47 protein-coding genes and 4 tRNA genes are annotated in these 43258 nt (G+C 67.2%); 24 read left to right on the forward strand and 27 right to left on the reverse strand.

Annotation, left to right across the window (positions count from 1 at the left end; translation table 11 throughout):
• A partial coding sequence (gene radA, locus ACT3UE_RS13590) for a DNA repair protein RadA (RefSeq protein WP_444555325.1) occupies positions 1-1373 on the reverse strand: 1373 nt, incomplete at its 3' end.
• Between the two features lie 42 nt (positions 1374-1415).
• Positions 1416-2543, reverse strand: a complete 1128-nt coding sequence (locus tag ACT3UE_RS13595; RefSeq protein WP_444555326.1) for an FUSC family protein — start codon at positions 2541-2543, stop codon at positions 1416-1418.
• Between the two features lie 240 nt (positions 2544-2783).
• On the opposite strand from ACT3UE_RS13595, the gene pstS reads away from it, so the two are divergent.
• The 4 genes from pstS to pstB all read left to right on the forward strand — a co-directional run bounded on the left by pstS (position 2784) and on the right by pstB (position 6856).
• Positions 2784-3902, forward strand: coding sequence for a phosphate ABC transporter substrate-binding protein PstS (gene pstS / locus ACT3UE_RS13600; protein ID WP_444555327.1), 1119 nt, complete (start codon positions 2784-2786; stop codon positions 3900-3902).
• Positions 3903-3989: 87 nt separating this feature from the next.
• Positions 3990-4922, forward strand: coding sequence for a phosphate ABC transporter permease subunit PstC (gene pstC / locus ACT3UE_RS13605; protein WP_444566878.1), 933 nt, complete (start codon positions 3990-3992; stop codon positions 4920-4922).
• Positions 4922-6049: a phosphate ABC transporter permease PstA gene (pstA, locus tag ACT3UE_RS13610; protein ID WP_444566879.1), complete on the forward strand. Its 1128-nt coding sequence runs from the start codon at positions 4922-4924 to the stop codon at positions 6047-6049. The genes pstC and pstA overlap by 1 nt, the downstream gene beginning before the upstream one ends.
• A gap of 27 nt (positions 6050-6076) precedes the next feature.
• Complete coding sequence (gene pstB / locus ACT3UE_RS13615) at positions 6077-6856, forward strand: phosphate ABC transporter ATP-binding protein PstB (protein WP_444566880.1); 780 nt, start codon at positions 6077-6079, stop codon at positions 6854-6856.
• A 129-nt stretch (positions 6857-6985) separates the two neighbouring features.
• On the opposite strand, the gene ACT3UE_RS13620 is transcribed toward pstB, so the two are convergent.
• From ACT3UE_RS13620 to ACT3UE_RS13630, 3 genes are all read right to left on the reverse strand, one after another.
• Complete coding sequence (locus tag ACT3UE_RS13620; protein WP_444566881.1) at positions 6986-8008, reverse strand: anion permease; 1023 nt, start codon at positions 8006-8008, stop codon at positions 6986-6988.
• A 13-nt stretch (positions 8009-8021) separates the two neighbouring features.
• The gene (locus ACT3UE_RS13625) at positions 8022-8618 is read right to left on the reverse strand and encodes a hypothetical protein (protein WP_444566882.1); all 597 of its coding nucleotides are present in this window, start codon (positions 8616-8618) and stop codon (positions 8022-8024) included.
• Positions 8619-8924: 306 nt separating this feature from the next.
• Entirely contained in the window at positions 8925-9584 is a 660-nt protein-coding gene (locus tag ACT3UE_RS13630) for a hypothetical protein (protein ID WP_444566883.1), read from the reverse strand.
• 101 nt (positions 9585-9685) lie between these two features.
• On the opposite strand from ACT3UE_RS13630, the gene ACT3UE_RS13635 reads away from it, so the two are divergent.
• The 4 genes from ACT3UE_RS13635 to ACT3UE_RS13650 all read left to right on the forward strand — a co-directional run bounded on the left by ACT3UE_RS13635 (position 9686) and on the right by ACT3UE_RS13650 (position 12810).
• Positions 9686-9758: transfer RNA gene (locus ACT3UE_RS13635), tRNA-Lys, on the forward strand.
• Between the two features lie 292 nt (positions 9759-10050).
• Positions 10051-11331, forward strand: coding sequence for an endonuclease/exonuclease/phosphatase family protein (locus ACT3UE_RS13640; protein WP_444566884.1), 1281 nt, complete (start codon positions 10051-10053; stop codon positions 11329-11331).
• Positions 11332-11471: 140 nt separating this feature from the next.
• The gene (locus tag ACT3UE_RS13645; protein ID WP_444566885.1) at positions 11472-11921 is read left to right on the forward strand and encodes a DUF2871 domain-containing protein; all 450 of its coding nucleotides are present in this window, start codon (positions 11472-11474) and stop codon (positions 11919-11921) included.
• Between the two features lie 40 nt (positions 11922-11961).
• Entirely contained in the window at positions 11962-12810 is an 849-nt protein-coding gene (locus tag ACT3UE_RS13650) for a hypothetical protein (protein WP_444566886.1), read from the forward strand.
• A gap of 6 nt (positions 12811-12816) precedes the next feature.
• Here the strand turns inward: ACT3UE_RS13650 and ACT3UE_RS13655 are convergent, their stop codons facing one another.
• Positions 12817-14067 carry a DUF445 domain-containing protein gene (locus ACT3UE_RS13655; RefSeq protein WP_444566887.1) on the reverse strand — a complete coding sequence of 417 codons (1251 nt, stop codon included), beginning with the start codon at positions 14065-14067 and terminating at the stop codon, positions 12817-12819.
• Between the two features lie 105 nt (positions 14068-14172).
• Here ACT3UE_RS13655 and ACT3UE_RS13660 point away from each other — a divergent pair, with 105 nt between their 5' ends.
• From ACT3UE_RS13660 to ACT3UE_RS13675, 4 genes are read left to right on the forward strand one after another with little or no spacing between them, the layout of a single operon-like run.
• A complete protein-coding gene (locus tag ACT3UE_RS13660; protein ID WP_444566888.1) occupies positions 14173-15039 on the forward strand; it encodes a glycerophosphodiester phosphodiesterase family protein in 867 nt (288 codons plus the stop codon).
• Positions 15036-16043: an NADPH:quinone reductase gene (locus ACT3UE_RS13665; protein WP_444566889.1), complete on the forward strand. Its 1008-nt coding sequence runs from the start codon at positions 15036-15038 to the stop codon at positions 16041-16043. The genes ACT3UE_RS13660 and ACT3UE_RS13665 overlap by 4 nt, the downstream gene beginning before the upstream one ends.
• Before the next feature lie 29 nt (positions 16044-16072).
• Positions 16073-16753 (forward strand): AzlC family ABC transporter permease, encoded by a 681-nt coding sequence (locus ACT3UE_RS13670; protein WP_444566890.1) that lies wholly within the window; start codon positions 16073-16075, stop codon positions 16751-16753.
• Positions 16750-17061: an AzlD domain-containing protein gene (locus ACT3UE_RS13675; protein WP_444566891.1), complete on the forward strand. Its 312-nt coding sequence runs from the start codon at positions 16750-16752 to the stop codon at positions 17059-17061. The genes ACT3UE_RS13670 and ACT3UE_RS13675 overlap by 4 nt, the downstream gene beginning before the upstream one ends.
• A 13-nt stretch (positions 17062-17074) precedes the next feature.
• On the opposite strand, the gene ACT3UE_RS13680 is transcribed toward ACT3UE_RS13675, so the two are convergent.
• From ACT3UE_RS13680 to ACT3UE_RS13710, 7 genes are all read right to left on the reverse strand, one after another.
• A complete protein-coding gene (locus ACT3UE_RS13680; protein ID WP_444566892.1) occupies positions 17075-17446 on the reverse strand; it encodes a hypothetical protein in 372 nt (123 codons plus the stop codon).
• A 78-nt stretch (positions 17447-17524) separates the two neighbouring features.
• Positions 17525-18820: an MFS transporter gene (locus tag ACT3UE_RS13685; RefSeq protein WP_444566893.1), complete on the reverse strand. Its 1296-nt coding sequence runs from the start codon at positions 18818-18820 to the stop codon at positions 17525-17527.
• A gap of 199 nt (positions 18821-19019) precedes the next feature.
• A complete protein-coding gene (locus tag ACT3UE_RS13690; protein WP_444566894.1) occupies positions 19020-20153 on the reverse strand; it encodes an acetate/propionate family kinase in 1134 nt (377 codons plus the stop codon).
• Positions 20154-20164: 11 nt separating this feature from the next.
• Positions 20165-22237: a phosphate acetyltransferase gene (gene pta / locus ACT3UE_RS13695; RefSeq protein WP_441380466.1), complete on the reverse strand. Its 2073-nt coding sequence runs from the start codon at positions 22235-22237 to the stop codon at positions 20165-20167.
• A gap of 110 nt (positions 22238-22347) precedes the next feature.
• Positions 22348-23082 carry an ABC transporter ATP-binding protein gene (locus ACT3UE_RS13700; protein WP_443346316.1) on the reverse strand — a complete coding sequence of 245 codons (735 nt, stop codon included), beginning with the start codon at positions 23080-23082 and terminating at the stop codon, positions 22348-22350.
• A 68-nt stretch (positions 23083-23150) separates the two neighbouring features.
• Positions 23151-24275, reverse strand: a complete 1125-nt coding sequence (locus tag ACT3UE_RS13705; RefSeq protein ID WP_444561707.1) for an ABC transporter permease — start codon at positions 24273-24275, stop codon at positions 23151-23153.
• Between the two features lie 103 nt (positions 24276-24378).
• Positions 24379-25794 carry an amino acid permease gene (locus ACT3UE_RS13710; protein ID WP_444561706.1) on the reverse strand — a complete coding sequence of 472 codons (1416 nt, stop codon included), beginning with the start codon at positions 25792-25794 and terminating at the stop codon, positions 24379-24381.
• Between the two features lie 132 nt (positions 25795-25926).
• Between ACT3UE_RS13710 and ACT3UE_RS13715 the strand changes: the two genes are divergently transcribed.
• The 3 genes from ACT3UE_RS13715 to ACT3UE_RS13725 are packed head-to-tail and all read left to right on the forward strand — an operon-like array spanning position 25927 to position 27699.
• A complete protein-coding gene (locus ACT3UE_RS13715) occupies positions 25927-26235 on the forward strand; it encodes a thiamine-binding protein (RefSeq protein ID WP_444554723.1) in 309 nt (102 codons plus the stop codon).
• A gap of 47 nt (positions 26236-26282) precedes the next feature.
• Entirely contained in the window at positions 26283-26801 is a 519-nt protein-coding gene (locus ACT3UE_RS13720) for a GNAT family N-acetyltransferase (RefSeq protein ID WP_444554724.1), read from the forward strand.
• Complete coding sequence (locus ACT3UE_RS13725; protein ID WP_444554725.1) at positions 26794-27699, forward strand: spermidine synthase; 906 nt, start codon at positions 26794-26796, stop codon at positions 27697-27699. Before ACT3UE_RS13720 ends, ACT3UE_RS13725 begins: the two co-directional genes overlap by 8 nt.
• On the opposite strand, the gene ACT3UE_RS13730 is transcribed toward ACT3UE_RS13725, so the two are convergent.
• Entirely contained in the window at positions 27696-28190 is a 495-nt protein-coding gene (locus ACT3UE_RS13730; RefSeq protein ID WP_444554726.1) for an NUDIX domain-containing protein, read from the reverse strand. The two genes, ACT3UE_RS13725 and ACT3UE_RS13730, sit on opposite strands and share 4 nt — an antisense overlap.
• 42 nt (positions 28191-28232) lie before the next feature.
• Positions 28233-29675, reverse strand: a complete 1443-nt coding sequence (locus ACT3UE_RS13735) for an NCS2 family permease (RefSeq protein WP_444554727.1) — start codon at positions 29673-29675, stop codon at positions 28233-28235.
• A 125-nt stretch (positions 29676-29800) separates the two neighbouring features.
• On the opposite strand from ACT3UE_RS13735, the gene ACT3UE_RS13740 reads away from it, so the two are divergent.
• The gene (locus tag ACT3UE_RS13740; RefSeq protein ID WP_444554728.1) at positions 29801-30769 is read left to right on the forward strand and encodes a universal stress protein; all 969 of its coding nucleotides are present in this window, start codon (positions 29801-29803) and stop codon (positions 30767-30769) included.
• Positions 30770-30857: 88 nt separating this feature from the next.
• On the opposite strand, the gene ACT3UE_RS13745 is transcribed toward ACT3UE_RS13740, so the two are convergent.
• Positions 30858-32660, reverse strand: coding sequence for an NlpC/P60 family protein (locus tag ACT3UE_RS13745; RefSeq protein WP_444554729.1), 1803 nt, complete (start codon positions 32658-32660; stop codon positions 30858-30860).
• 240 nt (positions 32661-32900) lie between these two features.
• On the reverse strand, positions 32901-33272 hold the full coding sequence (locus tag ACT3UE_RS13750) for a metallopeptidase family protein (RefSeq protein ID WP_444554730.1): 372 nt from the start codon (positions 33270-33272) through the stop codon (positions 32901-32903).
• Positions 33273-33388: 116 nt separating this feature from the next.
• On the opposite strand from ACT3UE_RS13750, the gene ACT3UE_RS13755 reads away from it, so the two are divergent.
• The 8 genes from ACT3UE_RS13755 to ACT3UE_RS13790 all read left to right on the forward strand — a co-directional run bounded on the left by ACT3UE_RS13755 (position 33389) and on the right by ACT3UE_RS13790 (position 36086).
• Positions 33389-33461: transfer RNA gene (locus ACT3UE_RS13755), tRNA-Glu, on the forward strand.
• Positions 33462-33544: 83 nt separating this feature from the next.
• A tRNA-Asp gene (locus ACT3UE_RS13760) sits at positions 33545-33618 on the forward strand.
• 54 nt (positions 33619-33672) lie between these two features.
• Positions 33673-33748, forward strand: a tRNA-Phe gene (locus tag ACT3UE_RS13765).
• A gap of 107 nt (positions 33749-33855) precedes the next feature.
• On the forward strand, positions 33856-34347 hold the full coding sequence (locus ACT3UE_RS13770; protein WP_444554731.1) for an Asp23/Gls24 family envelope stress response protein: 492 nt from the start codon (positions 33856-33858) through the stop codon (positions 34345-34347).
• Positions 34344-34535, forward strand: a complete 192-nt coding sequence (locus ACT3UE_RS13775) for a hypothetical protein (RefSeq protein WP_444554732.1) — start codon at positions 34344-34346, stop codon at positions 34533-34535. Before ACT3UE_RS13770 ends, ACT3UE_RS13775 begins: the two co-directional genes overlap by 4 nt.
• On the forward strand, positions 34532-34900 hold the full coding sequence (locus ACT3UE_RS13780; RefSeq protein ID WP_444561703.1) for a hypothetical protein: 369 nt from the start codon (positions 34532-34534) through the stop codon (positions 34898-34900). The genes ACT3UE_RS13775 and ACT3UE_RS13780 overlap by 4 nt, the downstream gene beginning before the upstream one ends.
• Entirely contained in the window at positions 34897-35475 is a 579-nt protein-coding gene (locus ACT3UE_RS13785) for a DUF6286 domain-containing protein (RefSeq protein WP_444554734.1), read from the forward strand. Before ACT3UE_RS13780 ends, ACT3UE_RS13785 begins: the two co-directional genes overlap by 4 nt.
• Positions 35472-36086, forward strand: a complete 615-nt coding sequence (locus ACT3UE_RS13790) for a hypothetical protein (protein WP_444554735.1) — start codon at positions 35472-35474, stop codon at positions 36084-36086. Before ACT3UE_RS13785 ends, ACT3UE_RS13790 begins: the two co-directional genes overlap by 4 nt.
• Position 36087: 1 nt before the next feature.
• Here ACT3UE_RS13790 and ACT3UE_RS13795 read toward each other — a convergent pair whose 3' ends face one another.
• From ACT3UE_RS13795 to ACT3UE_RS13840, 10 genes are all read right to left on the reverse strand, one after another.
• Positions 36088-37797: a glycoside hydrolase family 13 protein gene (locus tag ACT3UE_RS13795; protein ID WP_444561702.1), complete on the reverse strand. Its 1710-nt coding sequence runs from the start codon at positions 37795-37797 to the stop codon at positions 36088-36090.
• A gap of 133 nt (positions 37798-37930) precedes the next feature.
• Positions 37931-38323, reverse strand: a complete 393-nt coding sequence (locus tag ACT3UE_RS13800) for a hypothetical protein (protein WP_444561701.1) — start codon at positions 38321-38323, stop codon at positions 37931-37933.
• Between the two features lie 63 nt (positions 38324-38386).
• Positions 38387-38770 carry a hypothetical protein gene (locus ACT3UE_RS13805; protein WP_444561700.1) on the reverse strand — a complete coding sequence of 128 codons (384 nt, stop codon included), beginning with the start codon at positions 38768-38770 and terminating at the stop codon, positions 38387-38389.
• On the reverse strand, positions 38767-39222 hold the full coding sequence (locus ACT3UE_RS13810; RefSeq protein ID WP_444554738.1) for a hypothetical protein: 456 nt from the start codon (positions 39220-39222) through the stop codon (positions 38767-38769). The genes ACT3UE_RS13805 and ACT3UE_RS13810 overlap by 4 nt, the downstream gene beginning before the upstream one ends.
• Positions 39219-39821, reverse strand: a complete 603-nt coding sequence (locus ACT3UE_RS13815; RefSeq protein WP_444554739.1) for a hypothetical protein — start codon at positions 39819-39821, stop codon at positions 39219-39221. Before ACT3UE_RS13815 ends, ACT3UE_RS13810 begins: the two co-directional genes overlap by 4 nt.
• Before the next feature lie 2 nt (positions 39822-39823).
• Positions 39824-40387 (reverse strand): hypothetical protein, encoded by a 564-nt coding sequence (locus tag ACT3UE_RS13820; RefSeq protein ID WP_444561699.1) that lies wholly within the window; start codon positions 40385-40387, stop codon positions 39824-39826.
• A gap of 27 nt (positions 40388-40414) precedes the next feature.
• Positions 40415-41266, reverse strand: coding sequence for a hypothetical protein (locus ACT3UE_RS13825; RefSeq protein WP_444554741.1), 852 nt, complete (start codon positions 41264-41266; stop codon positions 40415-40417).
• Positions 41263-41772 carry a hypothetical protein gene (locus tag ACT3UE_RS13830; RefSeq protein ID WP_444561698.1) on the reverse strand — a complete coding sequence of 170 codons (510 nt, stop codon included), beginning with the start codon at positions 41770-41772 and terminating at the stop codon, positions 41263-41265. The genes ACT3UE_RS13825 and ACT3UE_RS13830 overlap by 4 nt, the downstream gene beginning before the upstream one ends.
• Positions 41773-41787: 15 nt before the next feature.
• Positions 41788-42237 carry a hypothetical protein gene (locus tag ACT3UE_RS13835; protein ID WP_444561697.1) on the reverse strand — a complete coding sequence of 150 codons (450 nt, stop codon included), beginning with the start codon at positions 42235-42237 and terminating at the stop codon, positions 41788-41790.
• 159 nt (positions 42238-42396) lie between these two features.
• Positions 42397-43248: a hypothetical protein gene (locus tag ACT3UE_RS13840; RefSeq protein WP_444554744.1), complete on the reverse strand. Its 852-nt coding sequence runs from the start codon at positions 43246-43248 to the stop codon at positions 42397-42399.
• Positions 43249-43258: the final 10 nt, after the last annotated feature.

Here is a 43258-nt window from a genome sequence, read left to right on the forward strand (position 1 = left end):
CCGAAGGCCGCGCCCAGGGCCTCCTGCAGGGTGCTGACTTCACGGACCTTGAAGCCGTTGGGCACGACCCCGGGGCCGTTGGGCGAGGCGGGGACGAGCGCATAACGGAAACCCAGACGCTCGGCCTCGGTGATGCGGCGACCGATATCGGGCACCGGGCGGACCTCCCCGGCCAACCCGACCTCCCCGAAGGCAATGAATTGTGCCGGCAGGGGACGGTCCAGCTTGGCCCCCGAAATCGCCAGGGCCGTGGCCAGATCGGTCGCTGGTTCCCCCAACCGGACACCGCCGACGGTCGCGACGTAGGAATCCAGGGTGGACAGGTCCATGCCCGCCCTGGACTGGAGTACGGCCAGGATCATGGCCGTGCGCGCGGAGTCGAGCCCGCTGGTGGCCCGACGTGGCTGGGCGTTGCTCGTCTTGGCCAGCAGAGACTGCACTTCGGCGACCAGGGGCCGGCGGCCCTCCAGGGTGACCGTGACACAGGTGCCCGAAACCGGTTCCTTGGTGCGGGTGACGAAGAGTCCGCTGGGGTCCGCGAGGCCTTCGATCCCCGACTCGGTCAGATCGAAGCAGCCGACTTCATCCGTGGGGCCGTACCGGTTCTTCACGGCACGCAGCAGGCGCAGACGCGAGTGGCGTTCACCGTCGAACTGGCAGACGACGTCCACCAGGTGCTCGAGCAGTCGGGGCCCGGCAATGGAACCGTCCTTGGTCACATGGCCGACCAGGATGGTGGTCATGTTCCGTTTCTTGGCCGCGTTGATCAATGAGGCAGCAACTTCACGGACCTGGGTCACCCCGCCGGCAGCGCCTTCGACGTCCGCGGAGGACAGGGTCTGGACCGAATCGATGACCAGCAGGTCGGGGTCCAGCCGTTCGATCTGGCCCAACGCGATGCCCAGATCCGTTTCGGCAGTCAGGTAGAGGGTGTCGGAGAGGGCATCGATCCGTTCGCCACGCATCTTCACTTGGGCGGCCGATTCCTCGCCGGTGATGTACAGGACCGTGCGGTCGGTGCGGGAGGTGCGGGCCGCGACGTCGAGCAGCAACGTCGATTTGCCGACCCCCGGCTCCCCGGCCAACAGGATCACGGCCCCGGGGACCAGCCCGCCGCCCAGGACGCGGTCCAGTTCGCCGATGAGGGTCGGCCGGTAGAGGGCCAGCGAGGAGTCCACGTCGGCGATCTTCACCGCCGGGCTGGCCACGGTGGCCGCGGCCGTGGTGCGTGCGGTGACCTGACCGATCTCCTCGACGCTTCCCCAGGCTTGGCATTCACCACAGCGGCCGACCCATTTCACGGTTGTCCACCCGCATTCGGCACAGCGGTAGCTGGGGGCGTTACGGGCGCGGGTACTGCTTTTGCTGGCCATGGTTCACGATGTTATCGCCTCCGAGAGACAGTTGGGTCGGGTTCAGAGCCGGGCGAGGAAGGGGACCGCCTCGGAGTGCTCGAGTCCGGTGGCCTCCAGCAGATCCACGACCAGCGGCCGCAGCAACAGGACCAGCCCTTCGCCCTGCAGCCCGGTGGCGCCGAAGGAGGCGGGGGTCAGTCGCCCGGCGGCAGCGATCAGTTCCTCCCGTGCCGCGGTTTCGGCGCGGTCGCGTTGGGACTGCTGGGGTTCCATGACGGAGCGGGCCAGCGCGTCGACGGCATCGGCCACCTCGTCGAGGTAGACCGAGAGCTCCAGGGCAGCCTCGTCGCGCAGGGCCGCATGGGTGATGACCGAGGCCATCCGGCGGGAGAAGACCCGCAGGTTACGCATCGCCAGGTCGACTTGTCCGGCAACCCGGCGCAACCGTTGCAGCTCGCCGCGGTGGCGCCGGAAATGGGGCGAAAAGGTGGCGATCTCGTGGGCACCGGTCAGCGACGCCGGGATCTTGTCCATCAGCGGCTGGGTCCCCCGGGCCCGGACCAGGGCATGCCAGGCACGGGTGGAATCGGATTCGCGGACCGCGACGGAACATTCACGCAGGATGGCCGAGAGTTCCCGGATGAGCTGGCGCAGTTCCCCTGCGGGTTCCCGGCGCGGGTCCCGGGGGGCCAGGGCGGTGATCAGCAGGGCGCACAACCCGCCGATGATCGCGTCGGCACTGCGGGTGAATGGGCCGCCGTCCGGGGCCGGGAGCAGGACCACCAGCAGGGCCTGGACCCCGAACTGGGTGGTGAAGATGGAGCCGCTGTCCAGGAAGCGGGCGAGGATCAGCGACACGGAGACGACCGTGGCCGCCTGCCAGATCCCGGTGCCCAGCACGGTGAGCAGCAGGTCGCCGACAGCGATGCCCAGGGTGCAGCCGATGGCGACCTCCAGGACGCGACGCATCCTGGTCATGCCGCCGAAACCCAAGGCGATGACCGCCGAGGTGGCCGCGAAGAGGGGGGCCTGGTGGCCCAGGATCTTTTCGGCGATCCAATAGGCGCCGACGGCACAGACGGTGATCTGGATGATCTGCACCAGGGAGACGCGGACGCGGGCGGTCCCCGATCGCGCTCTTCGGCGCAGCCATGGGGACACTTTGCCCAGCGGTGTCGCCTTGTCCATGCCTACAGTTTGGCATGAAAGCAGGGGAAGACCCCATCGCCTTGTGATGGATCGCTCACGGAGCGCGCCGAGGGCCGTAGACCCTCGTCAACGACGGGTTTTCCGCGGCTGGGCCGGGAAGGGCCGATCCGCGTTAACCTGTTGTTCACCCGGGCCGGGACCGTTCTTCACTTCCGCTGCCTAGCGTCGTAGATACACCGAAGCAGCAGCCACCGTCGCAGCAGAAGAAGGAATGACCACGTGAAGCTTTCCCGCACCACCCAGATCGCCTCAGTACTTTCCGTCGCAGCCCTGGCCTTGACCGCCTGTGGCTCGGACAACCCCACCGGCAGCACCGAAGGCTCGGGCGGTTCGTCGCAGGAGAGCAGCAAGGCCGTCACCGGCACGCTGACCGGTATTGGTGCCTCCTCGCAGAAGGCGGCCATGGACGCCTGGAAGTCGGGGTTCGAATCCACCGGCGAGGGGGCGAAGGTCCAGTACTCCCCGGACGGCTCCGGCGCCGGGCGCAAGGCCTTCCTGGCCGGTGGCGCACAATTCGCCGGCTCGGATGCCTACCTCTCCGACGAGGAATTCGAATCCTCCAAGGACGTGTGCGGCCCAGCGGGGGCCTTCGACATCCCGGCCTATGTCTCCCCGATCGCCGTGGCCTACAACCTCGAAGGCGTCGAGGGGCTCAAACTGGATGCGAAGACCATCGCCGCGATCTTCGCGCTGGAGGTCACCACCTGGAACGATCCGGCGATCGCCGATCAGAACGAAGGCGTCGACCTGCCCGATACCAACATCACCGTGGTGCACCGCAACGACGAATCGGGGACCACCGAGAACTTCACCCAGTACCTCTCGGCCACCGCCGGGGACACCTGGACGTACGAGGAATCGGGGGACTGGCCCTCCGACCTGCAGTCCGAGAACGCCAAGGGAACCGCGGGCGTCGTCTCCACCACCACCTCGACCCCGGGGGCCATCACCTATGCCGATGCCTCCGCCGTCGGGGAATTGGGGACCGTTGCGGTCAAGGTGGGCGAGGATTACACCGAGTTGTCCGCCGAAGCGGCAGCCAAGGCCGTGGAAAGCGCCGAACCGGTCACCGGCCGCTCGGACGTGGACATGGCCCTGGAACTGAAGCGCGACACCACCGAATCGGGGGCCTACCCGATCAGCCTGGTCAGCTACCACATCTACTGCAGCAGCTACCCGGACCAGGAGACCGTGGATCTGGTCAAGGCCTGGGGCAACTACGTCGTGGGCGCCGAAGGCCAGCAGGCCGCCGCCGACTCGGCAGGCAGTGCCCCGCTATCCGAACCGCTGATGGAACAGGCCCACGAAGCCATCGATTCCATCGAGGTAGCCTCCTAGCAGGCATCGAGAACACCCATCCGGCCCGGAATCCAGGAATTCCCCTCCACCATGGAATCCGGGCCACCACGGACCGAAAGGTCGCATATGACAACCAACGCGCTGACGTCGGGACCCGGTTCGGGCAGGACCGGAGACCGGGTCTTCTCCACGGCCGCGAGGTCCGCGGGCATCCTGATCCTGCTCACCCTCTTCGCCGTCGCCCTGTTCCTCTTCGTCCAGGCACTCCCCGCCTTCACCGCGGACCCGGCAGACCTCTCCGGGGGACAGGGGTTCTTCTCCTACATCTGGCCGATCGTCATCGGCACCGTGATCGCCGCGGCCATCGCCATCGTGCTGGCCACCCCGGTGGGACTGGGCGTGGCCCTGTTCATCTCGCATTATGCCCCGCGCAAGCTGGCCGCACCGCTGGGCTACGTCATCGACCTGCTGGCCGCCATCCCCTCGGTGATCTACGGGATCTGGGGCTACCTGGTGCTCGCCCCGGTCCTGGTTCCGGGCTATGAATGGCTCAACCAGCACCTCGGATTCCTTCCCGTCTTCGGCGGCCCGGTCTCCCAGACCGGCAAGACGATGCTCACCGCGGGGGTCGTGCTGGCGGTGATGGTCCTGCCGATCATCACCTCCCTCTCGCGGGAGATCTTCCTGCAGGCCCCCGGACTCCATGAAGAAGCGGCGCTGGCCCTGGGGGCCACCCGCTGGGAGATGATCCGCATGTCGGTGTTGCCGTTCGCCCGCGCCGGGATCATCTCGGCGGTCATGCTCGGCCTGGGCAGGGCCCTGGGGGAGACCATGGCCGTGGCGCTGGTCCTGTCGACCGGAACGTTGATCCCCTCGCTGATCAAGTCCGGCAACCAGACCATCGCCGCCGAAATCGCGCTGAACTTCCCCGAGGCCTTCGGGTTGCGGATGTCCGAACTCATTGCGGCGGGCCTGGTGCTGTTCGTCATCACCCTGGCCGTGAACATGATCGCCCGCTGGATCATCAGCCGCCACCAGCAATTCTCGGGAGCCAACTGATGACCAATGCGACCCTGACCCCCGTACCCGCCGCCCCGGTCGCGAACCGGCGCAACCGGCTCTCCAAGGGGCGCCTGCCCCGCTGGGCGATCCCCGTCGTCGGACTCTCGGCCCTGGTCCTGGGGGCCGCCGGATCCACGCTGGGCGGCTTCTCCATCGCCTCGATGCTGATCTACACGGCACTGCTGTTCGTCGTCGGGGCCACCGCGGTCACCGTCATCGTGGAGGGCCGCCGGCAGGGAACCAACTCGTTCTTCACCTACCTCATCCACGGTTGCTTCATCCTGGCCCTGATCCCGTTGATCTCCGTGCTGTATACGGTGCTCGAACGCGGGCTGCCCGGAATGACGTCGAACTTCCTGTTCACCTCGATGAACGGCATGACCGGGGCCGTGGACAACCAGTCGGTGGCCGACGGGACCCCGGTCCTCGGCGGCGCCTACCACGCGGTGGTCGGGACCTTGCTGATCACGGCGTTCTCGACGATCATTTCGGTGCCCATCGGGATGCTCGCGGCGATCTACCTGGTCGAATACGGGCAGGGCAAGGCGCTCAGCCGGGGGATCACGTTCTTCGTCGACGTGATGACCGGGATCCCCTCGATCGTGGCGGGCCTCTTCGCCGGAGCCCTGTTCGGGATCCTCTTCGGCCCCTCCACCCGGATGGGCATCGTCGCCGCCGTCGCCTTGTCGGTGTTGATGATCCCCACGGTGGTCCGTTCCACCGAGGAGATGCTCAAGATCGTACCCAACGAACTCCGGGAGGCGTCCTACGCCCTGGGGGTACGCAAATGGCGCACCATTGCCCAGGTCGTCATCCCCACGGCGATCTCCGGGATCGCCTCGGGAGTCACCCTGGCCATCGCCCGGGTCATCGGCGAGACGGCACCGATCCTGGTCACCGCCGGGCTGGCCAACAACATCAACTTCAACGTCTTCAGCAACTGGATGGCCACGTTGCCGACGTTCATCTACTACCAGATCCTCAGCCCCACCTCGCCGACGAACATCGACCCCAGCGCCCAGCGCGCCTGGGCAGCTGCCCTGCTGCTGATCATCATGGTCATGGTCCTGAATCTCGGCGCCCGGCTGATTGCCCGGGTCTTTTCCCCCAAGACCGGCCGCTAGGGCCGAAGAACACCGAAGGAACCCCTCATGTCCAAACGCATCGACGTCTCAGACCTCAACGTCTACTACGGCAACTTCCGGGCCGTGGCGGACGTGAACATCGAAATCGGCGCCAAGTCGGTCACCGCCTTCATCGGCCCCTCCGGCTGTGGCAAGTCCACCTTCCTGCGCACCCTGAACCGGATGCATGAAGTCATCCCCGGTGCCACCGTCGAGGGCCAGGTGCTGCTCGACGGGGACAACCTCTACGACCCCGGGGTCGACCCGGTCACCGTGCGCAGCCAGATCGGCATGGTCTTCCAACGCCCCAACCCCTTCCCGACGATGTCCATCCGCGACAACGTGCTGGCCGGGGTGAAGCTCAATGCCCGCAAGATCTCCCGGTCCGACGCCGATGACCTGGTCGAGTCCTCGCTGCGCGCCTCCAACCTGTGGAACGAGGTCAAGGACCGGCTCGACAAGCCCGGCTCCGGGCTTTCGGGCGGCCAGCAGCAGCGCTTGTGCATTGCCCGGACCATTGCGGTCAAACCCGGGGTGATCCTCATGGACGAACCGTGCTCGGCCCTGGACCCGATCTCCACGCTGGCGATCGAGGACCTGATCAACGAGATGAAGAACGACTACACGGTGGTCATCGTCACGCACAACATGCAGCAGGCGGCCCGGGTGTCCGATAAGACGGCCTTCTTCAACATCGCCGGCACCGGCAAGCCGGGCAAGCTCATCGAATACGACGATACGGCCACGATCTTCTCCAACCCGTCCGTCAAGGCCACCGAGGACTACGTCTCCGGCCGATTCGGATGACCAGACGGTTCCCGCCGCGGGTCAGCGCGTGGCGGGAACGGCCCCGGAGGGGGAATCTCCGGGGGATCCCCAGTGGATCGAACACGGATGCGGGGTACCTTCCGGTGCCCCGCCTCGGTGTCTCGGGCGTCAGCCTGCCCAGCCCAGCAGGGGGTTGATCGCCAGGAAGAGCACCCCGGCGGCGGCAATGCAGGTCACCGGGGTGGTCACCCAATACAGCACGACGGAGACCACGCGCCTCCATGCCACCGATTCGTAGCGTTGGTTGGCCCCCGACCCCACGATGGAGCTGGTCACCGCCTGGGTCGTGGACAGCGGCATGTTCAGGGCGATCGCCCCGATGAACAGCATGGAGGCGGATACCGCCTGGGCGCCCATGCCCCGTAGCGGGTCGATCGCCACCAGCCGGTAGGCGATCGTGTGGGTGATGCGCCACCCCCCGCACAGCACTCCGACCCCCAGGCAGCCTGCCGCGAGGGCCTGCGCCCAGAAGGGGATGCCCGAGGGGGTGGCCGTCTGCCCGGCCACCAGGGCCAGGGTGAGCATCGCCGCGGTGCGCTGGCCGTCCTGCAGGCCGTGGCCCAGGGCCACGGCCCCGGTGGTGACCGACTGTCCCAGCCGCCCGATGGTGTTCACATCCGAGGAACTGGAGTTGCGCAGCAGCCAGGTCAGCGGGATGACCACCAGGAAGGACAAGGCAAAGGCGATGACCGGGGTCAGCAGCAGCGGGATGAGCACGCCGCCGACGAGCATCCGGGTGACCCCCTGGGCGCCGTCCCCGCCGAGCAGGGCCGAGGCCCCGCTGGCCCCGGCGAACCCGGAGATCACCGCCTGCGTCGAGGACATCGGCATGGCCCGGTACCAACAGAACAACCCCCAGCCGCCGGCGGCCAGGACGGCGGTGAGCAGGATCGCCAGACCGGTGGCCCCGTCCGGGACGTTCAGGTCGGCGGCGGAGACCAGGGAACTGCCGAAGGTCGTACTGAGCAGGGTACCCACGACGGTGAAGAACGCGGCCAGTACGACGGCGATCGAGGGGGTCAGGGCCCGGGTGCGCACTGCGGCGGCCACGGAGTTGGAGGCGTCGCGGAAGCCGTTGAGGAATGCGAAGGCGCAGATCGCGGCGAAGACGCACCACAGCAGCAGGGTCATGGGCCCGTCCTGCTCAGGATTCCTTGACCAGGACGCGCCCCAGATGGTCGGCGACCGCCCGCAGCGAGTCCACCGAGGCCTGCAGCTGTTCGGCGACCGCCCGGTGGCGCAGGATCGAAGAGGCCTTGGACAAATCGGCAATCTCCCCCAGCCAAGCCCGGTGGGTGCGGTGGGAACGGCGGCTGAGCCGGATCATCTGGATCCAGACATCCTCCAGGTCGTCGGGATGCTGGAGCCTGGCCAGCGCCTCGTTGGTCATCTCCGATTGGCGTCCGAGCATCTCCAGTTGTTCCGCGGCCCGCCGGGAGACCCCGGCCACCGATGTCGTCACCAGCAGGTCACCGGCCCCGCAGAGTTCACCCACGGCGTCGTGGAGCAGACGGGAGAAGGTGTAGAGGTCCTCGCGCGGTAGCGGGTTCACGTAACTGGTGCGCAGGTGGGTGAGTAGGCCGTGATGCAGATCCGTGGCCCGCTGTTCGAACTGCTCGAGTTCGCGGATCAGGCCCGGCTGGTCCTCGGCGGGGGCACCCAGGAGTTCCGAAAGGGTCTCCACGCAATGGCGGACAGTGGTGCCCAGTTCCTGCAGCAGTTCCAGTCCACGCGTCTCCACGGGAAACAACCTGAATTTCACGAAGCTCTACCGCCGGCCTCTGGTGGGTGGACGAATGATTGCGTCCCAGTCTACGCACGGCCGGCCACGGAGTGGACCGGAGGAGGGGGGTGATGGTGTCGAACCGGGAGCACCTCTCGGCGGAAGGCCGCTCGAAGCGGCTGAATTTTGGAACCCGGGGCTACCGCGGTCCGACACCGCCTCCAGTTTTCTCCGTCGCCCCCGACTCTGTCAACACGGCGTCTCGTGGGGTGGGATGCCCGGGACCGGGCCCGGCAGCGGGAAACAGGCCGGGCCGGTGCCGGATCAGATCAATTCGCCGCGGCGCCAGGCCATGGCTGCCGCTTCCAGATCCTCGGCCGTCTTCACCAGCAGGTCCGCGGTGCGGGTCAACCTGCTGGCCCGGTCGGCACTGGCGGCCTCCGAGGCGTCGGCATGCTCGGTCTGGCCCAAGGAGATGATTCGGCAGAAGGCCGCGGTGCGTTCCAGGGCCACGTCGAAATCGCCGTCGAAGGCCCCAGTCAGGATCGAATCGGTCATCGCCGACACCTCGTCGGCCCCCGGAGGCTCGGCCACCCCGGCGACGACGCGTGAGACGTCGGCGGTCTGCTGTCCGGCGGCGAAGTACGCGGCGTAGCGTTCGGGGTCGCGCCGGGTCGCGGTTCCGAGGGCATAGAGCCGCCAGAGGGCCCCGGGCAGCGAACGCGCAGGACTCTGCGCCCACAGTTCGGCCAGCACCTCCAGCCCTTCCTTATCGGCCAGCTTGACCAGCCGGGCGGTGACCTCGGGATCGGAGTTCGCCCGACCATGGTGGACCAACGCCTCGGCCGCCAGCTGGCCGGCCTCCGAGATGCGCGCGGGGTCGACACCACTGGCAAAGGGCTCGAAATCTGCCGGGGCGAAGGGCCTGGGGCGGTGGTGTCGGCGTCCGCCCGAGCCCGCTCCGGATGTCTGGGCGTCATTCATGCACTCGAGGATACTCCGGGCCCGGAAGCCCCGGCCACGACCTGACTGCAACGCAGGGCCGGCATTGCGTTAGGATATATACCGGCCATCATGGCCGCCGGGGGCCTTTAGCTCAGGTGGTAGAGCATCGGACTTTTAATCCGCTGGTCACGGGTTCGATCCCCGTAGGGCCCACCGCACCCCGCCCCGTCCCGCATCAGCGGGGCGGGGCGGGCTTCGTGGGGGGACCGGAGCATGAACCGGATTGGTCCATCAAGCGAAGATTTCAATACGACAACAATGCCCCACCGGGCCGCGGGGTCGGGTCTTGGCTACCGACGGGTAGCCGGATCGGCGGCATCCCGCGGAAGGACGGGGGTCGGCACCGATCCGTCCCCACGGTTCCGCGATGGTTCGCCGCACCGGATCGTGTCCACCGGCCCCGATCCCGGTTCCCGACCCGGGTCGGAGGTCCTACGCTGGTGGAGTGCGTGTCATCAAAAGGGCCCTGGGGGCCGGTCTGCTAGCCGTCGGTCTGACGGCTGCCTCCATGGTGCCCGCGCTCGCCGAAGGGGCCGACGCCCCGGACTTCCTGACCCCCGACTACCAGCGGTTCCAGGCCCAGTTGAAGCCGACGGGAGATCTGACGGCCCCCGGACACGACGGCGCGTTGCGTGCCGCCGCCTTCAACTCCTCCCTCAGCCGCGGATACGCCGGCGAGCTGGCCCAGGACCTCTCCCGCGCCGGGGACGAGTCGGCCTCGGCCGTGGCGGAGGTCATCCAACGGACCAACCCCGACGTCGTGCTGCTCAGTGACTTCGACTACGACGAGGACCACGAGGCCGCCGAGGGCTTCCGCACCCACTACCTCCAGCAGGACCAGAACCAGCAGCAGGCCGTCGACTACCCCTACATGTATGTGGCCCCGACCAACCACGGCGTCCCCACCGGTGCCGACCTGGACGGCAACGGAACCGTCGGTGATGCGACCGACGGATTCGGCCACGGGGACTTCCCCGGACAACACGGCATGGTCCTGTATTCCAAGCACCCGATCCAACGCGACGGGATCCGCACCTTCCAGAACCTGCTGTGGACTTCGATGCCGGACAACCGGCTGCCCACCGGGGAGTATTCGCCGCTGGTACGCACCATCCTGCGGCTGAACAGCTCCACCACCTGGGACGTGCCCGTCACGATCGAGGGAAACACCGTGCACGTGGTGGCCGTGGATCCCGGCGCCGCCGTGGACGAGGAAGGCAATGAACACCGCCGGCGCAATGCCGACGAGATCCGGTTGATCTCCGACTACGTCGCCGGGGGCGGGGACGCCGACTACATCACCGACGACCAGGGACATAGCGGCGGATTGCCCGACGACGCGCGCTTCGTGGTCCTGGGCGACCTCGGCGTGGGCCCCGGCCAGGGGGACTCCGCCCGCTCGGCCACGAAGCAGCTGCTGGGAAACGCGGCGGTCAACGACCCGCGGCCGACCTCCCCCGGCGCTGAGGAATACGGTGCAGGAGATCCGCCGGCCCCGGACGCCGGGAAGCTTTCGGCCCCGAACCTGCGCACCTCGATCGACGGGGCCGCCGGGGCGCTGCGCAGCGATTACGCCCTGGCCTCGATCAGCCTGGACGTCGCCGGGGCCGGGGTGTTCTGGCCTTCCGCCAGGCAACCGGGTCGGGCCCTGGTCTACGGCGATCCCGCCCCCAGCGGAAACCACCGCCTGGTCTGGGTCGACATCGACCTCCCCGTCTCCGACTAGCAGCGGCGCACCACCGCACGAACCCTGCGTGGTGGACCTCACAGGGCGGAATCCACCGATTGGTTGATCACCGCCCGGGGCCCGGCGGGAAGAGTTGATGGTAGGCAATCAGCCTCAACCATCAACGAAAGGCCATCGAAGTGCTCCGCCTTCTCTACACGTCCTTCACCTTCGCCGTCGTCGGCGTCCTGTCCGGATTGTTCTACCGGGAGCTGACGAAGGCCAACGACTTCACGGACCGCTCCGCCACACAACTACCCCTGGTCCATACCCACTTCCTGGTCCTGGGGTTCATCGTCTTGCTGATCGTGATGATCCTGGAGCGGGTCCTGCACGTCTCCGCGGCCGCCCCGAAGCTGTCCAACTGGTTCTTCTGGACCTGGACCGTCGGCGTGGCCATCACCGGCGGGATGATGCTCGTCAAGGGCACCCTGGCCGTCCAGGGCTCCGACGTCTCGTCCCCGGCCTTGAGCGGGATCGCCGGACTGGGACATATCCTGTTGACCGTCGGCGTCGTCCTGCTATTCCTGGCCCTGCGCAAGGCAGTTCTCGCCGTGCAGAAGGCCCCCCGCGCGACGGTTTCGCTCTGATGTTCCGGCAGGGAGGGGACAGGGCCCCTAAAATCGGTATATGAAGGAAAAAATCACTGCAGCGGTCCTGGGCCCGGACGGAAAACCCGTCGCCGGAATCCAGGGGGCGATCGTCAGGGCCATCGGCGTCCAGCGCCCCCTGGTGGTGGCCTATCTGCGCCGTTTGCAGCGCAAGCACCCCCGGGCGGACGGGCCGGAACTGGCCCGTCTGATCAAACGCGACTACATGGTGGCGGTCACCGGCGGTGGCGCTGCCGTCGGGGCCTCCGCGGTCGTGCCCGGGATCGGCACGGCGGCATCATTGGGCCTCTCTGCGGCGGCTACGGTCGGCTTCCTGGAAGCCAGCGCCCTCTACGCCCAGTCGCTGGCCGAGCTGCACGGGATCACCACCGAGGACCCGGACAAGGCCCGGGTGATGGTGATGGCCATCCTGATGGGGGAGGAAGGCAGTGCGATGATCTCCGCCCTGACCCACCAGGCGGCAGGGCGCGGGGTGGGGCCGGTGAAGGGCTGGGGCTCGGTCTTCGGCAACGGGAAGTCGTCGGGGGCCTGGGGCGCCATCGGCGCCCAGGTGCAGAAGCGCTTCCTGCGCAAGATCCTGGCCACCCAGGGGGCTTCGATCATCGGCCGGGCGATCCCCTTCGGGCTCGGTGCCGCCGTGGGGGGCGTGGGCAACCGGTTCCTGGGCCGCAAGGTCGTCGAATCCGCGTCACTGGCCTTCGGGCCCGTCCCCACCACGATTCCCGGGGGGCTGGCCCCACGAAAGGTCCTCAGCCAGGCGGTCGACCCGGCCCGCGCGGAGGACGGCGCAGCCCTGGAAGCCGCCCGGACCGCCGTCGAGCGGGCCATCGAGCAGGAGCGGCACCGCCGCGCCTCCGACGGCCGGTAGGCCCCGTCAGCCCAGGAAGGTGTTCGCGGCGATGAAGATCGCCAGACCCGCCAGGGAGCCGACGACGGTCCCGTTGATCCTGATGAACTGCAGGTCCCGGCCCACCTGCAATTCGATCTTCCGGCTTGTCTGGACCCCGTCCCACCGGGCCACGGTGTCCCCGATCAGCCCCGAGATCTGCTCACGGTAGGTGTGGACCAGATAGCCGACGGCCGTGGTGATCCACCGGTCGATCTTTGCCGCCAGCACCGTATCGGTGCGCAACCGCGAACCCAGGTCCATGACCGCCCGCACGAAGGACAGGCGCAGGGCGGATTCCGGGTTCTCCAGGGCATCGAGCAGCGCCGCCTTGATGGACTCCCAGCCGGTGGCCACCGCCTCGTGCAGCTGCGGATCGTCCAGGATGCTGTGCTTGAGCGCCTCCACCTGGGCGATCGTGTCCGGGCGGTGCTGCATGTCCCGTGCGAATTCGGCCAGCCAGTCGTCGACGCTGCGGCGCAGCCGATGATCCGGATCGTTCCGGACGGCGTCGGTGAAGGCCGCCAGCTCGCGGTGCAGTCGTTCCCCCACGAAGGTATCCATCATCGACGGCAACCAGGCGGGGGAGCGTTCGGCGACGAGCTGGACCACCGTCCGGCGGTTCACGGCCACCCAGTCGGCCACCCGGTCGGCCAACAGGTCCACGACGGGGCGTTGGTGTCCGTCGCGCAGGACCAGTTCGAGCATCCGCCCCAGGGTGGGGGACCATTCGGGGGCCAGCATGTGCTTGCGGGCCAGGGACTCGGCCAACGCCAGCACGTCCTCGTCGTTGACCACCGAGAGCAGGGCCCGGACCACCGTCGAAGCCTCGACGGCCACCCGTTCGGCATTGCCTGCCTCGCTGAGCCACGCCCCGGCGGGGGCCGCGAAGGACAGCGAAGCGAGTTTGGTGCCCACCACCTCGTCGGAGAGGAAGTTCTCCTCGATGAAGCCGCCCAGGCTCTCACCGATCTGGTCCTTCTTGCGTGGGATGATCGCCGTATGCGGGATCGGCAGTCCCAACGGGTGACGGAACAGCGCGGTGACGGCGAACCAGTCGGCCAGGGCCCCGACCATCCCGCCCTCGGCCGCCGCCCTGACGTATTGGAGCCACCCATGGGACTCCTGCAGGGCGAAGGACACCGCGAACAGGACCGCCATCCCGATCAACAATCCCGTGGCAATGGCTTTCATGCGCCGCAGCGCTGTGGACCGTTCGACGTCGGAGATCAGTGGCATGGGGGTCCAATCGGTGGGGTGCCTCGGTGGCGCTTCCACGATAGTTCACCGGCTCGCCCGGGATCGCGCCAACGAGCCCGGGGGCCATCGCGTAGCGTGAGGACCATGCACCATGTCTATGCACATCGCGGATCCAGCGCCGCCTACGCGGAAAACACCCGGGCCGCCTACCTGCAGGCGATCGCCGACGGTGCCGACGGGATCGAATGCGACGTCCACCTCACCCGTGACGACCGGATCGTCTGCCATCACGACCAGACCGTGGACCGCACCTCCAACGCCTCGGGGCGGATCTCCTCGTTCACGCTGCAGGAACTGCGGGAGCTGGACTTCGCCTCCTGGAAGGGCCGCGAAATCCCGGCCGCCTACGGGGGGCTGCATGATCAACTGCTGACCCTGGGTGAACTGGTGGACCTGGCCGCCACCGCAGGGCGGTCGATCGGCCTGGCCATCGAGATCAAGCACCCCAGCGAATTCGGGCGCGGACTCGAGGACGCCGTCCTGGAGGAACTGACCGCGCTGGGCTGGGAAGCCACCACCTCGAGGATCGGGGACGTCACGGTCAGCTTCATGTGCTTCGATGCCGGGTCGGTGCGTCACCTCGGCCGGAGGGTTCCCGCCGAGGTCCTGTGCCAACTGGTCACCGGGGAGAACCAGAAGAAGGTCGCCGGCCTCGCCGAACGCGGGGATGAGCTCGGTGCGCGGGTCGCCGCCGTCGTCTACGGCTCGGCCCGGGAAGGGGTCCCGGCCATCGAGGTGGGGATCGCCGGCCTGGCCGGCCCCGGGGTCGCCTGGGTGCGCCGGCACGAGGACACCGTGCGGGGCTGGCTCGATGCCGGAACCGGGCTGCGGGTGTGGACGGTTGACGAGGAGGCCGACATCAGGTTCCTAGCCCGGCTGGGGGTCCAGGAGATGACCAGCAACGATCCGAAGCACACCCGCGCCGTCCTGGATTCGCTGGCCCGGGCGTGAACACCGGGGCAGGAACGGTCCGGGCCGTCGGCATCGACCGGCTGACCGATACCGCGGGGATCCACCCGCTACGGCTGCCCGCCCCGGTCTGCGGGCCGGCCCAGGTGGTCCTGGGGGTGGAGGCCGTCGCCGTGAACCACGTGGACACCTTCGTCCGCTCCGGGGTCTACGCCACGGAACTGGACTTCCCCGTGGCGGTCGGCCGGGACGCGGTGGGCACCATCGAGGCCGTAGGTGCGTCGGTGACCGGCCTGCAGGTGGGGCAGCGGGCCTGGACCAACAGCCTCGGCTTCGCCGGCCGGCCCGGGGCGACCGCCGAGCGGGTCGCCGTCGAGGCCGAAAGGATCTACCCGCTTCCCGCGGGCGTGGACCCGGCTACTGCCGCTGCGGCACTGCATCCGTGCACGACGGCGGCCCTGGCGGTCCAACGCCACGGGAACCCGGACCCCGGGGACAGCGTCTACATCGCCGGGGGTGCCGGACAGGTCGGGTCGGCGGCCATCGTGCTGGCCGTGGCCGGCGGGGCCCGGGTGCTGGCCTCGGCCTCCGCCGAGGATGCGCACTATTGCCGCGGGTTCGGCGCCGGGACCGTGCTGGACTACCGCGACCCGGATCTGGTGGCCCGGCTGGCGCAGGCCGCGCCCGAAGGCCTCGACGTGCAGATCGACACCGCAGGACATAACGACCTGGCGGCGGCGGTGAAGCTTGCTGCCCCCCGTGGACGGATCGTCCTGCTCGCCGGGCCCGGCACGGAAGCCGTCCTGCCCGTGGGGCAGCTGTACATGCGCGACGCGAGCCTGCGCGGCTTCGCGATCAGCAACGCCACCGTCGCCGAACTGGCCGACGCGGCCAACACCGTGAACACCCTGCTGGCCACCGGCGCCTGGGCGCCCCGGCAGGTGGACCTGGGGTCCTTTAACGATGCCGGGTGGGCGCAGGCACGGCTGGAATCGGGGCAGAACCGCGGCACGCGAATCGTCCTGCAGCCGGAGGCCCGACCCTGACGCGGCCGGCGCGTGGATAGACTGCCGAGGTGAAGTTCAGCCAGTCCCCTGCCGTGAAGACGGGCCTGTCCATTGCCGTGGCGACGGGCCTCTACGGCATCTCCTTCGGCGCGCTCGCCGTGGCGTCCGGGCTGGGCTTCTGGCAGACCGTGGCGCTGAGCGCCCTGATGTTCACCGGAGGATCGCAATTCGCGTTCATCGGGGTCGTCGCCGGCGGAGGCGCCGGTTCGGCGGCCTTCGGGGCCGCGACCCTGTTGGGGATCCGCAACATCATCTACGGGATGCAGATGAACTCCATGGCCCGCCCCACCGGGTGGCGCAAGGCGGCCGCCGCCCACGTGACCATCGATGAATCCACGGCCACCGCCGTCGTGCAGGAGGACCTGAGAGAGGTCCGCCGCGGTTTCTGGACCGCCGGGCTGGGGATATTCATCCTGTGGAACCTGTTCACCGTCGCCGGGGCCCTGCTCGGCGACGCCCTGGGCGACCCGAAGGCCTGGGGGTTGGACGGGGCCGCCGTCGCCGCCTTCCTGGCCTTGTTGTGGCCACGGCTGGCCTCACGGGATCCGGTGGCGATCGCCGTGGTCTGCGCGGTGGCCACCGTGCTGGCCGTCCCGTTCGTACCCCCGGGCGTCCCGATCCTCATTGCGGCGTTGGTCGCCGGAGTGTGGGGTTGGATCGGGCACCAGGGCAAGGAGGCGCGCGCATGAGCCTGTGGTGGTGGATCCTGGCCGCCTGCGTGGTGGCCTATCTGTCCAAGCTCTCCGGCTATCTGGTGCCGGCCAGGATCCTGGACAAACCGCGCATGGGCCGGGTGGCCGGGACGCTGACCATCGGACTGTTGGCGTCGCTGACGGCCGTGAACACCTTCGCCAACGGTCAGGAGCTGGTCCTCGACGCCCGGATCGGCGCCCTGCTGGCCGCGGGGATCGCGCTGCTGCTGCGCGCCCCGTTCCTGGCGGTCGTGATCGTCGGGGCGGTGGCGGCGGCACTGCTGCGGCTGGCCGGAATGCCCTAGCCGGGAGGGACGTTCAGTCGTGCTGCCCCCGGCGCTGCCGGGCGAGGGCGGCCAGCACGAAGAACACGGCAATGAATCCCAGCTCCAGCAGGCAGAGGATGATCACGGCGATCCAGGAGGACCGGCCGATGAAGATGATCGCCCCCATCACCAACAACAGGGTGGCCATGATCAGGACGAGCCAGGCGAAGCCCAGCACCGCGCGGGCACTGCGCATGCCGGTACGGAAACCGAATCCCTCCGGGACGGGCCCGGCCCCGTGGAACTCGGTGGATCCGTTGGCGTAGTGGCCTTCGGCCGGCCCCGGGGGCTTCCCCGCCCGGATCCCGTACCTCGGTTCGTCGGGCTCGTCAGGTGAGCGCGGATGCTCCAGCCATGACGGCATGACGATCGCCTCCTTGGGTGGCGTGCTTCATGGTCCAAGTCTGCCTCATTGCCGCGTCCATGGCACGGACTGCTTCCATCAGGCCCAATCGGAGGGTTTGCCGACCTGGCGGAAGGCCGAGGAGGAGAACAGCAACACCAGCGCGGCACCGAACAGGGCCACTCCTGCATACAGGGCGAGCCGGAGGTTTCCCCCGTGGATCAACCAACCGGCAGCCAACGGGGACAATGCCGACAGGCCCATGTTCAGGACCGTGAGGGTCGACCCGGCACGGCCCTGGAAATGGATCGGGATCACCGTGAAGACGTAGCCGCTGATGGCCGCGCCCGTGGCGGGGGTGGCCAGGCCCAGGATGGTGAACCAGAGGAAGAGGAACGCGTATTGATGGAAGAACACCAGCCCGACGATGCCCACCATGGCGGTGGTCAGGGAAATCAAGACCAGCGTCGGGACGCGCATCTTGGGGACGACCATGCCACCGAGGATGGCTCCGCCCAGCAATGCCAGTGCCGTGGCGCCATTGACCCAGGCGATGAGCAGGGGGTCGACTTCCCGGGAGACCAGATCCAGTTGGATGGTGAAGACCACCAGGGTCAACCCTCCGTTGAGCGCAGTCGAGGCCAGGGCGGCGGCGCGTAACGCCGGGTTGGAGAACACGATGCGAAACCCCGAGGAAATATCCTTCGGGACCCTCTTGAGGCCGGCCCCGATCCGGGAGATCCGGGCCTTCCCGGTAGCGGGGGACGGGTCTTCGGTCTCCTCGTCATAGGGGAACAGGTCGGCTTGGATCCGTTGGGCCGAGAGCAGCAGGACCAGGAGTGCGACGGCGGAGAAGGCGAAGGGAAGCCAGGGCGCGAAGGCGTAGAGCACGGCACCGAAGGGGCCGCCGGCGATCTCGAGGGCCGCGTCCCGCCCCTGGTTGACCGATTGTGCGCGAGCGAAGTTGCCGCCGCTGACGATCGAACGCAGGGCGGCATTATCGGCCATGCCGAAGAGTGACCTACCGATCGCGCCGAGCGCAACGAAAAGGACCAGGGCCGGAAAGGTCAGCAGGCCCACCGCCTGTAGCAGCGCCACCATGCCCCAGGTCAGCGCGCCCAGGCTGGCGCGCCAGATCATGCAGGAGCGCCGGTCGGTTCGGTCCACCAGGACTCCGCCGACCAGCACGAGCGTCACGAAGATCGCCGAACTGATGGTGATCAGCGACCCGGCCAGGACCGCTGACCCGGTGAGGGCGAACGCGAGCAGCGGCAGGGCGAGATCACGGACCGACACCGTGAGGGAGTCGCTGGTGGTGCCGGCTAGCCACCACCGGTAGTCCTTATTGGTGAAGAGCTTCTCTTCGGGGGCGGAGTCGGTGCTTTTCTCCGACATCTACCGGGCAGCCGGAACGCGTGGCATAACAGGTTTAGCGCAAGTCATGCACCACAACATACATTCGTCAGAAATGATGTCAACAGTGTCAAAAAACAGTAAAAGTTAATAACCGGGGTGGGAGGCGAGCGATTCCGGAGCTTCACTGGCGGGGCCACGGGACTGCTCCGTTGCGGCGCGGTCCCGCCCTGATCGAAAGCTAGCGCTGCGTGGCGGCCAAGGAAGCGGTCTGTGCAGCGATTTCGGACTCCTCGTCGGTGGGGACCACCAGGACGGGGATGGCCGAGTCGGGGGCGGAAATGACCCGGGGCGCCTTGCTGCGCTCGATATTGGACATCTCGTCGAGCTTGATGCCCAGGGCGCCGAGACCACCGACCACGCGCTGGCGGAACAACCAGCCGTTTTCCCCGATGCCCGCGGTGAAGACGATGGCCTGCGCGCCGCCGACGGCCACATGGTATCCGCCGATGTACTTCTGCAGCCGGTAGGCGGCGACCTCCAGGGCCAGTTCCGCCCCGTCGTCGCCCGCCGCGGCGGCCTCGACGACCGAACGCATGTCGTTTTCGCCCGAGAGCCCCTTCAGGCCCGAGTCCTGGTTGAGGATGTGGTCCATCTGCTCGGCAGTGTACTCGCCGCGGATGACCAACTGGGTGACGATCGAGGCATCGAGGTCACCGGACCGGGTGCCCATGACCAGTCCCTCGAGCGGGGTGTAGCCCATCGAGGTGTCGATGCTCTTGCCCTGGCGAATGGCGGTGATCGAGGCGCCGTTGCCCAGGTGGGCGATGACCGCACGGAAGCGCTGGCGTTCGATGCCCAGCAGTTCGGCGGCTTTGCCGGCCACGTAGTCGTGGCTGGTTCCGTGGAAGCCGTAGCGGCGGACGCCATGACGCTTATAGAGGTCATCGGGCACGGCATAGCGCCAGGCGTATTCGGGCATGGTGCGGTGGAAGGCGGTGTCGAAGACGGCCACCTGGGGGAGTTTGGGCCACTTCTCCAACAGGGCGCGGATGCCCAGTGCGGCCGCGGGGTTGTGCAGGGGAGCCAACGGTGCCAACCGCTCAATGGCGCGGACGATCTCGTGGGTGATCAGCACCGGCTCGGCGAAGCGCTCGCCACCGTGGACCACCCGGTGTCCGACGGCCTCGATCTGGCGCTCACCCAGAACCCCGCGCAGGTGTTCCTGCACGGTTTCCAAGGCGGCGGCGTGGTCGGGAACCTCCGGACCACCGATTCGTTCGACCAGACCGGCGAGCAGGATCTCATCGGTTCCGGTTTCACGGACCTGGTATTTCAGCGAGGATGATCCCGAGTTGATGACCAGTACGAGCATGGGTGGGGCTCCTAGTGTTCCTGGGCCTGGATGGCGGTGATGGCCACCGTATTGACGACGTCGTCCACGGTGCAGCCGCGGGAGAGGTCGTTGACGGGTTGATTCAGTCCCTGCAGGACCGGGCCGACCGCGACGGCGCCAGCCGATTGCTGGACCGCCTTATAGGTGTTGTTCCCGGTGTTCAGGTTCGGGAAGATGAACACCGTTGCCTGCCCGGCCACCGAGGACCCCGGCAACTTGGAGGCACCGATGGAGGTGTCCACTGCGGCGTCGTACTGGATGGGCCCATCTACTGCCAGCCCGGGTTCGCGCCGGCGCACCAGATCGGTGGCGGTACGGACCTCGTCGACGGATCCTCCGGTGCCCGAGGCGCCCGTCGAGTAGGAGAGCATCGCCACGCGGGGGTCGACCCCGAACTGCCGGGCCGTCTGGGCCGAAGCCAGGGCTATATCGGCCAGCTGGTCCGCATCCGGGTCCGGGTTGACCGCACAATCGCCGTAGACCAGAACGCGGTCCTCCATGAGCATCAAGAAGACCGAAGACACGATATCCACTCCGGGACGGGTCTTGATGAACTCCAATGAGGGGCGGATCGTGTTGGCGGTGGTGTGGGCGGCTCCGGAGACCATGCCATCCACGTGGCCCAGATGGACCATCATCGTGGCGAAATAGGAGCGGTCGAGCAGGCGCTCACGGGCCGATTCAACCGTGACACCCCGGTGGGCGCGCAACCGGGCGTATTCGGCGGCGAACCCCTCCAACAGATCGCTGCGGGCCGGATCGGTGATGGGGATGCCGTCCAGGTCGATGCCATGGGACGCAGCCAGTTCGCGGACCTCGTGGGTATTGCCCAGGATGACTAGATCGCAGATCCCGCGACGGCTGATGATCTCCGCCGCCCGCAGGATCCGCAGATCCTCGCCCTCGGGCAAGACGATCCGCTTACGCTCCGATCGTGCCCGTTCCACCAGCTGGTGCAGGAACCGCAGCGGGGTCATGGTCTCCGGGGCCGGCAGCGAGAGCCGGGCCAGCAGTTCGTCCTCGTCGACGTCCCGATACCAGGCACCCAGGGCGGCTGCCGTCTTACGCGGCTGCCCCGCGGTCAACGCCCCCGAGACCTCCCAGACCCGGTGCGCCGTGGAATAGGTGTCCTCCTCGACGGTGAAGACCGGGAAGGGGGCGGCAGCCAACAGCGGCAGGACCGAGTCCTCGATCGGCCGGGGGCCGGTGAGCAACAACCCGGCGGTGGTGGGAAAACCGGGGGTCCTGGAGGTCGCCACGGCGGTGGCCATGACGTCGGAACGGTCAGCCGGGGCGATCACCAACGAATCGTCCCGGTAGCGGTCGAGCAGATAACCCACGTTCATGGCCGCGACCAGGACATGGTCGATGTCGCGGTCCAGTTCCGGGGCACCGGCGACCAGCCGGGCGCCCAACGCCGAACTCACTTCCCCGACCGTGGGCCGGATGATCTCCGCGATCTCGGGCAGCACATACACCTTGCGGTGCCGCAGTCCCGGACGCACGGACTCCCGGATCTGATCCGCCAGCTCCGGGTCGGCCCGGTTCACGATCATCGACAGGAGGGAGACGTTTTCCTCGTAGAAACCCTTGCGGGCCAGGTCGACGGCGTCCACGGCCTCGGTGACGGTATGCTCCGCCGCGTTGATCACGCCCACCACATGGCAGCCCAGATGGTTGGCCAGCTGGGCGTTGAGCCCGAATTCCAAGGCGGCATCGTGATCGGATAGGTCGGTCCCCTCCACGATGACGACGTCGACATCGCGGGCGATCCGGCTGTAGGTATCCAGGGCCCGGGAATGGATTTCGTCGAGATTCCCGGCGACGATGAGTTCGCGGGCCTGTGCTCGGGTCATCGCGACGCCGACATGGGACTCGTCCAGATCGAAGAGATCGCGGATCAACGCGACAACGGGGTCGGTGTCCACATCGGGGCCGTCGGTGATGGGACGGAAAAAGCCGATCCTGTCGGCGTGGCGGTGCAAGAGGTCCGCCAGACCCAGGGTGACCAGTGACTTCCCGCTGGCGGGGGTGGATGCACTGACATAAATGCCGCGGGCCATGGGTCTCCTTCGAAGGCGGTCGCTGTGCCTGACCCATCGTGCCACGCCGGACGCGGCAATGCCCACGACCCCGATCACATCCGGGCGTGGGCATTGCCGCAATTTTTGGCTCAGGCCGCGGTGGTCTCAGGAGCCGTGAGCCGACCATCGCGCATCGTGGCGACGGCATCGGTCAACGGAACGAATTCGGTGTCGTGGGTGACCATGACGGTGGCGACCTGGAATTCGTCGGTGACCTGGCGCAGCAGCCTCACGATCGAGTCACTGCGGTCGTGGTCCAGTGCCGCAGTCGGTTCGTCCACGAGCAGCACCTTCGGATCCCCCATGAGGGCCCGGGCGATGTTCACGCGCTGACGTTGACCCCCGGAGAGCTGGTGCGGACGCTTATGGGCTGCCTCGTCCAAGCCGACGATCCCCAGCAGTTCGGCGGCCCTCACCCGTGCCTCCTTCACCGATTTGCCGCGTAGGTGGTCCACGATGACCAGTTGTTCCAGCGAGGTCAACGAGGCCAAGAGGTTCGGCTGCTGGAAGACGATGCCGATCTTCTCGCGTCGCAGGGTGGTCAGGTCCTGATCGGAGAGTCCGGTCGCTTCGGCCCCGTCGACGAAGACCCGTCCGGCGGTGGGACGGACCAATGTGGCAGCGGTGGCCAGGAGGCTGGACTTCCCCGAGCCGGAGGGGCCGACGAGGGAGAGCATCTGACCGGGGCGGACGGTGAGGTCGACGCCGTCCAGTGCCTTGACGGTACCCTCGCCGTCCGGGTATTCGAGGGTGACGTCGATCAGGCTCAGCGAGCCGGTGTTGGCGGTGGTGGCGGCGGGGGCGTATTCGGTGGTGATGGTCATGGGGCGTTTTCCTTTAGGCAAAGACGGAGGGGTGGTTCGGAGGGGCCGTGCCGGGACGGCCCGGGGCGTTAGTTGCCGCCCAGGGCGATTAGCGCGTCGACCTTGGTGGTGCGCCGGACGGCCAAGGCCGATCCGGCCAGCCCCAGGACGACGATCCCGAGAATGGGGAGCAGCGTCGTCGTGGCGTCCACCAGGAAGGGCGCGGCTTGGGCGGCAAAGAATCCGCCGGCGACCCCCACGGCGCCACCCAGTGCGGCGCCGGCGATCAGGACGATGGCGGCCTGGGTGATGGCATCGCGGAGGATGTATTTGCCGGAGCCGCCCAGCGCCTTGAGCACCGCGATGTCGCGGGTCCGCTGGACGGTCCAGACGGTGAGGAAGGCGACGATGACCAGGGCGGAGATGCCGTACAGGAAGGCCTGCATCATCAGCAGCGAACCGTGCTCGCTCTGATAGGCACCCAGGGCCTGGAAGGCGCCGGTGCGGGTGGTGGTCACGGTATCGGCGGCGGAGTTCGCTGCCGCCTCGTCAACGGCGGCCCCGTCGTCGTAGGTGATCGCCGTGACGGTGCCGACCTGATCGGGGTTGGACAGATGGGCGATCTTGGTCCAGGTCGGCAGGGCGGTCCAGACGACGCTGGTGTGGGAGTACCACTGGTCCTCGACCACGGAGGCGACCCGGAGCTCGGTCCCGCCCAGGGTGACCCGGTCGCCGGTGGTCACCGAGAGGTCCTCGGCGGCGGTCCGGCTCAGGACCACGGTGTCGTCCTCCACGCTGGCCGGGGTCAGCTGGCCGCCGGGGTCGACGCCGAAGACGGCGACGTTGGTGGTTCCTCCCGCGGTGTCGGCGGAGCCGGACTGCAGCCGGGTCTGGCTGATGCCCAGCGGTTCGGCGTTCTTCACGCCGTCCACGCCCTTCCAGGTGTCGACCTGGGTTTCGGTGACTTCGCTTTCGGTGAAGGACGCCTTGGGTTCCGAGGTGCCGGGGGCGCCGAAGGCGATGCTGTCCACGGGGGCGGACGTGCCGCTTTCGTGGACGGATCCGAGTTTGGCGATGGACGACGTCGATTGGTCTCCCAGGCCGGCGGTCAGGCCCGAGAGCATGACCAGCAGCAAGGTGATCAGGGCGACGACGCCGCCCATCAGGGCGAAGCGGCCCTTGGCGAAACTGATGTCACGGATGGCGAGGAACAAGGTGTACTACTTTCGGGGTCGTGGTGGCCGGATGGCCTATGTATCCACTCTCCCGCGGAGCGTTGCCCGTTCCATCAACCGATCGGTTGATCCTGGTCCAGCCCTAGATTTTGGAGGTCTCCAACTCGATCCTGCGGCGGCCCTCCGGCCCGACGAAACGGTAGGCGACGAGCAGCATGAGGGTCCAGACGGCGCCGACCACCAGCGCAGTCCGTCCGGCTTCGCTGAAGCCCAGGATGAACACGATGAAGACCATGAAGGCCAACCCCAGGTAGCTCAGCACGGGCCAGAACGGCAGGACGTAGTTCCCTGCCGGCTGGCCGGTGGCCCGCAGTTCCAGGCGCATCCGGTGGTGGGCCAGCAGGATGGTTCCCCAGGTGAAGACGGTGGCGAACGTGGCGATGGAGGCGACGATGAGGAAAAGCTGGTCGGGGATCCAGAAGTAGAGTCCCAGACCGATCAGTAGGCACACCGAGATCAGGGCCACCGGCCAGAGCGGGATCCCGTTGCGGGAGAGCCGCCCGAAGGAAGCCGGCGCATTGCCCTGTTCGGCCAGCCCGAACATGGTGCGGGTGGCTGCGTAGAAGATGGAGTTCATGGCGGACAACGCGGCGGTGAGGACGACGGCGTTGATGATGTGTTCCGCGGCCGGGATGCCGAGGCCGGCGAAGACCTGCACGAAGGGGCTGCCCTCGGAGCCGATCTCGTTCCAGGGGAACAGGCAGAGCATCACCCCGATGGAGAGCACGTAGAAGAGCAGGATGCGCATCGGGACGGTGTTCACGGCCTTCGGGATGGCCTGGGCCGGGTCCCCGGTCTCCCCGGCGGTCATGCCCAGGGTTTCGATGCCGCCGAAGGAGAAGACCACGATGCCCAGGCTCATGACGATGCCCCAGACACCGAAGGGGGCGAACCCACCGTGGTCGAAGAGGTTGTGCAGGCCCGGCTGGTAGCCGCCGACCTGGACGGCGAAGATGATGAGGTAGAGGCCGCCGACGATCATGGAGATGATGGTGACGATCTTGACCAGCGTGAACCAGAATTCCAGCTCCCCGAACACGCTGACCCGCAACAGGTTCAATCCGCCGATGAGCAGCATGGCGGCCAGCATCCAGATCCAGCCCGGGGCGTCCGGGTACCACATGCCCATGTATTGGCCCACGGCGGTCATGTCGGCGATCGCGACGACGACCATCTCGAAGGCGAAGGTCCACCCCACCAGGAAACCTGACAGCGGGCTGATGTACCGGTTGGCGTATTGCGCGAAGGAACCGGCCACCGGGTGGCGGACCGCCATCTCGCCCAGGGCACGCATCACCGTGAAGACCACGCAGCCGGCGATGATGTAGGCCACCAGCACCGCGGGCCCGGCCGCCTGGATGGTTTCGGCGGACCCGTAGAACAGGCCGGTACCGATCGCCGAACCGAGGGCGATGAAACGGATATGCCGGAGGGAGAGCTTCCGCTCGAGGGAGGGCCCCGACGTCGTCGGCGGGGTGGAAGTCCGTGATTCTTGCATGGTCCTACCTGGGGTAGCGGCTAAGGGAAGGCGGTCCACGGTGTCGGCGAACCGCATTAACTGTGGCACAGGATGTGCGTCTGAACACAATGCATGGGTGACAACCGTCTCCCGTGGTGGGATCCTGAGGGCATGATCGTTGCCTTCTCTGTTTCCACCAACATGCCGAACACCGACGGGTCGGTCCACGAAGCCGTGGCCGCTGCCGTGCAGGTCGTCAGGGAATCCGGCCTGCCGAACAACACGTCCTCGATGTTCACCGAGATCGAAGGGGAATGGGATGAGGTGATGGATGTGGTCAAGCGGGCCACGGAGGCGGTCGCCGCCTACGGCAACCGGGTCTCGCTGGTCCTCAAGGCCGATATCCGCCCCGGCCATACCGGTGAGCTGACCGGGAAGATCGACCGCCTGCAGAAGGCGTTGGAACGCAGCGACAGCTGATCGGGGGCCGTGGCGGTCCTCGGCGGTGACCCCAGTACGCTGGTGGGGTGCGAATCAACGACTACACCATCCGGAAGGCCACGACCGAGGACATTGCCGGCACCTTGGCCATGAAACTCGCCGCCTGGCGGGAAACCTATGCCGACCAGCGCCCCGAGTCGTTCTTCGAGGCCGAGGAGGCCCGCCGCGAGGCCCAGATCGACTGGTGGACCCGCGGACTGGCGGCCGGGGCCGACCTGTGGATCGCCACCGCCCCGGATGGGCGGGTCGTCGGTTGTGCCGGCGGTGCCCCCGTCCATGACGAGGATGCCCCGACCGGTGCCGTGGCGGAACTGCAGATGCTCTATGTGCTCGCCGAGGCCCACGGGACCGGACTCGGGGCCGGATTGATGCGGGCGACGATCGGGAACCTGCCGGCAGTGGTGTGGATCCTCGAACACAATCCGCGCGCCCAGGCCTTCTACCGCAAGCACGGGTTCGACTTCGACGGCGCCCGTGAGCTGCTCGCCGATGAGTGGGCGGGCCTGGATGAAGTGCGGATGGTCAGGCCGGGTCCCCGTGGCTAAATCCCGCTCCCGCGGAAATTCGTCGGGCAAGACCCGTCCCCGGAAGACGACGGCCGGTCCAGCAGAGAGGCGGGACCCCCAACCGGGGGACTATCCGATCGATACGGGGACGGCGACCCTTGAACGAGACCCCTATGACGACGGCGGCTGGATCCTGAAGGTCAACGGGGTGCCGTCCTCGCATGTCGATGTCGGGGATCCGTTGCGTCTGGATTTCGAATACATGCGCTGGATGGCCGCCCTGGTGGGCGCCCGCTACCCGCAGGAGCGCGACGGCGGTGGGCCGCGGTTGCGGGCCCTGCATCTGGGCGGCGGGGCGTGTTCGATGGCCCGGTGGATCGCTGCCGCCTACCCGGAGGCCCGCCAGGTGGTCGTTGAACTCGACGGACGCCTCGCCGAGTTGGTGCGCGGGTGGTTCGACCTGCCGCGGGCGCCGAAACTGCGCCTGCGGGTGGGGGAGGCGGGCGAGGTCCTGCGCTCGCTGACCGATGACACCCGGGATCTGCTCATCCGTGACGTCTTCGCCGGGGATAAGACCCCTGCGGACCTGACCACCGTGGGCTTCACCCGCGAGGCGGCCCGCGTCCTGGCCGGGGAGGGGCTGTACATCGTGAACTGCGGGGACACCCCGAAATTAGAGACGGCACGCCGGGAGGCCGCCACCATCGGTGCCGTCTTCGCCCACACGGCGATCGTGGCCGACCCGGCGATGCTCAAGGGCCGTCGCTACGGAAACATGGTCATTGCCGGCTCCAACGCCCCCATCCCGGCGGGACCAGGGATGTTGCGCGAGCTGCTCGGCGGTGCAGTGCCCGCCCAGTATTGGGAAGACGCCCGCGTCCGTTCCTTCGCCGGGACCTCGGCGGTCATCGACGATGGACCGGGAACCCCCGGCTAGAAGGCCTGGAAGTCGCCCGTGCGCACATATTCGAGGTAGAGCTCCAGCACCCGGGCCGCGGAACGGCTCATCGGGTGCGGAGGATCCGCCAACGGCCGGAAAGCCACTTCGGTGACCTCGGACTCCTCGGCCCGGACCCGCCCGTGGGCCCCGCGCCAGAGGAAGCACAAGCCGAAGGCATGCAGCCGGTCGCCGTTGGGATAGAGCAGCTCGTGGTATTCGGGATCCGATAATGACGCGAACGGGACCAGCTCCGCCGGTGGGGCGACGAGCCCGGTCTCCTCGGCCAGTTCCGCACAGGCGGCGGCCCGGAAGCCCTGGCCGGGTTCGGCGGCCCCTCCGGGGAACTCCCATTGCCCGGTATCGACCCGGCGCTGGAACAGGGCCCTGCCCTCGTCGTCCAGGGCGATCACCTGGGCGCCGGGCACCAGCAGCAGGCGCGAACCCACGTCCTGACGCAGCTGCCATACATACGAGCCTTCATGTGCCATCCGGTCAGCCTAGACCCTGCCGGCGCGGTGGGCCCGGGGACGCTAGATGCCGATGGCCTGATCGATGACGCCGATCCCGAAGAACACCACGAACGCCGCGGCCACGGCCCACATCAGGGGATGGATCTCCTTGGCCCGACCCTGCACGGCCCGGATGAAGACGTAGGCGACGAAACCGGCACCGATGCCGTTGGCGATGGAATAGGTGAAGGGCATCAGGACGAAGGTCAGGAAGGCCGGCAGCGCCACCCCCCAATCGGTCCAGTCGATCCTGGTGATCTGGGTGATCATCATGAACCCGACCACCACCAACGCCGGGGCCACGGCCTCGAAGGGCACCAGGTGGATCAGCGGGGTCAGGAACATCGCGGCGATGAACAACAGCCCGGTGACGATCGAGGCCAGGCCGGTGCGCGCCCCCTCGCCGATGCCGGCCCCGGATTCGACGAAGATCTGGCTCGACGAGGAGGAGGCGCCGCCGCCGGCGATGGCCCCGAGCGAATCGACCAGCAGCACGCGGTCGACGTCATGGATGTTTCCGTCCTCGTCGACGTTCCCGGCCTCGTTGGCCAGCCCGACCATGGTGCCCATGGCGTCGAAGAAGATCGAGAGCAGGATGACGAAGGCCAGCAGCAGCGCCGAGGTGGCGCCCAGATGCTGGAACGGTCCGACCACGTTGGCCTGGCCGATCAGGCTCAGGTCGGGGGCCTGCCAGTCGGGGGTGGACGGGACCACGAGCGACCAGCCCTGCGGGTTGGAGGTGGTGCCGTCGAAGGACGGGCCGATGTGGAAGACGGCTTCGAGGAGGTTGGCCAGTGCCGAGGCGGCGACAATGCCGATGAGGATCGCCCCCTTGACCTTGCGGACCACCAGGGCCATGGTCAGCAACAGGCCCACCACGAAGACCAGGGTGGGCCAGCCGATGAGTTCGCCGTCGAATCCGAGTCCGACAGGCACCGTGGTCCCGGCCTCGTCGGGGATGCGCCGCACGAAGCCGGCATTGACCAGGCCGATGAGGGCGATGAACATGCCGATGCCCACCACGATGGCGGTCTTCAGGCTCGGGGGCACGGCGTTGAACACCGCGGTCCGGAAGCCGGTGAGAACCAGTACCAGCATGGTGGTGCCGGAGATGACGACCAACCCCATGACGTCCGGCCAGGTCAGGCCGGGGTTCGTCGCGACGGTCACGGCGACGAAGGCGTTCACTCCCAGCCCGGTGGCCAGGGCGAAGGGGTGTTTGGCCCAGGCCCCCATGAGGATCGTCAGGATGCCGGCGACCAGGGCGGTGGCTGCGGCGACGCGGGCCGAACCGAGCTCGGCTCCGGTGGAATCGGCACCGCTGAGGATCAGCGGGTTGAGCACCACGATGTAACTCATGGCGAAGAAGGTCGCCAGCCCGCCGCGGATCTCCCGGGAGTAGTTGGAACCACGTTCAGTGATCTTGAAATATCGATCGAGGGTGCCGAGCCCGTTTTTAGCCATGGGCAGAATCCTAATGTGCCTAGTGGGGCTCAAACGACTTGGAAGTAGGTAGTGTGAGGAAGTGAACCACCCCGGTGGTTTCATAGCCGGAAGAAGCATAGGCCGACTGCCAAGGAGTGACCGTCATGAGTGAGGCAAACGTTCCACAGGAGGCCGCGATGTCGGCGGAGGGCATCGTCGTCGGCGTCGACGGTTCGGACCCGGCGCTATGTGCCCTGGACTGGGCGGCCGTCGAGGCTCGACGGCGCGGGGTGCCGTTGAATGTCGTCACCTGTTACACGATCCCGGTCTTCGCCGCGTCCAGCATGGATGCCGGGTACGCGACCCTGGATGACCAGGTCATCCGGGATGGCGCCCAGGAGGTGCTGGACGCCGCCCGGGAGCGTATCGGTGAAACGGAGGTGGACGTCCGCCTGCGCATCGAATCGGGCGACCCCTCGGGCGTGCTGATGGAACTCAGTGAAGAGGCCGACCTCATCGTGGTCGGGACCCGCGGCCGCGGCGGTTTCGTGGGCCGGCTCCTCGGATCGGTCAGTAGTGCCCTGCCCGCCCACTCCAAATGTCCCACCGTCGTCGTGCCGGTCTGCACCGCCGAACGTTCGGAAGCCGACCCGGAGATCCGCGACGTCGTCGTCGTGGGCATCGACGGTTCGGATCGGGCCCGGCGGGCCGTCCTGGTGGCGGCGGAGCAGGCCATGCTGCGGGCGGTACCGCTGCGGGTGGTGTGTGCACTGCCTCCCGTGAGCGGATCGCTGGCCTGGATGCCGGCCACCGTCGACCAGGAGGCACTGACCCTGGATGTACGCCGCCAACTCAAGGTCGGCGTCCGTTGGCTGACCAGCCACTTCCCTGAGCTGGTCATCGAAACCGAGGTGATCCAAGGAGCCCCGATCGAGGTGCTCATCGAGGAGTCCTCGAGGGCCGAGCTGCTGGTGACTGGTTCACGCGGCCGGGGCGGGTTCGCCGGCATGCTGCTGGGCTCCACCTCGCAGGGCGTCCTCCACCACTCCAAGGGCCCGGTGCTGGTGGTCCCCGATTCCCCGGATCCCCGCTTGGAGGACCGCGCCGACTTCGATACCGACGACGTGGACTGAGCCGGCGGCAACCAATTCGCCCTCCACTGGAAAGGCCCCCGTCCCACCATGGTGGGACGGGGGCCTTTTCCGGCCTTGCGGCGCTGGATCAGTAGCGCACGCCGTAGGAGTAGATGTTGTTGACCCAGCTCAGCGGGGTGGTCGAGATCCCGGCTGAGGGGTTCCGGGCATGGACGACCTGTCCTCCACCGAGGTAGATGGCGACGTGGTAGAACGACGCGCCGCCGTTGCTGGTGGAGAACACCAGGTCACCGCGCTTGAGCTGGCTCAGCGGAACCTTCGTGCCCCCGGCGAAATACTGCTGCGATGAAGTCCGTGGCAGTGAGATGCCGCTCTTGGCGAAGGCCCGCTGCGCGAAACTCGAGCAGTCGTAGGAGTTGGGTCCGTTGGCGCCGAAGACGTAGCCCTTGCTGTTATCGGAGGCGGTCCCCAGAGCCCAGGCGATGGCCGATTCCTTGGACGAGCCGGAGGAGGACTGTGCGGCCTCGGCGGCTGCCTTCTCCTTGGCCCGCTTCGCTGCCGCGGCCTTCTCCCTGGCCTTCTTGTCCGCGGCGGCCTTTTGCTGCGCCCGCCGGTCTGCTGCGGCTTGCGCTCGTTGTTCGGCGGCCTTCTTATCCGCTGCGGCTTGCGCTCGTCGTTCCGCTGCCGCGGTGGCCTTCTTGTTTGCGGCGGCCTGCGCCGCCTCGGACCGGGCCTTCTTGGCTGCCGCCTGCTCTTGGGCCCGCTTGTGCGCGGCGGCCTTCTTCTGTGCTGTCGTGGGCCCGGAATTCGAGGCGGCAGGAGCTGCCGGCTTGGGCTCCGAGGTCTGGGTGTTGGCTGGCTCCCGGGGGGCGGCCTTCACCGGGGAGGGGGTCGAAGCGGCGACCGGTTTCGGATCCGTGGCCGGGGCCTGGGCGGCCACCGGGGCCTGGCTGGGCTTCGTGGTCTTGGTCTGGGGGGCCGGGGCCAGTGACGTGTTGCCGGTGGCCTCGTCCGGTACTGCCTCCGGGGCAGCGGCGAGGGCCTGTGGCTCTTCGGCCGGCTCCTGTGCCGCCGGTTCCGCCGGTGCTGTGGCCAGTTCGGTCTGGAGGGCCTCTTCGCGTTGGGCATCCTCCATCGCGGTGATGCGTTTGGCTTCGTCGGCGCGTTCGGTATCGCGGAGGTAGGCGAGCTGGTCGATGAGTTCGCTGCGGAGCTTCTTCTGCTCGGTGACGCGGTCCGCGTAGGCCGTGCGGGTGCGCTCGGCCGCCTGGAGGGCGGTCTCGTTCGCGTCGGCAGCCTCGGTGGCTGCCGTCTCGGCTGCGTCGGCGTAGTTCTGCCAGTCGGCCCACAAGGACGCGGCCTGCTGGGCTGTGGTGAGCGTATTCGAACGGTTGGTGGCCAGCGTGTTCATCGTCGCGGCCTTATACAACACATCGTTGTGCTCTGAATCGTTCACCAGGGAGGTGATGCCGGGGTTGACCCCGCCGTTGCGGTAGAGGTCGCTGGCCAGTTGCCCGACCTGCTTCTTCACCGAGTCGTAGTACTTGGTGGCCTTGGCTGCTTCCGTGCTGGCCGCAGCAGCTGCCTCGTTGCGCTTGGCCAGGGTCTGGGAGGTGGTCTCGTAGGCGTCCTGGTCGTTGGCCGCGGAGGCCTCGGCGTCGGTCAGCTCCCGGGTCGAATCCCCGATGAGGTCCTCGATGTCGGAGACCATGGCCTTCAAGGCCGCGGGGTCCTTCTTGGCGGCGGTGACCTCGGCCTTGGAGGGAAGGGTGCGGTCCGTGGGGACGGACGCGGCGAACGTGTTACCGAAGGCGGAGCTGTTGATGGTCGTGTCGACCGGTGCAGCGGTCGCTGCACCTCCGGTCATCAGGGTTCCCCCGATCAAGGCGACCGTGCACGTGGCTACGCCCAGAAATTGGCCCTTGGCCATATCGAATCCTCACTGCGAGTGGTGAACCGAACCGAGCGTCCAACGCGGCCCGCCAGGGCGTGCGTCAGGTCACGGTTAGGTTACTGCTTCACCCGAGACTAGAGGAGAATAGGTAACAGTGGCAACACGAGTCACGTCTTCATCATAAATAACATCCGTGTCATTTCGTTGCATATTCCTCGGCGTTGCGCAAACTTTCGACCGGCCGAGAGGGGGTCCCGGCTCGTGAGGAGGTCTCGATCAGCCCCAGCCCCAATGGTGGAGCGCTTCGTCGTCGATGCCGAAATGATGCGCGATCTCGTGCACCATCGTGATCTGGACCTCGGCGATGACCTCTTCGCGGGACGAGCACGCCGCCAAGGTGTCCTGCTGGAAGATGATGATCCTGTCGGGCAGGGCGCCGGCGCCCCAGCCGTCGTCGCGCTCGGTGAGGGGGATGCCGTCATAAAGTCCCAGCAGCGAGGTCTCCGGGTCCTCGTCCGGCAGCGGGATGTACTTGTCCTCGATGAAAACGACCACGTTGTCCATCATGGCCAGCAGGCGTTCGGGGATGTTGTCCAGTGCCTCGGAGGCGGCGTTCTCGAAATCTTCATCCGACATGCTGTAGGCCATGAGGCGACTCTATCCACTGCGCCGTTCCGGCGGTGAAGGCACGGTTTTGCGCGGGGCGAAAGGTGCCTTATAGTTGATGACGTCGCTGAAGGACTCTTATGTTCGACAGTCGTCCGGCCCCCATCGTCTAGCGGCCTAGGACACCGCCCTTTCACGGCGGCGGCACGGGTTCGAATCCCGTTGGGGGTACGAGCAGGTCCTGATTTCACCAGTATGAAATCATCTGGTATTATTTAGGACTTGTGAAGCGAGGGTAAAACCTTGTGAAACTAGGCCCTGTAGCGCAGCTGGTTAGCGCGCCGCCCTGTCACGGCGGAGGTCGCGGGTTCAAGTCCCGTCAGGGTCGCTTTGATTTTCCTTGTGAGGGAAGATCACGGTGATCATCGCCTAGATGATGCCAGGCTCTGTAGCTCAGTTGGTAGAGCGTTCGACTGAAAATCGAAAGGTCACCGGATCGACGCCGGTCGGAGCCACCAGCTAGAACCCCTCGGGTATCCCGGGGGGTTTTCTGCATCCGTGGTCCTTTCCCACTGACGGTAGGCTGGAGGCGGGTCCGTGCGCTTCGAACGAAAGGCCGTCACCGATGAACCAGCCCGAGCACACCGCCGCGCACCCGGCGACCGCGGGAACGACGACGATCACCGATGCCGCGGCGGCCAAGGTCGCGGCGGGTGCCGCCCGCACCGTCGCCGGCGTTCATTCACTCGGGGTTGGTTCCAACCGGGCCCTGGGGGCGCTCCGTGGTGCCGTGGGTGCCGGGGATGTAGCACAGGGCGTCACCGCGGAAGTCGGTCAGGCCGAGGTGGCCGTGGACATCACGCTGACGGCCGAACACGGCCGTCCACTGCAACGGATCGCCGAGGACGTGAGGGCGGCGGTCTATGCGGCCGTCGACGAGCTGACCGGGTTGCACGTGATTGAAGTGAACATCGAAATCGCCGATGTCTGCGCCCCCGAAGTCCCCGAGCAGGCGGTCCCCGGGCCCGTCGTGCCGGAAATGCCCTCGAGGGCGCCCACCACCGGCTCCGCCTCGATCGTCGACCCCGACACCCCCGGAAGGATGGAGCAGCCATGAACCCCACAGCGCTCGGACTCGCCGTCGCCGCCGTGCTCGGCTGGGCGGCCCTGACCCACGGCTTCGGGGGATTCCTGCTGATGGCCGTCTTCCTGGCTGTCGGCATGCTGGTCGGACGGTTCATGGATGGCCGTCTTGATATGCGTCGGGTCCGTGACGCCCTGACCGGACGGCGTTCCTCATCGTGAGCGCCGAGACCACCGGCCCCGGGCGGCGCCCCCGGGCCGGACACACCCGGATCAGTACGCAGGCCCTGACCAGTTCCGCCCGGATCATCGCCTCCGAGGTCTTCGACGTGCAGCCGGGAAGCATCAGGGTCTCGCTCAATGACGAATTCGGTGCCTTGGCCCTGCGACTGAGCCTGCCCTTGCCCATTGCCCCGTTGGCCTATGACCGGCCCGCGGGCCTGGACGCCTCCGAATCGGTGATGGGCCGGGCCCGTGATGCCCGGTCCACGGTGCGCGACCGGTTCGTGGAGCTCACCGGCTCCCATGTCAGCAGCGTCGACGTCCGGGTCACCGGCGTCGTCCTGCGCAGAAGGAGGACGTCATGAACGACGACGAACGCCGCAAGCTCCAGTCCCACGAACTGCATAGCGCCCGATCGACCGCTTCCATCATCGCCGCGGTGCTGGTCACCGCGATCTGCCTCTACTTCATGTTCGAGGCGGCGATGAAGTCGCTGGGCCAGGAGGTGTGGATCCGTTCCCCGGGCGAATGGGGTGACTGGCTGACCCGCCTGCCGGAGTCGGCCAACTCCCTGGTGCTCGCTGCCGGTTCGCTGGTGGTGCTGGCCCTGGGATTGTTCTTCCTGCTCCACGGGGTGCTGCCTGGCCGCAGGGCCCGGCACGCGATCCCCAACGAGCGGGCGATCGTGGTCATCGACGACGGCGTGCTCGCCTCCACCCTGGCCCGTCGGGCCCGCACCGAAGCCGGGGTGGCCCCCGAACAGGTCGTGGTGATCGTCAGCCGCAACCACGTCGACGTCCAACTGCGCCCGACCTCCGGCATCGGCATCGACGCCGAGGCGGTCCACGCTGCCGTCCGCGATGAACTGGAGGCCAACCGGATCGACCCGTTCCCCGACGTCAGGATCCAGGTCGCCGAGACGGGGGTGGTCGGACAATGAACCGGACCCCGCGCGCGACCAACCGCATCGTGCTCACCTTCCTGGGCCTGCTCATGACCGGGGTGGGCCTCCACGGGCTGCTCCTGGCAGGCTTCCCCGGCTACGCCTCGGGCTGGCGTGGCCTCGCCGACGAGCTGCGCACCGGCTTCATGCAATTACTGGACAACACCACGCTGGAGGGCCAGCGTGATTCCTGGTTGTGGATCGTGGTCTCGGTGGTGATGATCGCCCTGATCCTGTTGATGATCTGGTGGGCCGCCGTCCAGGGGCAGGGCAAGACCGGGATCTTCGCCCGCGAATACCGTGAGGAAGGGACCCGTGGGGTGGTTGAACTCGCCGCTGCCGTTCCCGAACAAGCCTTCAAGGCCTCCCTGGCGGGACGCCCGGACCTGGTGTCGATATCGGTGACCTCCTGGTCCTCGCCACGGTCCAGCGCCGGGCTGCGGATCAAGGTCCAGCCCCGGCTCGGGGCTGCGCCCTACCGGATTGCCGAGGACCTCTCGGCGCTCGCCGTTGACCTGGACCAGGTGCTCGGCGCCAGTGGCCCGGTGGTCATCCACCTGGCCACCGGCGCCCGCACCCGCATGTCACGGGCCGAACGGGTGCGCTGACCTACTGTTCGGGCACCAGCCACAGCGCGGCATCGGGTTTGAGCAGGCCGTCGTCGGTGCACACTTCCGGAGCGCTGGCGGCCAGCACCGACATCCCCGCGGGGACCTCCACCGGCTTGGTGCCCAGGTTGGCCAGCACCTGCAAGGTGCCGTTGGTGTAGGAGAGCACTCCCTCGGACGGGGCATTGGCCGGCGCCCAGTCCAGCTGACCGCGGCCCAGTTCCCGCTCGGCACGGTGGGAGAGCAACGACCGATACAACTCGAAGGCCGAGCCTTCGACGCCCACCTGCTGGTCTGCCGCGTAGCGGGTGTAGCTTTCGGGCTGCGGCAGCCACGGTTCGGCGGCGCCGGATTCCTGCGTGCCGGCATCGTGGTTGACGGGGGAGAAACCCAGCCCCTCTTCACCGGCGGCCCACGGCATGGGGATGCGGCACCCGTCACGGCCCCGTTCGGCCCCCTCGGTGCGGAAGAAGCTGGGGTCCTGGCGCAGCTGATCGGGCAGCGTGGTGTGTTCGGGCAACGTCAACTCATCGCCCTGGTAGATGTAGGCGGAACCGGGCAGCGCGAACATGATCAGGGCCGCGGCCCGTCCGCGGGCGGCGCCCAGGGCCTCGTCGGGCTGTTCATCCTGGGCGGCGATGCCCTTGGGGAACGAGGTCGGGTCGGTCAGGCCGAAGCGTGAGCAGTGCCGGACCGTATCGTGGTTGGACAGCACCCAGGTCGGCGGTGCGGCCACGACGGCGGCCTCGGCCAGGGTCTCGGTCACGTTCTCCACGATGTTCCGGGCATTCCAGCCGGCCAGCAGGAAGCCGAAGTTGAAGGCCTGCTGCATTTCACCTGCGCGGACGTAGCGGAAGATCCGCTCCATCGGCTCGACCCAGGCTTCCGCGACCATCATGCGGTCGCCGTCGTACTCCGCGAGCACCGCGTTCCACTCCTCGTAGATCGCATGGACGCCCTCCTGATCGAAATACGGTGGGGTGGCGCTGGCTGCGGCCTCCTCGTTGCCCTGGACCATGCTGACCTTCTCCGACCAATCCGGCAGGCCCTCGGCCTTGACCATGCCGTGGGCGACATCAACCCGGAAGCCGTCCACCCCGCGGTCCAGCCAGAAACGCAGGACGGAGCGCATCTCGGCGTGGACCTCTTCGTTCTCCCAGTTCAAATCGGGCTGCTTGGTATCGAAAAGGTGCAGATACCACTGCCCCGGGCTGCCGTCGGCGTTGGTAGTGCGGGTCCAAGCCGGTCCGCCGAATAATGACTGCCAGTTATTGGGCTCCACGTCGCCTGCGGGGCCCTGGCCATCGCGGAAGATATAGCGGTCGCGTTCGGGGGAGCCGGGGGCCGCGGCGAGTGCCTGGCCGAACCAGACATGCGCGTCCGAGGTGTGGTTGGGCACCAGGTCCACGATGATGCGGATGTCTTCGGCGTGGGCCCGGGCCAGCATGTCGTCGAAGTCCTCCAGCGTGCCGAACAAGGGGTCCACCTGACGGTAGTCGGCGACGTCGTAGCCGGCATCGGCCTGCGGGGACTTGTAGAAGGGGGAGAGCCAGACGGCGTTCACCCCCAGCTTCTTCAGGTACCCGATCTTGGAGGCCACTCCACGCAGATCGCCCATGCCGTTCGCGTCGGCATCGGCGAAGGAACGCGGATACACCTGGTAGATGACCGCATCCTGCCACCAGGGGGTGTGCTGGGCGTGCTTGGACATGGAACTCCTCAGGGGGTCTTTGCCGGGATCCGGACAGTGGGTATCAGAGACGAATGAATCGTCTCCAGCCTAATGCAGGCCCGGGGGCCGGCAGGTGCCCCGGACCGACGCGGGGCCCCGTTCGGGGACGGGTCTAGAGCAGATGCACCGGCCGCGTGAAGAGCATTGCCTGGATCCTGTCCTCGATCTGGTCCAGAACCACGCTGGAACCCATGGGGACCAGGAGCATGCTGTGCTCGTCGGGCTGTGCCAGCCGGTATTGACCGCGCCGTCCCGCGTGGACGTAGGTCAGGGACTCCAGGCTGCCGTCCTGGCCGACGCCGTCGAAACTCCAAATCATCCACGGTTCCGTCCACGCGTCCCGGAACGCTTCGTTGGCAGCGTCCGGGGCGGGAGGTGGGGCGTTGCGCATGACCTTCGCGTCGAGGATGTCCATGCCCATGGAGTCGGGTTCCAGGGCCAGATTCCAGGCCGGGCCGATACCCAGCCAGCGCAGGATGTGCGTACTGAGATCCGGCAGGGGCACCAGCTCTACGTTGAAAAGCTCGTCGTCAGGCCGCTGCTGAGCTGGATCGAATTGACCGTCGTTCTAGGCGGAGCCGGCAATGACCAGCGCCATCTCGTCGTTGGCCCAGATCTGCAGTAGTTCCTGGCGGCCATCATGGAGCGCCGAGACCCGGAACGTGAAGGGCGAATCACGCATCAAGGCGTTGACCGCCTGTCCGCGTCTGGTCAGCTTGTTGCCGTCGACCAGGGCAGCAGCCTCCAGCTCTTTGACCTCGGCGGCGCGGATGAAGCGCTGGAGGAGACCGATGACTGGATCCTGCCCGCGGCCCGACAGGAACTCGATCGATTTTCCGTTGAGCCATGACCCCTCGTAGTGGAAAGGCTGGTGTGAGGCCACGGCGGTCAGGTCCGGCAGAGGGGTTCCGTAGCTGGTTGCCGTGGCCGCATCGGGGACGAAGGTACTCATACGGCGGCCTCCATCGCCGTGGTCGACCGGGCGATCTGCTCGAAGATCTCGGAGAAGGCGGGCCAATCGGAGACGGCACACGTCGTGGTGACCTGGAGTGCGAGCCCGTTTTGGATGGTGAGGAAGTCGCAGGCCCGAACCCGCAGCCGGTCGTCAGGGGATTGGTGCGTGTAGTGGATCACCCGGCCGGGGACGTCCCATAGGCGGACGTCGACGATGAAGGAATTCACCAGGTGGTCCGTGAGGCCATCGATGGCCCGTACTGCGAGCTTATCCAACGTGTCGTCGAACGGGGCCACGGTTACTACGAGGTTCGGTGCGAACCGTCCGGCCGGGCCAGGCAGGTAGGCCAGGAGCTCGGTTCCCTCCCGGACCGATCCGCTGACCCATGCCGCAGGGATCCTGAATGAAGCTCTACCGGTTCGACCGGTGATCGGCTGATCGGATGTCATGATTCCGTCATGTCCTGATCTTGGCGATCCTTCCATGGCGGCACGAAAGCGTTCTGGCGCCCGGAAGCGTACAGCCGGCACGCCCTGACATTGCGGAGGCGACGACGGCGCAGGCTACTGTCGGCAGGCATTGCCTCAAAGGCAGCAATCTCTTCATCCGTGAAGGGGATGGCGCGCGATTCATCCTCCCGTCGACGTTCCCAATCGCGGTTCCAGCGGGGGGTCGCCCGGAGCGGCCACCAGAGGAACGACACGATTCCTGCCAGCCACGGGCCCCAAAAAATCGGGAGGGTCCACCACAGCTGGCGCATGCGCTCGTCATTGGCCGCTTCGAAATAAATGGTCGGCAACATCATCGTCAGGGCAGTAGCGAAGCACAACAACATATAGGGCCACTTATGCCTGGTCTGGAACCACGTCAGCGGAACGTTGATGACGCCGGGAGCCAATACCCACGATCGCCAGTTTCCATGCAGTGCCTTCAGTGCCGGGTATGCCAGGCCGAAGATGATCAACAGGATCATCACGGTGCCGATGATCAGATTGGGGGTATAGATGAAGTTGAGCCAGACTTCTGCCGGGTCGGTGGTTACTTCCATGATTATGCTGTCTCCTCGGACAAATCCCCGTGACACGTTTCAGCGGCTCCTCCGGGCGTCGGGAGCCCACGGAGGATTTCCGCGCAGCGCTCGATGTCAGCCAGTTGCTTTGCCCGCTTCTTCGACGGCTCCTTGGCCTGCACGATGGCCACTTCCTCTTCCATCCAGGGATTGGTTTCTCGGGTGCCACCGGCCTGGCCCCAGGAGCGGTACCACCGCGGGCTCAGCCACAGGGGCCACCAGGCAAAGGAGAGGATGACGAACGCCCAGGGAGCGAAGAATAGATCCCACACGGTTTGGCGGGCCCGTTCCCATCCCAAGACTTCCGCGGGGAGGGAGAGCAGCGCGATCCCCAACGATACGGAGGCGGCAGCAAACATGAAGGGCCAGGCGTTGCGCGAGGATATCTGGAAGGGGATGCTCGGAGCCAACACCCAGCTGCGCCATCTACCGTTTAACGCCTTGCGGGCGACCTGGGTCGGAATCCACCACAGTGCCAGCACGACGAGCACGAAAACCCAAAAAGCCGGCCAAAAGAGCAAATGCCAGTTGGCGTCTTCAATCATTCAAGGATCCTATCGTTTTGGGCCCCGTCAGGGCAGGACGGGGTCTCGTTGGAACACCATGGCCTGGAGGCGGTCCTCGATTTGGTCGAAGACATAGGTCGAACCAGTGGGGATCAGCATGACCGACTCGCTTTCCTGCTGGGCCAAGCGGTGCTGGCCCCGACGACCGGCCGTCAGGTAGGTCAAGGGGTCCAGATCGCCGGCCGGGCAACTGCCCTCGAGACTCCAGAGCATCCACTTCTCCCGCCACGCATCCTGGAGTACATCGTTGGCATCGTCCGGGACAGCCGAGGACCCGTTCATTTGGTCTTCTATCGCGGTCATGGGGATTTCAACGGGGAGGAGGTCGAAGTTCCATGCCGGAGCGAGGCCCACCCACTTGGCCATCAGCGTCGAGAGATCCAGCAGGGGGACCACACGGATGTTGACGTGGGCCGGGGTCGGCTGTTCAACGAATTCCGGGTTGCCGGCGGCATGATACCCAGGCTGGGTGATGATGAGGGCCATCTGCTCCGAGGCCCAGCATTGGAACAGGTACTCGTGATTCTCGATGAGCCCGGAGAGACGGAAGGAAGCCTCGGCTTCATTCATGACCGCGACGAGAAGCTGCCCACCGGAGGTGAGTTCGTTTCCCGAGACCAGCTCTGCCTCCCGCAGCTCTTCCAGCTGGGACCGCTGGAGCCTCTGCTGCAAGCGGCCGGGACGATAACCGCCCACCATCTTCATCAGAAGCTCGACGGCACCGCTGTGGACCCATGCTCCATCGTAGGAAAAGGGCTGCTGGGTACCGATTTCGCCCAGATCGGGCAGGGGCGCCCGTAACGCTGCTTGGGCAACGGGGTCGGTGCCGCTGAAGTAGATGGTGTCTTTCCCGGTCATGATGCGCCTTCTGTTGAGGTGGACACGGAACGGGCCATGGTTCCAAGCGTGGGTTCGAAGATCGGCCACTGGGCGGTGGTGGTCGTTCCAGTCACCTGGATGGCCAGACCCGAGTCGATGAACAGCCACTCCGCGGAGCGCAGGGTTGCTCTCGTTTGGGTTGATTCGTGGGTGTAGGCGATGGTTCGACCCATCGACAGTACGTCCAGATCATCGACGGACGGGACGGAGTCATCGTCAAGGGATTGTTCCTTGTCCCAGATCCTGACGTCGAACAGGTAGGGCTTCTGGAGGGTCGTCGTGAGGCCGTGGACGGCGCGGTCGAGGAACTCGTCGTTGGTGCCGTCGAACGGGTTCACGGTCACGATCAGGTTGGGCGCGAAGGTCCCTTCAGGACCAGCCAGGTAGGCGAAGAGTTCGAATTCGTCGCGGATGGATTCTGCTTGCCAGGGTTCTTCGAGGACCAGCGTCGCACGTCCGGTGCGGCCCGGGATCTTGGTTTCCATGATGGTGGCTCCTGCCTAGCGGGGGACGGGTTGGTCGGAGGCCTGTGCGCTGTAGCTGCGGCAGGCCTCGATGTTCTTTTCCAGCCGGCGTCGACGCTTGCCTTCGGGTAGACGCCGGACAGCGGCGATATCGGATTCGGTGAACGCCATGATGCTTCGCTTGCCTCCGGCCCGGCGCCAGGTGCGGTACCAAGCGGGTCCGAATGATTTGGGCCACCAGAAGATTCCCACGATGGCTCCGATCCAGGGGATCCAGAAGGGGCCGTTCCACATGAATTTCCGGGCTGCCTCCCAACCCAGTGCCTCGAAGACCAGGGATGGCATGACCACGACGATGGCCAGGCCCATGGACAGCAGGATGAAGGGCCACGTATTGGTCAACGAAGCCTGCCATGGCAGGTATGGGGGAGCATTGACCCAGGAGCGCCAGCTGCCTTTCAACGCGCGGTAGGCCGGATAGATCAAGCACTAGGCAAATGCGCCGATCAGGGGAATCCCGAAGACGATCGCGTCGCTGTACATCCAGGCGGTCCCGGAGCCCCCCGTCATACGCGGGCACCCGTGGAAAATCGGTTCGTTTGAATAAACACGGGGTTAGCCTATCGAAAGTTTTCCGGCGGCGCGTCAGTTGGCGCGGGCGAGCTGACGGACCTTCAGCCACCTGTTGGTCAGGCGACGGTAGGCGGCGGCCGCCCCGAGCATGTCCTGCTCGGACAAGGATTCGATGCCATGCCGCAGGTCCTGGGGGGAGTCATCGGGCCATACGCGTTCGGCGATCGATCCGTAATCCAACTCGATGATCGAGTCCTCGTGGAAGAGGTGCAGCCATTCATCCAGGGCGGTGAGCTCGTCCAGGATCTCCAGTTCCGGTGCGTGGAGGGCCAGCGAGGCCGCCGCATGGCGGGTGCGCTCCAGGACCTGGACGGCCGGGGCGCTGAGCCGGACCGTCAACAAGGTGGTGCCGTCCTCTTCGAGTTCACAGTGGTCCTCGTCCGTGATCAGGACGAACCACCCCAACGGGATGCCCCAGGTCGCGCTGCGGGTGTGGAGCGAAGCGACGTCCCCGGCGAAGGCTTCGGAGCCGATGCGGCCGGCGTTCGCCCCCCGGGCGGCGTCGGGGACCAGAAGTTCCAACAGGGCCGGGCGCATGCTGGAATCGAGTTGCTCGGCAGCCAAGGTCGCCCGGGTCGGTAGCTGGTCCGGGCAATAGTACGGTGCCGTCAACCCGTCGGCCCCGGGGTAGTGCAGCTCCCGGTACCGTTCGGCCTGTTCGTGGGGGAACGGGTCGGGAACACCGCGGGTCAACCGTTCCAGGGCTTCGGCGGCCGCCCGTTCCTCGAAGGCGGTGCGTCCCACGCCGCGTTGGGCCGCAATGGCCAGTTGGGCTTCGTCGTCGTAGGCGCGTAATGGCTCGAAGACCCGCAGATACGACGTCGGGGGAAGCCGACGCCGCGCCTGTGTCCCCGTCTGTGTCATCTAATCCAGC

Origin of the sequence: Arthrobacter sp. 179 (assembly GCF_052379645.1) — a bacterium.
Classification (GTDB): domain Bacteria; phylum Actinomycetota; class Actinomycetes; order Actinomycetales; family Micrococcaceae; genus Arthrobacter_H.

Excerpts from the sequence above, each read along its gene's own strand:
- ACT3UE_RS13815 (WP_444554739.1), bottom strand. The coding sequence starts at position 39,821 with ATGGAAGTAACCACCGACCCGGCAGAAGTCTGGCTCAACTTCATCTAT.
- ACT3UE_RS13690 (WP_444566894.1), bottom strand. The coding sequence starts at position 20,153 with ATGCTCGTACTGGTCATCAACTCGGGATCATCCTCGCTGAAATACCAG.
- ACT3UE_RS13680 (WP_444566892.1), bottom strand. The coding sequence starts at position 17,446 with ATGCCGTCATGGCTGGAGCATCCGCGCTCACCTGACGAGCCCGACGAA.
- ACT3UE_RS13810 (WP_444554738.1), bottom strand. The coding sequence starts at position 39,222 with ATGACATCCGATCAGCCGATCACCGGTCGAACCGGTAGAGCTTCATTC.
- pstC (WP_444566878.1), top strand. The coding sequence starts at position 3,990 with ATGACAACCAACGCGCTGACGTCGGGACCCGGTTCGGGCAGGACCGGA.
- ACT3UE_RS13700 (WP_443346316.1), bottom strand. The coding sequence starts at position 23,082 with ATGACCATCACCACCGAATACGCCCCCGCCGCCACCACCGCCAACACC.
- ACT3UE_RS13805 (WP_444561700.1), bottom strand. The coding sequence starts at position 38,770 with ATGAGTACCTTCGTCCCCGATGCGGCCACGGCAACCAGCTACGGAACC.
- ACT3UE_RS13620 (WP_444566881.1), bottom strand. The coding sequence starts at position 8,008 with ATGACCCTGCTGCTGTGGTGCGTCTTCGCCGCGATCTGCGCCTTCGCA.
- ACT3UE_RS13830 (WP_444561698.1), bottom strand. The coding sequence starts at position 41,772 with ATGGAAACCAAGATCCCGGGCCGCACCGGACGTGCGACGCTGGTCCTC.
- ACT3UE_RS13795 (WP_444561702.1), bottom strand. The coding sequence starts at position 37,797 with ATGTCCAAGCACGCCCAGCACACCCCCTGGTGGCAGGATGCGGTCATC.
- ACT3UE_RS13825 (WP_444554741.1), bottom strand. The coding sequence starts at position 41,266 with ATGACCGGGAAAGACACCATCTACTTCAGCGGCACCGACCCCGTTGCC.
- ACT3UE_RS13770 (WP_444554731.1), top strand. The coding sequence starts at position 33,856 with ATGAACCAGCCCGAGCACACCGCCGCGCACCCGGCGACCGCGGGAACG.
- ACT3UE_RS13820 (WP_444561699.1), bottom strand. The coding sequence starts at position 40,387 with ATGATTGAAGACGCCAACTGGCATTTGCTCTTTTGGCCGGCTTTTTGG.
- ACT3UE_RS13630 (WP_444566883.1), bottom strand. The coding sequence starts at position 9,584 with ATGAATGACGCCCAGACATCCGGAGCGGGCTCGGGCGGACGCCGACAC.
- ACT3UE_RS13730 (WP_444554726.1), bottom strand. The coding sequence starts at position 28,190 with ATGGCACATGAAGGCTCGTATGTATGGCAGCTGCGTCAGGACGTGGGT.
- ACT3UE_RS13745 (WP_444554729.1), bottom strand. The coding sequence starts at position 32,660 with ATGGCCAAGGGCCAATTTCTGGGCGTAGCCACGTGCACGGTCGCCTTG.
- ACT3UE_RS13675 (WP_444566891.1), top strand. The coding sequence starts at position 16,750 with ATGAGCCTGTGGTGGTGGATCCTGGCCGCCTGCGTGGTGGCCTATCTG.
- pstA (WP_444566879.1), top strand. The coding sequence starts at position 4,922 with ATGACCAATGCGACCCTGACCCCCGTACCCGCCGCCCCGGTCGCGAAC.
- pstB (WP_444566880.1), top strand. The coding sequence starts at position 6,077 with ATGTCCAAACGCATCGACGTCTCAGACCTCAACGTCTACTACGGCAAC.
- ACT3UE_RS13650 (WP_444566886.1), top strand. The coding sequence starts at position 11,962 with ATGAAGGAAAAAATCACTGCAGCGGTCCTGGGCCCGGACGGAAAACCC.
- ACT3UE_RS13685 (WP_444566893.1), bottom strand. The coding sequence starts at position 18,820 with ATGTCGGAGAAAAGCACCGACTCCGCCCCCGAAGAGAAGCTCTTCACC.
- ACT3UE_RS13595 (WP_444555326.1), bottom strand. The coding sequence starts at position 2,543 with ATGGACAAGGCGACACCGCTGGGCAAAGTGTCCCCATGGCTGCGCCGA.
- ACT3UE_RS13735 (WP_444554727.1), bottom strand. The coding sequence starts at position 29,675 with ATGGCTAAAAACGGGCTCGGCACCCTCGATCGATATTTCAAGATCACT.
- ACT3UE_RS13655 (WP_444566887.1), bottom strand. The coding sequence starts at position 14,067 with ATGCCACTGATCTCCGACGTCGAACGGTCCACAGCGCTGCGGCGCATG.
- ACT3UE_RS13790 (WP_444554735.1), top strand. The coding sequence starts at position 35,472 with ATGAACCGGACCCCGCGCGCGACCAACCGCATCGTGCTCACCTTCCTG.
- ACT3UE_RS13785 (WP_444554734.1), top strand. The coding sequence starts at position 34,897 with ATGAACGACGACGAACGCCGCAAGCTCCAGTCCCACGAACTGCATAGC.
- ACT3UE_RS13775 (WP_444554732.1), top strand. The coding sequence starts at position 34,344 with ATGAACCCCACAGCGCTCGGACTCGCCGTCGCCGCCGTGCTCGGCTGG.
- ACT3UE_RS13840 (WP_444554744.1), bottom strand. The coding sequence starts at position 43,248 with ATGACACAGACGGGGACACAGGCGCGGCGTCGGCTTCCCCCGACGTCG.
- ACT3UE_RS13660 (WP_444566888.1), top strand. The coding sequence starts at position 14,173 with ATGCACCATGTCTATGCACATCGCGGATCCAGCGCCGCCTACGCGGAA.
- pta (WP_441380466.1), bottom strand. The coding sequence starts at position 22,237 with ATGGCCCGCGGCATTTATGTCAGTGCATCCACCCCCGCCAGCGGGAAG.
- ACT3UE_RS13750 (WP_444554730.1), bottom strand. The coding sequence starts at position 33,272 with ATGGCCTACAGCATGTCGGATGAAGATTTCGAGAACGCCGCCTCCGAG.
- ACT3UE_RS13710 (WP_444561706.1), bottom strand. The coding sequence starts at position 25,794 with ATGCAAGAATCACGGACTTCCACCCCGCCGACGACGTCGGGGCCCTCC.
- ACT3UE_RS13715 (WP_444554723.1), top strand. The coding sequence starts at position 25,927 with ATGATCGTTGCCTTCTCTGTTTCCACCAACATGCCGAACACCGACGGG.
- ACT3UE_RS13740 (WP_444554728.1), top strand. The coding sequence starts at position 29,801 with ATGAGTGAGGCAAACGTTCCACAGGAGGCCGCGATGTCGGCGGAGGGC.